Source organism: Allofournierella massiliensis (assembly GCF_004345265.1).
GTDB lineage: Bacteria > Bacillota > Clostridia > Oscillospirales > Ruminococcaceae > Allofournierella > Allofournierella massiliensis.
Window position 1 is genome coordinate 114,414 of record NZ_SLUM01000002.1, and the last position, 57,671, is coordinate 172,084.

Sequence of the window (57,671 nt, forward strand, 5' to 3'; positions counted from 1 at the left end):
GCCGGGCTTGTGTTCCAGGTGCATGGTGGCTTTAGTTTTGTGGACATAGTCCGCGTAATACTTGTTGAACTGAGTGGACTTGTAGGGCAGCTCGCCGTTCTGACGGCACTGCTCGCAGTATTCCACCCACAGCAGGCTCAGGGTGACACCGCTCTTCTGCATTTCACGGTGTACCCATTCGTAGTCCGGCATTTTGTAAACAGGCCCCTTTGACTCGGTTGGAAATAGCCACTGGGAAACTTCCTGCTGCGACATGGACTGCGCTTGCTGCCAGCCAAGCTGCTGTTCCCGAGCCCGGGCTAATGTGCGTGTGACCGTGTTGCGGCCGCAGCCAACGGCATCCGCAATTTCTTGGTGTGTGAGTCCCAGCCTTTTCAGCCGGAGGATCTCTTTGTGATTAACCATGGTAAGGCCTCCTAAATTGAATTTGCATCTGACGATGCTAAACTCATTTTAGTGGCCATCCTGTCAATGCACCATGGATGCGGTGACCACGCACCATTTCAGCGGTCTGGGTGCACCATTCGTGCGGTCTAAGGGCACCGTTTCAGGCGGCGTATTCACCGGGACGGCACGATTTGCATTCTCGATAATTATCGGGCAAAACACAATCTGCCTCCCATCACATTGCCCATGCAGACAAATCTTTTCTGCGCCAGCTTTAAGCACAAAGCTTGGAGTCAACTGAAGCTGGCGGCTTATCTTGACGGGAACACGATTACGGAGAAATAAAACAACTGCAAAAGCCGAGGAGGATCTGCTGTATACAGCAGATCCTCCCCACTTTAAATACAGCAGTCTCCTGATGTAGGAAGCCGGATATTATTCTTCATACTCTGCATGAGAGATCATATCGAGCGACCTGCATCAGGGGGGTGTACTTAATGGCAGTCGGGGTTACTTTGAAAACCTCATTCCAACTGTTTTCTTCACTTAAATATCTATCTACGCAGAAGAAAAAGCATTATTTATACACTGCTGCAGATAAACAACAGCCTTCATTAATGGCTGACACTTTGGAAAGCAAGATTTCCCGTCAGTGACCGCAACCTTACATTCAATAGCCCTAGCTCATGTCGTTCGCTTTAATTAATCTCTACGGAAAATGTCTCGGGTATAAACCTTGCTCTGTACATCATCCAAGCAACTGTCATATCGGTTGGCAATGATTGCCTGAGCCTGATTTTTAAACTGCTCCAGATCATTTACGACTCGGCTGCCAAAGAAGGTTTCGCCGTCTTTCAAAGTGGGTTCATAAATGATTACTGTAGCGCCTTTTGCCTTAATGCGTTTCATGACGCCCTGAATGGAGCTCTGGCGGAAGTTATCAGAATTGGACTTCATGGTCAAACGGTATACACCTACCACAACTTCTTTTTCCTTACTCTCATCCCAGCTGTCATTGGCTTCGTAAGCGCCAGCGATTTCCAACACCCGATCCGCAATGAAGTCTTTGCGGGTTCGGTTGGACTCTACAATCGCCTCAATCAAATTTTCTGGTACATCCTGATAATTGGCCAGCAGCTGCTTGGTATCCTTCGGCAGACAGTACCCACCATAACCAAAACTGGGGTTGTTGTAATGGCTGCCAATGCGAGGATCAAGGCACACACCATTGATAATCTGCTTGGTATCCAAGCCCTTCATCTCCGCGTATGTATCCAGCTCATTGAAATAGCTGACGCGCAGAGCCAAATAGGTGTTAGCAAACAGCTTAACCGCTTCCGCTTCAGTGAAGCCCATGAACAAGGTTTCGATATCCGCTTTCAGAGCACCTTCCTGCAACAAACCAGCAAAAGTATGCGCCGCCTGAACTAGGCGATTATCATTCAAGTCCGTACCCACAATAATGCGGCTGGGATAAAGGTTATCGTAGAGAGCCTTGCTCTCGCGAAGAAATTCAGGGCTGAACAGGATATTTGCGCTGCCGGTCTTTTTACGAATAGACTCGGTGTAACCCACGGGAATGGTGGATTTGATCACCATAATGGCGTTGGGGTTATACTCCATCACCAGTTGGATCACATTCTCCACCGCAGAGGTATCGAAGTAGTTCTTCTTGCTGTCGTAATTGGTAGGAGCCGCAATGACCACAAAATCTGCATCGCTATATGCCGATTTTGCATCCAATGTGGCAGTCAGATTCAGCTGCTTTTCTGCCAGATATTTTTCAATGTACTCATCCTGAATGGGTGATTTCCGGCTGTTGATCAGGTCTACTTTTTCCGGGATGATATCTACTGCCGTAACCGTGTGATGCTGCGCCAGCAATACTGCAATGGACAAGCCAACATAGCCGGTTCCGGCTACTGCGATTTTCATTTTTATTCCTCTTTTCCCATATAGAATTCTTTGTACCATTCAGCAAATTTGCGAAGTCCCTCACGCAGCGGAGTGGCCGGTTTGAAACCAAAGTCTCGTTCCAGCGCACTGGTATCCGCGTAGGTTACCGGAACATCACCAGGCTGCATCGGGACCAGCTCTTTGTGCGCTTCAAAATCATAATCCTCGGGCAGCACACCTGCACGAATCAGTTCCTGCTGCAGAATGTCCACGAAATCCAGCAGGTTTTCCGGCTGATTGTTACCGATGTTGTAGACTGCATAAGGAGGAATCGGCAGACCATCCTCACCGGTCTGGCGCTGGGGCGGGCGCTTCATGACACGCTCAACGCCTTCCACGATATCGTCGATATAAGTAAAATCTCGCTTGCAGTTTCCGTAATTGAAGATCTGAATCTTCTGACCTGCCCGCAGCTTGTTGGTAAATCCGAAATAAGCCATATCAGGCCGACCAGCCGGACCGTATACCGTAAAGAACCGCAAACCGGTGGACGGAATATTATAAAGTTTGGAATAAGCATGCGCCATCAGCTCGTTGCTCTTTTTAGTCGCCGCATACAGGCTGACGGGGTTGTCCACTTTATCTTCCGTGGAGTACGGAACTTTTTTGTTGGTTCCGTACACGCTGGAAGAACTGGCATAGACCAAATGCTGTACACCCGGACGCCCGTTATCATAAGAATGGCGGCAGGCTTCCAGAATGTTGTAAAAACCAACCAGGTTGCTTTCAACGTACGCATCCGGATTTGTGATCGAGTAGCGGACACCAGCCTGGGCCGCCAGATTCACAACCACCTGGGGTTGATACTGGTCAAAAATGAAATTAATCAGATCTTTATTGGTCAAATCACCTTTTACGAAAGTGAAACCGGAATACTTCCTCAATTCTTCCAGACGCGATTCCTTGATACGCACATCGTAGTAGTCGTTCAGATTATCCAGACCAATTATCCGGATGGAGTCATTATGCTCCAGTAAACGTTTCGCCAGATTGGAACCGATAAATCCGGCCGCACCGGTGATAAAAACAGTTTGATTTTTCATAATTCTCCTCGTCCGTTTCGGTTCAGGCACGTCGCACCACGCGCAATGCCATATTCGCCACAAACGCTACATCCTTACGTTTCATAAACAGATAGATTAAATATGCCACAGCATAGATAGACAAGCCTGCAATTCCGCCTACAAACCAGCTGGCAACAATGAAAATGACCGTCAATGCAAGTTCCAGAGCCATATCCATTTTCACATTTACATCTAGCACCGTGGAAAGAAACAATTCTGCAAATACACACCGGAACGCCAGCAGGAATACAATCGATGCAACTGCCAGATCCAGATTGTGCAGCCAGTAAGTGGTGATCAGTGTAGTAATTACACTGAGAGAAACAGTAACAATATTGATCATCAACAGCCATTTCTCTTTGTGCAACGCTTTTAGATACGGTTCGATAATCATGCTGGTTTTACTAGAAAATACGCACATAGGGAAAAGTATTGCCATGTACCTCAAGCTCTCACTATATTCTGGTAACCATATAGACAACAAGGTGTTCATCGGTAAATAAAATACTAATGCTCCTAAAAGCACAACCATTATGCAGCATCGCGAAACAGTATATACCGTACCAAGTTGTTCTGATTCAGATCTTCGAAGTGTAGGAAGCATAATAGTTGCCACAGCATTTATAAAAACCATCAGTAAATTTGCAACAGAAATTGTTAGCGATACTTTTCCAAACACTTCCACACTCCATTGCTTTTCAATTCCAATTCGGACTATTCCAACAATCAGATTTCCAGCTAATGTGGCAAATAAAATTTTTACCCCTATGTTAATATTCTCCGCACTTTCCAATAGAACTGCTTTCTCGAATATTTTCTCGTTCCGAAAGCGAATCAAATTTAAATCTTTTAGAGAAACCACACAATAAATAGACGAGCATATGTATCCTAAAACAATTGATAATATATACCAATAAAACCTTTGAACTCCAATAACCAGAAGACAAATTGAGCCAAAAAGATAAACGCTCTTCTCTATAACAATGCATGTCGCAAAATCTTTAAATCTGCTGGTTGCTTGAAGTATGTCCAACATCATCAATCTAGGAATAATCGGAATTAGTGAAACTGAGCACAAGATCATAACTAGTTTTTTTTCAGTATCGTTAATAAAGCAAACTGAAAGTCCACCAAGAACACCAGTTAAAAAACATTCCAATATTGCACAAATTTTAATCTGTTTCCTCAAACTTTCTTTGTCAATTTCGGAATAATCCTTTCCCGCATAATTCACTAATATTCCTTCTGGCCAACCAAAAGCTGCTATTCCAATATATGTACTATAAAAAACGTATAATTGTACCAGACTATACTCTCTTACACTAATCGCCTTCGGTAAAACAAGAGTAACAACCATCGACACTAATAAGGTAATTACATTAGAACCAAATGCATACACGAAGTTCAAAATGTTATTTCTATTCATATATCATTATTCCCTATACTTCACCACTCGTCCCGGATTGCCCACAACAATTGCATATGGAGGAACATCTTTTGTAACCACTGCACCTGCTCCAACAATACACCCTGTCCCCAGTGTTACTCCTGGTAATATAGTCACTCTTGCCCCAATCCACACATTATCTTCAATGTGGATCGGCTTACGTTCAGAAAATCCCTGTTCTATCATTGGGATATTCACATCTTTAAACTCATGATTTTGCGTATAACAAAGTAAAAATGGACCTATCATCACATCATTTCCAATACTAACCCCATAGTTAATAATAGAATCTCGACCTATCCCTGATCTTTCTCCAATCAACGTATCATCAGATAATGCCACATTTCTTTCAATATTTACACTTTCTGGGATAAATCTTCCCGTCCATCTTTGGTAAGTAAATCTTCTAAATTTCCGTGCATAGTTTCCAAATTCAATTCCTAAAAACGAACATCCCGATTCTGGAAGCTTCATAGCAATTACTTTGTAAAGCATTTTAAACACTATGTTCATTGCAGAAACTCCTTATACCAACTAAAAAGTTTTTTACAATTAGAATATAAATCCAATCCAGATTCCCTCAAATCATGTGCATAATAATTTCTTCCATCATTATATGCTTTTTGAATTGCTCGCTTCCACTCATTCAGCGGAGCGTCATTTTCTACCGTATATATATTTTTAGCAATTTTAGCCTCATCTTGTATATTACTTGAAACCACGCAAGGCAAACCATTTGCCTGTGCTTCTAATAAAGCAATGCCAAACCCCTCACTTATTGATGGGAATATAAATACATCCATTGCTTGCAAATACGCTGACACATCCAGCCTCTTTCCAAGCAAAAGCAATCGATCTCGTAAATCATGGTCATTAGCATAAGACACTAAAGTTTTTTTCAAAGGCCCAGATCCTATAATTACTCCAACAACATTATCCTCTTGCTTAAACTCATTAAGAATTCTTAATAACTGCATATGATTTTTAGCCGGCACTAAAGCTCCTATCGTTCCTATTACCAGCTTATCCTCCACGCCGAGCTTCTTTCTTACAACGTCACGCTTATTTTCATCAAAAGCAAACTTCAGAAAATCAATGCCATTCAAAAAAACTTTACCTTTCTCTCTAAATGCTTCGCACCCAAATAAATAGTCGCCTGCACTTTTACTACACGCGAGCAAACCATCAGAGTACTTTGACATAAATTTTCTCATCACAACTTCATACGGCTTTCTTATAAAAGCATTTTTTGTTGGCAGCATAACGCCATGTGAATGCGAAATTATATATTTAACACCAGAACGTTTTGCTGCCAATGCAATAAGACCATTCGTAAAAGCCATATGAATATGAACAATATCATAATTTTGCCTTTGGTTTCTAAAAAACTTGTATAGATCTATGTAAAATTTAATTTTAGTTTTATTAGGCGCCGAAAGTTTAAACACATTTATTCCAGCCGTTCGTAGTTCTTCTTCATAATCAGACTCTTTTTCATCACAGATTAAACAATCGCAAATAACACTTTCTCTATCTGCTGATAGGAGTATACTTTTCACGATGTTTTCTAATCCACCAATATTCATACTACGGACAACATGGAGCACTCTGATCAATTATCTTCATCTCCTATCTAAGTTATGACAAAAATTCTGTATACGAAAATATTGTCTGGTAATTCTCATAACTAAATTTTCCGTCATTGTTATAGTAAGTATTCCAAAATATAAAAACACTTACCAAAATAACACCCAATACCGACACAACTCGAAGTGCTCTTTTCCGTATAACAGAAATCAGCAAAGGAATAACGATTATTACTGTCGGCATGAAATAATAAACGATTCTAAAAGTTTGAATTAGGGCCGGGGAGTTAATCATTAGCACAAAATAGCAAAATGTCATATTGACCCAGAAACAATTCATTTCGTCAAATTCCAATATTCTTTCATAAAACACAATCAACAAAACAAGTAACACAAAGGAAAACACCATGTGTGTAAGCGATCCTTGATTCTCTCCATACTGTGTCCCTATAAACTCTCTACCATACTCTGTTTTCTCAATTATTTTAGAAAGTCCAAATATCGTAAACGGGCACAGTACTACTGTTCCAATTGTGATTTTGATAAGGAACGCCTTAGAAAGCCTCACCAACGAAAAGCAAAAGCAAATAACACATAACAGAGCAGATGAATGTGCCATAAACGATAGTATAAACATCAAAACTATTCGCCAATTTATTCGCCGTTCTCTTTTATTTAACAGTTCACAATATGCTATCAATAAAAAACTGATTGCCAATGCCTGTTTCAAAGCTCCAAACGCAAAGAAAAACAAATCTGTTGTCAGGAACAAAAACACACTTATAGGAGTATTTGATGAGCATCTATAAACCAAATTAAAAAAAGCAACTATATAAATTAGGCCAAGAAAAAAAACCCACCAAAAATATGGAATTTTCAAATAGCAAAACAATTTTGTTAGGAGCGAAAACAAAGGATCTGTCTCATAAGGTTGTGTCGGATCATTTAAAAGCAATCTATATATTTGAGGATATGTACCAACATACCAATTGGCATCTATTCCAACTCCCCATCTTAACAAAAAAACAAGTGCAATCGGTAAGCTGGCAATCGCAAAGCTTGACGCTTTCCTCACTTTCACAGTACAAAACCCTTTCTGAACACTTCGTACAGAAAACAGGCATGTTAACGCAATAGCGACAAAAAATGCAAAATAGTAATTCAGCATCTTATATTTTTATCAACCTCTTAGTTTTTCTAACCATCCCAAAGAAATAACAAATAAAAAACAGTTTTATCTTATGCTCATTTCTAATCTCTTTAGCAAAAAAGCAATCATATGTAGTGTTTTCCAAATCAGACGCAGCTTTTTTAATCAGTTGGCCATCAAAAACAATTTCACAGTCCAATCTTGCTTCTTTAATTGATTCTGAAGAACAAATTCTAATAAAGTATTTTACAGTTGATTCAACAATTTTCTTATCTAGAGCTCTTTCGTCTAATTTCCAGTTCAAAAAAAGATCTCTCCATATTTTTAGAGACATTTCAGGCGTCCATTCTTTTTTAAACGAACGTTTAGTTACAGATTCTGCTCTCACATTATAAAGATACTTCACATCATTAGTTACTTCGAATTTTTTTATAAATCTTATATAGCTTAAAACAAACAGCAAATCCTCCCCCATAGATTTTCCAACCGGGAACTCTAGCTTTGCTTCCTTTATTATTTTGCTTCGAAAACATTTATTTCCACATGAATTAAACAGCATTGGATTCTCACTCATTTGGAAAAGTGTCATTGCATCTTTCGCAATAGTATATGGGCCTTTAAACTTCCACTTTTTAGTAAGTCCTCCATATACCATAGCTGTTATAAAAAGATCAGTCTCTTTTGATCCCATGGCATTTACAGCACTTTCTAGATAGTTAGCTGAAAACTCATCATCCGCATCCAAAAAAGTTATATATTCTCCAACCGCTTTTCTTAAACCTTGGTTCCTTGCCGCGCTCACTCCTTTGTTATTCTGATTAATCACAAGAATTCTCTCATCATTTTCCGATAAGTTTCTCAATATATCTTCTGTTTTATCACTTGATCCATCATTTACTATCACTAGTTGCCAATTTATATATGTCTGTTTTTTTACGGATTCAACCGTTTTTGTAATTGTTTTTTCAGCATTATAAGCTGGAACAATAATAGAAACTATCGGTTCTGTTCGCCTTTCACTTGAATTCATATATCAAACCTCACTTCAAATTGAAAACTTCTCTCCAAAGAGATAATCTACGCTGTCTGGATCATACTTCATATATCCGCTTCCATCAAAAAAAGTAATTTCCCCAAAAAGAATAGTTTCATCTTGACAATAGAAATCAATTCGGGCATGTGGAAAAGGCGTGGCTAAAATCTCTGCGTATTCGATCATTTTCTCATAAGGTTTCGGCTGACCAATTTCTCGCTTCAATGGTCTCTCATCAACTCGTTCAAAGGGCAACCGATTGAACTGCATATCATAAATCCCCAATCCTGCCCCCTTGCCAAAATCTCGGTCTGCAATTACATATAAAAATTTTGCTTTTCCTGAAAAACAAAAGAACTTATAGTCAATTAATCCTCCGTCCTGCGGACTAGAAGGGATATATTTTTCAATCAAAATTCGATGCTTTGCATTGTCATACACCCATTCTCTGCCTGGATGTTTCCCCTTTACTGGCTGAGTCCAACGTGCAAGAAGTTCATAAAATTCTGTTTTGTTCAGCTTGCTCTTATCCTTGCAAATCAAAACATCATTTCCACCGCCGCCCAGTGTGTCTTTCGCAACAAATTGATCCGGAAGTTGATTCCAATCTACTTCCTCCGGGCTATTGTACACACCATAGATCGGATTCAGAATATTCTCCAATCCAACCTGCTTCACATATTCCCGAACTTCGTATTTATCTACACACTTCGCCATCAGTGGATCGCGGTAATTGAGTTTGTACCACTGAAGTTTTTCTGTATAACGCTGCGGATTTTTCAAATTCAACTTGCGTCCGGTCTTCAATCGGTACTGGAGCTTTACCATCCAAGCATCCGGCACAAAGCTCAAAATCCGCATCAACTTAATGCGGACTGTTCTGCTTTTAATCAGCTTTTTATAATCCATTTTCAAATTTCCTCAGATATAAATCATTTACTTTTCAGTCTGATTCAGCTCGCTCAAATACGCATCCACCACAATCTGGCGGTCAAATTCCCGTTCAATCTTAGCTCGACCTGCAAGGCCCATATCTCGCCGCTGTTCCCAGTTCAATGCAAGAAATTTTTCAATCTGCTTTACCAGATCCTGCGTATCTTTTTGTTTGCAAATAAATCCATTTACACCATCATCAATGATTTCCCGGCATCCACTGCGGTCCGTTGTGATTAGTGGGCGGCCACAGGCTGCACTTTCCAGCAAAACATTGCTCATTCCTTCCGGGTAATAAGTGGGGTGGATCGTACAACTGCTCTGCATCTGATACGGCAGCAAGTCCTTTTGCTGTCCGTGATACTGGATCACACCCTCACGAGTCAGTTCATCCAGTTTTTTCTGATACTCCGCATCATCACAAACTCCCAGCACATGAAACACTGCCTCCGGATGGTTCTGCCGAATGATTCGTGCTGCCTCGGTATACTGATCAATCCCTTTCTCTTTCAAAATCCGGGCCATAAACAGGAAGTTGACCTGCTCATCGTGAGGATACGGCAACACATGATACTGACTCGTATTTACACCTGAGCCAGGCAGCAGTCCTTGTTTATCCAGCGCAATTCCATGCTTACGGAAAAACTCCTGATTTTCGGTATTCTGAAAAAACACCTTTTGTGCTTTACGCGTCGCCAACCGATATAACATAAGCGTTACAAACTGAAGCGGACCGGGATTTTCCACCGCTGTGCCCAATCCGGATACATTCATTACGCACGGAACCCCGCAACTGGCTGCAGCCATACCTCCGTAAATGTTCGGTTTGATTGTGTAAGTAAACATCATATCCGGACGAATCTGCCGCAGAATTTTTTTGTAATTCTGCATCAGCTTTAAATCCGTCAGAGGATTGGTTCCATGACTGGAAATCGGCGTATCAATATAATGGCATCCCATCTTTTCAGCAGTGGTGTAACCATCGCCAAACTGACTTTGAGGGAAAGAAACATACACCTCATGGCCCTCTTCAACGAGTTGCTCCACTAGCTCTTTGCGGAAGCGAAAAATCACCATTTCACTATTGCCGGCCAAAAGCACTTTTTTCTTATTCACGATATTTCCCCTCTTACATCGCCCGGCGCTGCTGACGCAACACCTGAGTTTCTTCCTGGAACTGTGTAAATTCACACTGCTCTTTTTCCTTCTGAATCAGCTGTTCCTGTTGGTGACGCACCTCATCCCGATGATGGTGTGCAGTTACACCTTCTTTGATGTCCTGGCGGCCCAGCACCTTCAGTACACTGTCGAAAAATACTTTCGCATCGAAGGCCATGCTCACATTCCTTAAGTACTCCCGATCGTAGAATACTTTGTCGTAGTCGTTCAGCAGATCGCGTCCATTGATCTGTGCCCAACCGGTGATGCCCGGCTTCAACTGATCCACCCCGTAGTACCGGCGCAGGAAGTGCACACTGCGCTCTTGGCGAATCAACGGGCGGGGGCCGATCAGGCTCATGTCTCCCACCAGCACATTGAATAGCTGCGGAAGTTCATCGATGCTAGTATCCCGCAGGAATCGGCCCAGTTTGGAAATATAGCTATCTGCATTCTGCAAATTTCCAGTGGAAGAGTACTTCGGCGCAGTGCTTTTCATTGTTCGGAATTTTACGATATAAAACACATGACTGTTCTGCCCCACTCGCTTCTGCCGAAAAAATACCGGTTCATTGGGACTGCTCAGTTTCTGCAATGCTGCCACAAACAGAAACGGGATTGCCAGTACTACAAGTGCCATGCCAGAAACAACCATATCGAATATCCGCTTCATTTTCAGATATCTCCGCTGTTCCGAAGTCAGCGGAATACGATGTTCCCGCATGATTCCTCTCATGGTTTTTGTTCTCAACTCTGTCTCCATCCTTCTGCTCCCCTTATGCGTATTTCAAATTCCCAATCGCTGTAATTTTTCCCGTTTCTCTGTGGGCAAAGGTTTTTTCGCTCCCAGCTGGAGGGCTCTCCTCTGCTCATAAATCCAGCGCCCCAGCCAGATGCCGTCGCTAGTTTTGTATTTCGCAGGGATATTCAGATTTCCATGCTCTTCCAGATATTCCTGAGCCAGCTCATATCGATGCTGCCAAGAATCCTCTTTTCGCCAAACCATTCCAATGCTTTCCAGCATCTTTACACGGTCCGCATCCAGATGCTTTCCGCTTTCCGGCGGCTGTAAGTATGCGTACCGCTGGCGGGCAACCCATTTGCCCAGAGCCAGTCCCTCACTGTTCTGGTAGGTGGGCGGCACGTTCAGATCCCCATGGATTTTGAAGTACTGCTCTGCTGCCAGATACCCCTGCATCCACTGGTTATCCTTACAATTGCCCCAGTACATTCCAATGGAATCCAGCCGGGCAATCTGCTCCTGGCTCAATGGCTTTCGATTGAATTTTCCTTCCCGGGCCTGACGCAAGGCTCGAATCCAGTTTCCCAGTGCAAAGCCGTCCGGCGATTTGTAATCTACCGGTACGATCAAATTGCCATGCTCGTTGTAATATTCCATCGCTCTGCAGTAGTTCTTCTCCCACTGCAGGCTAGGGGCATCCCAGACCATACCAATGGCATCCAGCCGAGCAATCCGCTCCCTGTTCAGGATGCTTGCATGTTCTCCATTCGCTCGGCGCTGGCGCAGGTTGTAAATCCAGTTGCCCAGCGCAAAGCCATCCGGTGCTTTATACCGGGCCGGAACGAGCAGATCGCCGAACTCCTCGTAATAGGCTTTGGCGTGCTCAAACCCGTTTTCCCAGGCACTTTCCAGCTGGTTTTCCCACACCATTCCGATGCTGTTCAGCCGTTCGATCTGTCCGGGAGTGAGTGTTCCGCTGCGGTTGCCTGCATACACAGACCGCTGTACGCCGATCCAGTATCCCAGCGAAAGCCCGCCCGGCGTTTTATACCGTTTGGGAACCTTCAGGTTCCCATATTCCGCTGCGTACTCTCTGGCCGCTGCAAAGTACTGTTCCCAGGTTCCGCTCAGGCTGTTGCGCAGCGTCTCAAACAGCACACGACAGTCCTGTACCTGCTCCACTACCTGGAAGCGTTCAGTGACGATTTTGTCGCCTTCGCCCACCGCATACATATGCTGCACGGCGGTGGCCATCTCTTCCTTGAGAGTATCAATGCTGCACAGTCCCTCGAAGTTATTCACCACGTCCAGAATCAGAGGTACCGCACTGTCGCCCGCGGTCAGGGCCCGGCCGATCTGCTGTTTGTAGATAATCGGGCTTATCGTGGGGCGGAACAAAATCACGCCCGAGATTCCATCCACATGCACGCCCTCGTTGAGCATGTCAATGCAGAAGAGCAGCTTCAGGGCGCTGCTGGAATCCGCCTTGAATTCCGCAAATGCCTTGCTGGTGCCCGGATCCTCGGAATAGGCCATGTAGAAATGGATGTCCGGATTCACTCCGGCAAACCATGTGCGGGACTGCTCCATCATTTCGCGCATGTGATCCATGCCGGAGCAGAACACGATGTATTTGCCGCTTTTACTCGTCATGTGGCGGGCAAACACCTGCTCCAGACCATCCGCCTGCTCCAGCGCCCGGCGTAGGGCATCCAGATATTTCTGGTTCACATCCCGCAGCGCAGCCGGCCGCATGGTGCGCACCTGTTTCTGGTATCGTTCCAGCTCATTCTGGTATTTGAACACGGTGGTCACATACTTTGGGGCAGGCAAAATTCCCCGGACGATCGCCTCACCCAGGGATAGTTCACTTGCGATATGGCCTTCGAACAGCTCTTCTGCCATATCGCGCATATTATCCAGATATCTCACGTTGGTTGCGGAAAGTCCAAGCAGCTTTGCGTCGGGGTTGGCTGCAATGGTACGTTGTACCGCATTGCCCCACTGTTCCGCACCGCACCGGTGGAACTCGTCCAGAATGATGTAATCCGCATGCACGGCCAATTCTTCCTCGCTGAGGAGCAGCAGCTTGGCGTAGGTGCGGAAGGTTACATTGGACAGCTTGTCCGGCCCGCCGCAGCGTGCCAGACTTTCCAGCTGAGTGGCATAAATATACTCGCTGGGACCAAGCCAGAGAATTCTCTTTTCCACCTGATCCAGAGCGAGTTGAAATGCAATAAAGCTTTTTCCGGTTCCGGTGGGGTGGACGATGGCTGCTTTGCCTGCCTGTTCCAGCATGGCAATGGCGGAAAGATATGCCTTCTGGTTGTGCTCAAACAATTTCACCGCCACATGCATCGCCTCCCTCCCGCGGTTTACAACGTAAGAAGCAATATGTTTTGTCTTTTGGGACAGAAATTCGGGCAAATGACTGAATTCTTTCGAGAAGCAGCGAATATCATTGAAAAAAGCTGCAAAATAGGTTATGATTAAAATAATCTTGTGTACCTTGTTCTAAATGCATTAATCTTTTATCTAAAAACTTTATATCTGATTTTTGATTATCCCTATAAATATTACACTTTCAAGCTTTTCGAAGTATAGAAAAACACTCATTTTACCACGAATATACCACGATTAAACGAGCCTTGATATGACGATAAAATAGCACTAAAAAGACACCATTGACACATTGAAGTGGTGTCTTTTATTAATAAGCAGTCAATCCTAAGACTAACTGCTTTTGCAAAATAAAGGTAATCACTATTTTGTTTGTTTCTTTAGAATAATATAGCTTGCAATCACAACTACAAAGAATACTAACACGAAAACTAAAGTATGAAATATTCCTATCGGATAAGGTGCAATCCACCCTTCTAGTTTGAAAACCAATCCTGAAATATATCCTGTAATCATAGAAATAGGCATAAAAGCAACTCCGATTATATTAAGCCAATTTACATAAAAGGGGGATTTTTCTTCCGATAGTATTCTCGCTATAAAATATCCAACAATCCCTATAGCTTGAATAATCATTGAACCCCAAACTGCTTCCATTGTTTGTTCTGCATACCAATTACCAAATGCACAAAACAGCCCAATAGCAACAAAAGCTGTTGATGATATATAAAGTACCTTACTCGTAAGCTCTTTATTTTTTTGTTCTTTGTCTGCTACTGGTTCAATTCCCTTTAGGATATAGTCAGTTGTTACTCCAAAAAAATCACTCATTATAATTATTTTTTCTAAGTCAGGCGTACTTTGTTCACTTTCCCATTTGGAAACAGCCTGCCTTGAAACTCCAACTTTATCCGCAAGTTCCTCTTGTGATATTCCTTTTGATTTCCTTAAATATTGTATTCTGTCTGCCATATTCATTAGCTAACACTCCTTTCTTTCATGGTGTAATTTTAGCAATATTATCAGTTGCATAGCCACCATTTAGATATGGAAATATGTCAACTGGCAGTTGCAATGATGTTTTTTGACAAATCAGCAGAATATTCTTGCTTATAACGTAATTTAAACATATCCATATTATAACAGTTCCATATATCCGCCACAACAAAAATCAGCACACCCCCCTTGACATTTTTCTGTCTTGAAAAATACACACTTTTTCTTTCTTCCTCTTGATTACCAACCACAGAAAAGAAAAAGCCCTGTCAAGAGCCTTGCCACCATTGGTGGTGCTTTGCACTCTTTACTGGGCTTTTTGTTTGCTGTATCTTTCATTCAAGAGGAAAATTAAAGACCTCTGTTCCATTTCTCTTTCAGATAATCTTCATAGTCCGTTTCATCAAAATCTAACTGTGGCGAAGTGTCGGGAATGTTATTTCTGCTGTCTATGTCCGCAAGTTGACGGAATATCCAGTCATCATAAGGGTCATGGTATTTATACTCTTTGGGCTGTTCTCTGTATCGGTCTAACCCTCGCATTTCCTTATGTACTTTCATCATGCGTTCTATTTTTTGACGTTGTATCAACTGCTTGATTTCCATAAGTTCTTCTAACTCCGTAACCTCATTGGTAATGTAGTTATGGATATACTGTATGAGTTTGGTTTCCATGTAAAATCTGCATTCTTTTTCATCATTGAAAAATTCATTTTCAGACAGATAATCTAAGGAAACATTGAAGTCCTGTTCCCGTTTGATAATATCCATGATATATGGTTCGGTGTGGTCAATATACTTCCATTCTCCTGATAATAATTCATTGGGCGTTACTCCCAGCACGTCCATTATCTTTTCTAATGTGTCAAAGGTAGGATAATTCACACCCCGTTCAATCTTGGAAAGGCTCTGCATATTGATACCGATTTTATCCGCAAGTTCCTGTTGTTTCATTCCTCTGTGTTTTCTTATGGTCTGTATATTCTCTCCTAAGAAACTGATTTTCTTTTCATAATGTTCCATAACTTAGTATAACCGCTCCTTTCGTTGCTTTTCTCGGTGTTTATAAGCATATCATACTTAATATTTATTAAAAAGTCAATCAAAACTTCTTGACAAGTAATTCTAATGGCGTTATTATCGTATTAGATAGGGTGATTAAGCACGCTAGGGTCAATCACACGCTTGAGTAAGCATAGAAAAGATGTATTTTCATTTTGATAGCATGAATAAGCATGGACTATCAGACCGAAAATAAGGTTTCTGACTGGGGCTGTTCCGTTTAGCCACGAGTCTTACAAGGCTCGTGAGCGTTAAGAACGGATCAGACACAGGAAGAAAGGGAACGCCTTTAGGCGTTCATAAAGGGCGTATATGTAACACCGCCCTGCGCATACATGTCATAGTACCTAGAAACTGTGATAAATAAAGGAAAAAACACGATTTTTACCCCGCAAAAAACGGGAAGTACGAAAGGAGTAATGCACTATAACTACACACAAAAATTTATCCGTTAAGATTGATTACATCAGCATTATATTTGATACTGCAACCGCCGAAGATGTAATCATGCACATTTTAGATTTACCGACTGACATTTTCAATGTTTATCCAGCAACGATAAAATTCAAGACTTATCAAGCACGCTGGCAGATTGGAGATATTTATGTATCGGGGGACGCAAGAAAGACAGAGGACAACCCACAGGGACTAGGCTGTTATCTTGTTATGACTGGCAGAGGTTGTGATGATATTTTCCGTATTCTCGACAGTAGGAATTATACCTTTGGGGATATGTTCCGACGCTGTGAGCGAAGATACGGACTGGATAATTTCCATTTCACAAGACTTGATATTGCCATTGATGATAAGAACGAAAAGCCATTCTTTACCATAGAGCAGATAAAGAAGAAATGCGAAAAAGAGGAATTTATCTCGAATAGTGAGGGCTACCACTTTGACGAAAGCAAGTTTGATGATTTCGACACCGCAAAGACTGTTTATATCGGTGCTGGTAAATCGGGATTGTCCTACCGCTTTTATGACAAGGATAAGGAAGTCTGTTCAAAACATAATAAGACACTTGATGAAGTCGGCAGTTGGAAACGGACAGAAATGCAACTGCGTGATGATAAGGCTCATGCTTTTGCCATGACATTCAAAGACAGACCGCTGGAACTTGGGGAACTGGCTTTCGGGCTATTGGCAAACAACCTACGCTTTGTCGTGCCAAACAGAAATGAAAGTAATAAGAGCAGATGGAAAACGTGTCGGTTTTGGGAACGCTTTTTAGGGGCTGTGGAAGTCTTGAAACTGCAAGTACCGAAACTACATAATTCTCTTGAAGAAACACAGCAATGGCTCACAGAGGGTGGTGTGATTTCCGCTGTCAAAAGTTTTTACTTCTTGGAAGAACATGACGCATTAGGTGGACTGGAAAAAGTGGGAACTATGCTTGATAAGGCAAGATACAGCAATTCCCTTTCCAGTAAACTAACCGCCCACTTACAGAGGATAGACCGCACCGACCTTATCCCCTATATCCAGTATGACACGAAACATGGGAAAGGGGGTATCTGATGAATAACAACGATATTCCTGTATGGGAAAAATACACCCTTACCATTGAAGAAGCGTCAAAGTATTTCCGTATCGGAGAAAACAAGTTAAGACGATTGGCAGAGGAAAACAAAGACGCTGGCTGGCTCATTATGAATGGCAACCGCATACAGATTAAACGCCGACAGTTTGAAAAGGTCATTGACAAATTGGACGCAATCTAATGCAAATGAGCCTTGTATGTGTTATGATGAACACAAGTCATATCAAGGCTCTTTCCAACAAGGAAAGGAGCAGACACCATGAAAGAAAAAAGACGGGATAGCAAAGGACGTATCCTGCATACTGGAGAGAGCCAACGAACAGACGGGAAATACTTATATAAATATGTGGACGCATTTGGAAACACAAAATATGTGTATGCCTGGAGATTGACACCCACAGACCCGACACCAAAGGGAAAACGGGAAAAACCCTCACTTCGTGAGCTGGAACAGCAGATAAGACGGGATATTGAGGACGCTATTGACAGCACAGGCAAGAAAATGACGCTTTGTCAACTCTACGCCAAACAGAACGCACAGAGGGCAAACGTGAAGAAAAGCACACAGAAACAACGGGAACAGCTCATGCGGTTATTGAAAGAGGACAAGTTAGGTGCTAGGAGCATTGATACGATAAAACCCTCTGACGCTAAGGAATGGGCGTTACGCATGAAAGACAAAGGCTTTTCCTATAACACCATTAACAACCATAAACGGTCGTTAAAAGCGTCGTTCTATATCGCCATACAAGACGATTGTGTAAGGAAAAACCCTTTTGATTTCAAGTTAAGTGAAGTCATAGAAAATGATACCAAAGAGAAAGTCGCATTGACAGAGGAACAGGAACAAGCCCTACTCTCATTCATCAAGACGGACAATGTGTATCACAAGTATTATGATGATGTGCTGATACTGTTAAAGACAGGACTTCGTATCTCGGAACTGTGCGGACTGACAATCATGGACGTTGATTTTATCCATGAGGTTGTAGTTATCGACCACCAGTTACTAAAGAGCAAGGAACAGGGTTATTATATTGAAACGCCTAAGACCAAAAGCGGAACAAGACAAGTGCCATTAAGCAGAGAAACGATACAAGCATTTCAACGGGTTATAAAGAAACGCCCAAAGGCAGAACCATTTGTGATAGACGGACGAGGCAGCTTTCTATTTGTCAATCATAAAAGCAAGCCCAAAGTTGCGATTGATTACAATATGCTTTTTGTCCGTATAGTAAAGAAATACAACAAGCACCATAAGGATAACCCTTTGCCACATATCACACCACATACGCTACGCCATACATTCTGCACAAGATTGGCAAGCAAGAACATGAACCCAAAAGATTTACAGTATATCATGGGACATTCAAATATCAGTATCACAATGAACTGGTATGCTCATGCGTCCATAGATACCGCAAAATCAGAGGTTCAGCGTCTAATCGCATAAGAAGTATTTACCACGATTTTAACCACGCTTGATAGCGAAAATATAAGAAGATAGACCTAGATATGTGAGGTTTACCACAAAAGCAAAATGCCCGTAGAGCCGATAAAATAAGGCTTTGCGGACATTTAAGAAGATATAAAAAGATAGTCAAAAAGACATATATAATTTATATTTAATTGATTGTATATGATCGTAATTTCACGTCGCCAACTGGCATGAAAAAAGCATCCTGGGTGTTCTCCCAGGATGCTTTCTCATTTTTTATCCCTGTCTGATTTACACATCATCGCAGGCAGCGTATGCTCCCTCTACAGATGCAGCAATCTTTGATCGGTCTTCGAGCGCCTTTGCCCGTCTCGATCATTTTCGTGACCTCACGAAAATGATCCGATACCTCTACCCCACTGGTTTCACAGGACTCCATCGCCCGGGCAATTGCTTTGTCAAAGTTTTCCCAACGGCCATATCCAAGCAGTAACATCAGTTCACGTGCATACCAGAACTCAACACGAGCAGTTTCATCGCTATGAATAACGAGATCAAACTGTTCTTTAATTTGAGCAATTCTTTTTTTGTCCATTATTTTCCCTCCATATTATCAGGTCAAAATTTCAGAATATCGTCTACACCAGTGTTAAGAACTTTACAGTTTTTTCTATACTGTTCAATGAAACGTAGTGTTTTTTTCAGTCTGGTAATAATATTTGCACTAAATCCACCTTTCCCATCAGCTTAGCGTTAGTCATTCCAATCAATCATAAGGCGGAATAGTTTCTTATAGCTTACTGCCAGTATTCACCTCTCTCAACTTAAGTATAATTAAATCACGAAAGTATGAATAATTCAACGCATTTAAAAGAATGCCTTGGCGATTTATTCGCTATGAAAAGAACCTATGTTATTGTTAAGTACACGCCATTCGATGTTGAATTAGTTATCAATCATTTAACTCATGTCACATTTTTCGGCATGGTTACGAATGCTGCTCATAACTCTTATCCACATCAGTTGATCCACTTCTATGTATCTCCTGTCACACTTTTGATGGAGTGATTTCTTCGATAATAACTTCCCGACAGTTTTATTCTCACTCGTTCAAATTAACCAGATATATTCACAGCGTACTGTCAAGGCACAGGCTATCGAAGCAAATAAGATTATACTTTCGAATACTTTCTGTGCACCTTTTCCAATGACCAATATGCCTATTTTCCTTTGGCAAGCGAATATTGAGAATATGCTAGTCACCACAAGGAATATAGTTCAGTTCTCGCATCACATGTTTCTCTGATCATATGTTCAAAATAGTGTTGATGACGAAAAAAGACGATACATGGTTGCAAAAACCATGTATCGCCAATATCTTCTTATTACAACTCCCCTATATCAGTAATGCTTTCATACTGCCTTATTGGAAGCTATCTCACAGCGTTTTCTTTATTTCCACCGAATCTTAATGCCAGAAGCGCGCTTTTCCGGGCCAATGGAATGCCGGAAAAGCGATTCATGGAGTTATTTCAGCTTTGCGCCATCCTGAAAAGCGTGGCCCACAGCCTGCCCCAGCGTGCGGTAAACATTGTGGATGGGGTCAAAGGTGATGGGCTGGAGCTTGTCCGGGTCGATTTTCCCGTCTGCATCCAGAACGGATTCGTCCGCGCTCACGTTGACGATCTCGCCCACCAGACGGCAGCTTTCCGGGTCGTAGCTCACCAGGCGGCACTCCACCGCCATGGGCAGCTCTTCCACAAGGGGTGCATCCACAAACTCCGACCGGGTCAGATGCCAGCCGGTCTTTTCCAGCTTGTCCGGCACCCGCTTGCCGGATTCAATGCCCACATAATCGCAGGCCACCACCTGCTCTGCCGTGGCCATGCTGACGGTAAATGCCTTGCGGGCCAGAATGTTTGCGGTGGTTTTGTGGCTGGCGCTGATGCACATGGTCAGCTCCTTGTCATCGCTGATGCCGCCCCAGGCTGCATTCATGGCATCCGGGATGCCGTTCTCGTCATAAGTGGCCAGAATGAAAACCGGCTGCGGATAGGTCCAGGGTTTGGCTCCAAAATTCTTGCGCATTCAGATACCTCCTTATCGTATGCAGTGCTTCTGCTTTCATCATAACGTGACGGACATCTTTTTGCAATACGGGGGATCTTCCCTGCTTCTGCCCGCAGGGTTCAACGGGCAAACGCAGGCAGGTCAGTCCGGATTTTCCGGGTAGAATTTCTTTTTGTAATATCCCTTTGCGCAGTAGATGGCCGCCAGCGGATTGTGGCCGGTGACCCGGTCCTTGACGGCCAGAACGGTAACGGGCGCTTCGGAATATTTGAAGAACAGGGTATCATGCCCCACACAAAGCCCCAACAGGATATTGAATTCGGTTTTGGCTTCGTTCAGAGCCATGGCCTGCGCCACGGGATTGCACATGACCTCCCGATCCGCATGGCCGGAGGGGGTGTTTTCATCCTCAACGCCAATGTGTGCCTTGGGCACAGCGCCGTTCTTGCAGATTACGGAAACCACCTCGAATCCGTGATATTCCAGAATCTGTGCAACCTCCCGGGCTTCCCGATGGAGCCCCCGGCAAAAGGCGAAGCCGATCTTTTTATAGTTGCAGCGTTTCAGCAGATTGATGATCTCCACCATGCGGGTATCGTTGCAATAGCCTTCCGCTTCCACACAGGCGGACTGATAGGCAATGCGGTGGATTTCTTCCTTTTCATACTCCTTGAGGGCTTTGCTCTGCAGCTCGCTGTTTTTACTGGGGCAATCGGGCAGGGTTTTCTGCAGATCCTGCTGGGCGCACCCAACAAGGCCGCACTTGGCGCAATTGTACATGACAAATTCTCCTTTCCGGATCGGGGGGATCTGTTGAGCGATTCAGTTGTTTAATATCTAAACCATATATCTGTATTGTATCCTTTGGTCGGCGGTTTGTCAAACGGGGCAATCCATAAAAACAGCGGCCGTGCTCCCTTCTGGCTCCCCTTGCTTTCAAAGAAAACCGGTACAGCGCCACCCCCTTACAAAAGCGTACCGGCAAGCCATTTTCGGAAGCGTCTGTTTTCGCATTGGGGATACAAACAGTCCCTCTTCCGCCGGGCACATTTCACTGGCTGGATGGACAGATTTCTTTAAGAATTCCGGTACGGATTCTGCAGCCGGATGCGGTATGGAAAACCACACAAAAGCCCTTTTCTCACAAGGTTTTTTCAGATTCCCGGACACAAAGCCGGTGGGCATTTGTGAGAGAGAACGCCGCAAAAACAGAGGGTATTTGTGAGAAACTCGCCAGACCGTTGCAGCCTGGATCCGGCGGCCCGGCAGATTGTAAAACCGATGGGTAATTGTGCAGTGTTTTCGTATATTGCCGCTTTTTGAAAAACGGCAGCGGAACCGTTCCAAATTGGTGGGTGCTTGTGGCATGTTCCGTCCTTTCGGTTTGCGCTGTTTCACGGGATGAATGCACACGGAAATTCCGACTCAGAATCAGCATAAGCGGAAAAGGGAAAGAACACGGAAACCCATGGATCCGTTCCCAACCCGCAAAAAGCCCGCCCGGGTTCCATCAGAATCCGGGCGGGCTTTTCTTACCTGAAAATATACAGTTCTATTGAATCATGGTCTCAGTCCCTGGGGCGACGGGCCAGCGACGCTGCCATGCGGCGGTAGGTGTGGCGGATGCCACGGATGGCCACGCTGTATGCCATGATGTTTTCCGGCAGAGCCATGCCCACATAGCCGGAATCACCGATGTGATGGATATCGGTTCCGGTCATCTTGCAGGCCAGCGCAATCTGGCGGATGGTGGCGGTATCCGCCCCTTCCTGCGAAGTGCCGATGGCCGTAATGGTCAGGCAGCCCAGACTGTGGGCATAGCTGACCAGCCCGCGCACATATTCAGTGGTAATGCCGGGCACGGTGCCGGGGGCAGGCAGCAGGATGATGTCCGCACCTGCAGCGGCAAAGGCGGCCACATCCTCTTTGGTGATGATGTTCTCGCCGCCCTCACCCACAACACCGGAGGCGTGCATCTTGCCCGCTGCCAGCACGATTCCCTCGCCCACCTGAGCGCGGATGCTTTCCAGCGAATGCACAATGGCCTCATTGCTCACCCCGTTGCCCGGGTTTCCGGTGAGCACAATCAGATCCACGCCCATTTCCATGGCACGCTGGGCGTTTTCCGCTGTGGCATAGCGGCCCCGGCTCATGGCCCAGATGGTTTCCTCGTTCTGAGCGCAGACAGCCGGATTCACCGGCTCCAGATTGATGCCGATCATTCGCCCGGTGAGTTCCTTCACCCGGCGCACCGCGTCCTCGGGGCGGGTCTCGGGCAGGCCCACAATGCGGGGCTCCCACACGTCGAACATATTCAAAAGCAGCAGATCCGCGCCCATGGAGGCGGCAAACTCCGCGTTGGTCACATCGCTGAGCAGCGGCGGGGTGATACCGATGGTCTCGGCGGCAAGCACCCGGCCCTCGCTGCCGGCCACCGCCTGCAGCAGTTCTTTCGCTGACAGCGAAGCCAGTTCTGCCGGAAGCAGATCCAGTACTCGTTTTGTCATGATGATACGCTCCATTCCTCCGCCATTTTCCGGCGGCTGATGATTTACCGGGAAATCCGCCCGGTTCGGTTGCTTTAAGTATGCCCCATGGGTTCGCAGCTGTCAACCGGTCTGCGCCGGGGCTTGCGACAAGACACAGTGTTTTCCTTTCTCTTACATTCTTTTTGCACAACGGGTCGCTTTTTGAAGTTTCTGCGGCATTTTTTCCATTCATATCCAACACTTTAACAAGATAAACAACTTTTCAACACTTGACGTAACAATTGTTACGTTATAGAATAGACAGGCAGGGCAGACCGCCGGGTTTGCCCCCATTCTTTGATTCTGGAGGCCCGTTATGCCCAATACCCGCAACAGCGAACTCTGCCAGCAAACCAAGGACTCCATCGCCAATGCGGCAGTGGACCTGCTTCTGGCCGAACCCGAAGCAGAGCTCTCGGTCACCCGGCTGTGCCGTCAGGCCGGCGTATCCCGCAATGCCTTTTATCGAAATTTCGATGCCGTTGAAGAGGTGGTTGGATATTACCTGCGCTCCCGCTGGATCCGCTATGCTTCCTCGCTGCCGGATCGGCGGGATCTGCTGGAATCGCCGGGGCGGTATCTGATCATCTATATTTACGGCCAGCGCCCTCTGCTGCGCAGTTTACGGGAAAAGCAGATGCTGGGTGTGTTGGAAAAGATGTTTCTGGAAGTTCTTGGCCCGGACGAGGGCACTCCGCCCAGCCTGCGTTACCACCGCAACGGAATGGCCTTTCTGATTTACGGTCTGGTACGCACCATGATTGAAAACGACTTCACCGAAACCCCGGAAGAGGTTTTTCTTCTGATGGACTCGGTTTCCGGCAAATAATTCTATCTGCTCATTTCCAGAGGGCGGCTCTTTTTTCGAGCCGCCCTCTTTTCGTTTGCACCGTTGTGTGCACAACCGCTCTTCCGGCGCAAAAGGTTTATGATAACAATAAGCCCCCGGGAGCTGATTCGCCCCGGGGAAGTTTCCCGCATATACTATGGATACCGGCGCTATGCGTGCGGACATCCTGTACCGAAAGGCGGTATTTTTATGAAACAGCGGCTCTCCCGTATTCTTCCCTTCACACTCTTTCCGGCCATTGCGCTGGGAACCGGATGGCTTTCCAGCACGCTTACCCGATACGGGCTGGAAAATGTTTACCCCAACCTGCTCAAGTCTCCCCTCACCCCTCCCGGCTATGTATTTCCCATCGCCTGGACCATCCTTTACCTGCTGATGGGCATTGGTATGGCAATGGTCTGGAACAAAAGTCCACAGGATCGGGTTCCCACCCTGCGGCTTTGGGGCTTTCAGCTGGTGCTGAATTTCTTCTGGAGCATTCTGTTCTTCGGCTGGAACAATCCATTGGGTGCACTGCTCTGCCTGGCTGTGCTGTTCCTGGCAGTCCTTCTCATGACTCTGCGGTTTTACTCCGTAAGCCCCGCGGCTTCCTGGCTTCAGCTGCCCTATCTGCTGTGGCTGCTCTTTGCCGGCTATCTGAACGGCGCGGTATGGCTTCTGAACCGCTGACCGAACAGAAAAATCCCCCTCTGATTTCATCCATCAGAGGGGGATTTTTCTTGGTTTGCCTTACGCTTCCCACGCAAGCAGCTGAGGCCGGATGGATGCATCCAACCCAATCTCAAACATGCGGCGCCAGGGCATCCAGACCTGATGCAATTCCACACGCGGGGCAATGGAGGAAAGCTCCTCGCGGGTGAAGCGCTCCAGCTCCTGACGGACTTTGGCGCTCACCACGCCGTCCTGCTCGCGCACGTCAAAGTAATTCATGCCATACTGGCTCAGGATGCGGGTAATGCGGGCACGAACCATGCCGCAGTAACCGGCATCCTCAATATAGCGTTCCACCAGGAAATTCTGGTGGGACTGGGTAATGCCGAAATGATAGGCATCCACGCCTTCGGCAATGGCCGTGCCCAGCGTATTGGCCGAGGTGTTCCAGCCGGCATAGCCTGCCACCTTGTCCAACAGATGGGCCCGGTTCAGCATCCGGATGAGCAGCATCTCGCCGCCGTTGCCATAGGCGTTATCGGCAATGGTAACAATGCGGCCTTCCCGCACCCGCTCTTCCACAAAATCCACCAGCTCCGGGAGGCTTCGTTCCACACAGTAGCCCCGCGCCTGAGAAGGCTGCTGCACTGCTTCTTCGATGCGCTCTGCCGGGGCGGTAACCGCCAGAATAATATCGGCGTTTTCGTAAGAATCCGTAATCTGGCACCCGGCAGACAAAAGCTGATTGCGAATGGTGGTATCCAGCGAACAGCCCTCGTAGATGGGGAGCACGGATTTGGCACCCTCTGCGGCATATTTCACATACACCTTGGGTTTGCGGCCTGCCATGTGGTTCAGCATGCGGGCCAGTAAAGTCAGGCCCACTTCATCCGCACCGGGATACATGAGCACATCCCGCATCAGACCCTTTCGGGCGATTCTGTCCCGAACCGACTGCTGATCCATTGCCGCGTAACCATAGGCGGCGGAATCGTCCTGCGGGATGACCAGTGCATCCAGCACGCCCTGTTCCACCAGCTCCAGCGCCCGGTAATTCTGCTGCAGATTGCAGGATCTGCGATCCACATAATCCTTCAGCTTATCCTGATCGATCTCTTCCAGCATCACCTTCAGCTCCTGGTCGCCGCAAAGGCCCAGACGGCTGCGGTGCAGCACCTCACCGGCCCGGTGAATCTGTTCGCCGTACTGCTCGTAATAATCCGGTTCCTCGTCGTCGCTGGAATAGTCCGGGCAGCGCATGACCACCTGAAAGCCATAGATCAGAAGGCGGGGATTTTCCTGCTTCAACCGGCGAATGATATCCATTCGCGGCTCCAGCTCCTCCGGTGTTTTGTGGTGGATACGGGAGGGAACCAGGCCGCCATAAAGCAGCGTATCCAGCGAAAGCACCAGCCCGTCCGCATCGCGGCAGGCGTTCAGCAGGAATTGGTCCACCTTCTCCAGGTCGGCAGGCTGCTTTTTATCGCCCAGTGTTTCGGGCACCACCAGCTCCACCCCGTCATGCTGGAACAAATGCTGTGGAAACAAGCGGTTACAAGGCCGTTCATCCAGCGGCAGCAATACCAGCTTCAGCTTTCTGTTCAACATGTTTTCATTCCTCCTCGGTATGTGCGCTCCGGCAAAAATCCGAACTTGCCGTAATACTCCTTCAGGATTGTCCAGTCAATGCACACTGTATGCGCACCCAGTGCACGCAGCTGCAGCAGAGAACGCTGCAAAAGCAACTCGCCCAGCCGGCGGCCGCGCACTCCGGCCGCGATGCCGATGGGGCCAAGACCGGACCGTCCCCCCGGCTGCACAGCAATTTTGCAGAAGCCACATACCGCACCACCGCGCGGTCGCAGCACCATAAGTTCCGACGGATTCCCGCCTGAACCCAGAAAATCTTTTATCTCTTCCAGCCATCGGCCCGGGAATTCCGCCTGCAAAAAGTCCAGCAGCTGCTGTTCCTGGCCGTGCATCAGCGGTTCCACCGAATAGGGCTCGAAACCGGTCGAATCAAAGGAATCGATCAGGGGATCGTCCGTCACATCGGCTTCCAGATCATAGTGTTCATCCACACACATCTGATAGCCCCGCTTAACGAAAAAGGCAAGTTTTTCCGGCGAAGGCTCCGGCACGCCGGAAAAGAGATTGCACACGTCCTGCCCCAGGAAAATCCGTTCGATCCCACGGTTTCTCATGGTCTGCTCAGCCGCCTTCAGCAGGCAGCTGCCCCAGCCACGGTTCTGAATCTCCGGATCCACCAGAAGCATGCTCACACAGCCCGCACCGCCATAGGGGGGATCCCCCGGTGCAAACTGCTTGGAAACCACTGCCCCCAGCAGACGGCCATCGCCTGTTTTCAGGCAGAGCGTTCCTTCTGGCAGCAGGGCCGGATCCCGAACTGCAACCTGCTCCAAGCGGGCCTTTCCCCAATCGTATTGGGCGGGCAGTGTGCGCTGCAGCAGCCGGTGCAGCGCCGGCAGTTCCTCCTCTGTCAGGGGGCACAGCGCCGCAGACCGCTGTGCATGGGGCCACCAGCCATCCTGTTCCAGATAGCTCAGGTCAAACAGCATGCACCGCCCGGTTTGTGCAAAGCACATCCGGATCGCCTGCTCAATCCGCCGAGGCTGAGGCCGATACTGATTCAGAAACAGGCTGGCCGTAACCGGCGCATCTTCCAGGATCACCTGCTTCGCAAGCCGGGCCGCTCCTTCCACACTGTACCAGAAGGCGGGCCTGTGCGCCGCCTCCTGCTCCGTAATTTCCGGATAATAGCAGCCGGAGAGCAGATTGTCCACCAGATGGGCGTACCCTGCATGCTGGTATTTCTCTGTGCTGGCAAGGCCGTATTCCTCCGGCACATGGCGCACAGACGCCCAGTTCGCACCTACCTGGTCATACAGCGGATACCAGGAACCGGTATAGTCCAGCAGCACCCGGCCCGGGAACCGATGTACAAGAGCGCTCATCCGTTCCATAAAATCATGGATGCACTCGGCACGGCTGGTACGGAACGCGTCAAACAGGGGGCCGGGAACGGCCCTGCCCTCCTCGATCCGGTAGACCGATTCGGGCCACCCTTCCGTATCGCCTGCAAGCCGCTGCACCGCTGCGCGGGTGCGGGGGCCAAAGTCTGAACAAAGGCCCACATACCGTACCCGATCCAGCACCAGCCCCGCCACCGGATACCGTTCCAGAAGCTCATCGGCCAGATCCAGCAGGTACTGCTGAACCTCCGGATCCATGGGATCCAGAAAGAGCTCACCGAAATCGTCAATGGAGCTCACCGTCTGCAACCCCTGCGCATCCATCACCGGGCGGATACAGGGCGCACCCTGTGCATCCAGACCATAAACCTGTGCCTGCCATTCCGGATGCAGGAGCGCGGGCATCCCGGGCTGCGGGTGATTCCGGTTTCCGCCCACAAAAACATCCAGCGCGGCAAACAGGGCCAGGCCCTCTTCCCGGCAGATTTCCACACATTGTTTCAAATAGTCCACACCGGGCGCAAAGGCCGGGTCATACTGGCTGTAATGGGGAGCCAGCTTGCTGGGATACAGTGCAAATCCGCTGGTATCCCGCACACTGAGCAGAACCGCATCCATTCCCGCCTGAGCGCAGCGCCGCATGGCTGCCCGGAATTGATGCGCATCCGCAATGGTCGCCTTGTTTGCCTGGATCTCGATCCAGACGGAATATACAGGAAGCATCCTTTCCTCCCCCGATCAGCCCTTCACCGCGCCGCTGACCGCTTCGATGTAGTTTTTCTGGCACAGGATGAACACAACAATGACCGGAATCACCGAGATGATCGCTCCTGCGGCAATGTAACCGAACTTGTAGTTGAACGAGCCGTTCAGATACTGCAGCGCGGCCGCCAGCGGATATTTCGCAGGATCCTGCAGCACAATGATGGGCCACAGGAATTCGTTCCAGCGGCTGATGAAGTCGAAGATGATCACGGTGGATACTGTGGGCATGATGCCGGGCAGCATGATCTGCCACCAGATCCGCAGTTCTCCCGCACCATCGATGCGGGCCGCCTCGATCAGGTCCTTGGGAACGCCCATATAGCCCTGCCGCAGCAGAATAATGCTGAACACCTTAACCGAACCCACAAGCACAACGCCCGCCAGCGTGTTAAGCAGGTGCATGGCGGAGATGGTGAGGTAGTTGATGATCATACCTGCCGCGGCGGGAATGATCATGGAGGCCAGCAGCACACCCAGGATGAAGTTTTTGCCCTTAAAACGCATGCAGGCCAGCGGATAGGCGCACAGTGCCGAAAGGATCACGTCCATGGCGATGCTGGCCACCGTGATGATGATGGTGTTCAGCAAATATCGGGGCACCGAAAGAAACTCCCACACGCCGATATAGTTTTCCAGCGTGGGATTCTGGGGAATCAGGCTGATGTCATAGATATTCTGGCCGGAACGGAACGAGGCGGCCAGCAGCCAGATAAAGGGGCCGGCACACACAATGGCGATGAGAACCAGCATCACATAGGTGAGTACCGTATTGATTGCCTTGCGGCGTTTTTTTGCCTGAATCATGCCAGACCACCCTCCTCTCCTTTTCTGCCATAGAGGAATACCACAATACTGATCACACCGGTGATCAGGGCCTGCACGAAGCCGATGGTGGCCGCATAGCCGAATTCAAAGCTGTTGAAGGCTTTATAATAGGAGTAGTAGGCAATGACCATGGTGGCGGTATCCGGCCCGCCCTGGGTCAGCACAAACACCGCGTCAAACACGCCTACTGCCGAAATGACAGAGTTAAGGCTGCAGAACCAGATATACGGCTTCAGCATGGGCAGCTTGATGTGCCAGAAGGCTTTGGCCGGCGTTGCGCCGTCCACATAGGCTGCCTCCACGATTTCCTGCGGGATGGACTGGAGCCCCGCCAGGTACATCATCATGTAATAACCAAGGCCCTGCCATACCGTGATGAACATAATGCACAGCATGGCGGTTCTGCTGTCGGTCAAAAAGCCGAGGGAGCTGGAGATAAGCCCCCATTTTTTCAAAAGAGAGTTGATCAGTCCGCTGGGGTCAAACAGGAAGCCCCACATGATGGAAATCGCCACCATGGAGGTGACCACCGGGATGTAGTACAGCGTGCGGAACACCGTAATGCCCCGCAATTTGCGGTTTACCAGCACCGCAAGCATGATGGACAGAATCTGGATTACGGGAACCACCACCACAAACAGGATGGTGTTCACAATGGCCGCCTGGAAGTTGCGGTCATGAAATGCGGTGACAAAGTTTTTCAGTCCCACAAATTTGGTGGTGCCAAGCACCGAGTAATCAAAGAACATCAAGGGCAGACTGCCCAGGATGGGCGCGAATACAAACACGACCAGCAAAATCAGTGCCGGCGCCATGAACAGGTACGCCAGCAGCGTTTGCCGGGTCTGCAAACGCATGGGCCGCCGCTTTTTACCGGAAACGGCTGCAGTTGATGTAGGCATTTTCATTATAGCTTTTTCCCCCTTGTTCCGCAAACCGAAAAGCCCGTTGGGCCCTTCCGACGGGCTTTTTTCACCCTTCAAAGGATCTGCTGAGATGATGGGGCGGCCAGCCCCTTTTAAAAGGGCCGCCAGGGGCCCGGCACTACCCATGAGCTCCCTGGCGGCATTCATTGTATTTTTCGATCTTTGGCCGAATGGTTTAGCCGGCGGACTGCGCCAGAATATCATTCACGGCCTTTTCGCCGTTGTCCAGCGCGGTCTGCGTATCGGTACCGTTCTGGATCACGGCCTCCTGGATCTGGTTCACAGCATCCTGGATCTCACTCTGACCTGCAGTGCCCAGAGAGTAGTCCTTGGAGGTCTCGCTCACTTCCACAGACATGATGCGGGCCTGACCTTCCAGAGTCTCACTGTCAGACAGGAAGTATTCGTCCTGGCTGGCCTTGATGGTGGAGGGGAAGATCGCGGTCTGCTTGCAGAACTCCAGCTGGCATTCGTCGCCGGTGATGTAGGCGGCAAACTTGATAGCCTCTTCATGGTGCTTGCTGGCCTCAGGCACAACCAGATTCATCAATGCATTGCGGGAGAAGCCTTCACTGCCGGTGAGCGGAGCTGCCACACCGATGTTCTCGTACACATCAGGGGCCTCATCCTTGATACGGCTCAGGGAAGAACCGGAGGAGCTTACGATGGCCAGCTGGCCGGTCTCAAACAGTTTCAGCTCGGTATCCCAGTCGCCCCACTTGCTGTTCTTGGGCAGGATGTCCTGATCGGTGAGCTCCTTGAAGCTGTTCAGCAGATCCACGGTATCCTGGGTGTTGAACGCTGCAGCGGTGTTGTCCTCGTTCAGAATGGAAACGCCCTCTTCGAACATCAGGTTGAAGAACTCCGGCGGATTGTACAGGTAAGCGCCGGTCTTTTCCTTCATGGTCTTGGCCGCGTCAAAGGCCTCGCGGTACTGGGTGGGCAGGGTCTCGATGTCCAGACCGGCCTGCTCAAACAGCGCCTTGTTGTAGAACATGATGTTGGGAGAAGCGTACCAGGGGAAAGCGTAAACGGAATCGCCGATGCGGGCAGAATCGTACAGGCTGGGGATATAAACGCTCTTCTGCTCCTCGGTGGCTTCCTTTTCCAGATCCACCAGTGCGCCCTTGCCCGCAAGGGTCAGGGTCATCTGGGTGTTCAGGTTGACCACATCCGGCGAAGTGCCGCCCGCAGTGGCGGTAACCAGCTTCTGCTGGATGGAATCATAGGGCAGGTCCACCCAGTTGATGGTAACGTTCGGGTTTTCCTGCTCGTATTTGTCGATCAGGCCGTTCAAAAAGTCGGTAAACGTGGGCTGCAGAGCAATGGTCCAGAACTCCAGCGTAACCGGTTCCGCTTCAGATCCGGACGCTGTGGAACCGGATGCCGCCCCGGACGCTGCCGTGCTGGTTTCCTGTCCGCCGCCGCAGCCGGTCAAAGCCGTGGCTGCAAGTGCTGCCGCGCACAAGCCGGCTGCCGCTCGTTTCCAAAACTTTTTCATTTGTGTGTCCTCCTTTGTTGCTGTTGATATCCTTAAACGCTTCCGTTCGATAATGCCTGTACCTTTTTTATCCGTCGCGGAACCGCCTAATTCATAAAACTGCCGGGGTCGCATTCACGGCCCACAGATTGTAGTTCAGTGTTTCAATGCTGCTGTTGTCGAAATATGCGAAGGGTAGCCGCTCCCCTTCCAGCTCTTCAATCCGCTCGGTCGCACCGTTCAGATAATCGCGCAGCCGTTTTTCCGTTTGCTGAACGCGTCGGCGCAGCCCTCCCAGACGAAGATCCTGTACCTCAAAGCCAAAGGCTTTGTTTTCCGCCATCCACTGCTCTTCCAGTGCATCTGCGAAGGTGTCCAGCCGTTCCAGCAGTTGCGGGATTTCATACTCCGTGATTTGGCGCAGCTGCTCACGATCCCCGCAGTCGTATGCCCGTTTGATGTTCCGCCCAAGGGCTGCCTTCTTTTCCAGCAGCATGCTCAGTGTTTTCTGGGTGCGGAACAGTCCGGCATATTCCCCGGCGATGGATTCCACCCGCGCCAGCTCCCGGGCCGCTTGTGCATAGAAGGCTTCCACGTCCTCCGGAACCAGTGAATCATAGGTGCCCAGCAGCGGGTCATTGTACAAAAGGAATTTGCTTGCATTGCCATGCACTGCCGGATCCGGGGAGAACCTGCTGGGGCGATCCAGCTCCAGAAAGTCCGAAAAGCGGACTCCGGTCAGAATTTCAAAGCCTTCCCGCTCGCCCGGCTGGCCCCAGGCCAGCGCAGCGTCGGCATAAAGCACCGGAAGGATGGAAAACATACTTGCCTCCGCTCCGTTATCGCCCCAGGCCGTGATTACCACCGATTCCACCTGCTCCTTAATGCAGGCATTCAGGGCATCCCGACCGGCTTCGATGCTGAACGCGTTGCTGGGGGTAAATCCGCTCCATTTCCAGGCTCCGCCGGCGAAGGCAACCCTGCCGGCCATCTGCCTGTGTTTTTGCAGCATGGTTTCGTAGCGGGCCTGCCCCACATGGAAGTAGTCCCAGAACGCCAGCTCCACCTGGGGTGGAATCTCCGGCTGACATTGCGCGCTGGCGCCTTCGGCAGCTTTGTCGTAACTGCCATAGGCCAGGTTGAAGAACATATCGCTCCACATCTGAGCCTTCAAGCCGTATTTTTCGCAGAGCCCCAGCACCCTTGTCAGATGCTCCTGAAGGATCTCAATCCGGGGACGGTATCCGTTCTGATCCAGATACTTTCCCGCACCCACCAGCGCCGCTTCATCCATGCCGATGTTCACCTTACGGGTTGTAAAGCAGTCGGATACGGTTTTTAAAAGCCGATCCAGCAGATGATAGGTTCTTTCATCCCCTGCCAGAAGAATGTCGCCGGTGTCGTTGATGGCATCGTATCGCTGGTAGCGCATGATCTGGTTCAGGTGAGCCAGCGTTTGCAGATACGGCCGAAGCTCCACGCCCAAGCTTGCCGCATACCGATCCAGTTCCTGCAGCTCCTTCTTGGTCATGGCTCCCCGCTGGTAGCCGAAATACGGTTCCCCGTCCAGCTGAATGGTATCCTCCATATACAGGCCCACAAAGCTGTAACCCATCAGGGCGCTCAGGCGAATCAGGCGGCGGATGGCCTCCGGCTTCATCACCGCATTGCGGGACAGGTCTGCCATCACGCCGAATTCCTGAAATGCACAGTGCCGCTGCAGCGTGAAGCAGTCCTCCGTGTGGCTGCAGGCATCCAGAACTCCGCGGGCCAGATCCGTAAGGGTATGGTAGCCGATGTGGATTCTGTCCCCTTCCGCCTTTATGGAATATCCCGGTTGACTTTGCTCTTTCGCATACACCTGCCGGTGCCTTTCCCCGCGCTCCACCAGCGGCAAAAGCTCGTTCAGAGCCCGGGCCGCCCGTGCACAGGTATCCGGATGAATGCTCCAGCTCATAATGGCAAGACTTCCTTTCCGCAGGGTTTTGCGCCGTGTATCTTGCGTCCCCTCTTTGCCCCAATTATACCCACCGCACCAATGGGATTCAATAGATTTCACCGATTCTGAAAGAAGTTACACGCCTTTGAAAGTAGTTTCTGTTTTCGGGTGCTTTCGCAAAACCAGGAATTCATCCGGCACCATCATTTCGACCATCAACCCCCTCTATCTATTCCAGTTTTACGTCAATATGCACACTTTTTCTTTGAGTTCTGTGCATTTTATTATTTTCAAAGCAATAATTTGCTTGTATTTTCGGCTCTGTCATTTGTATTTTTTGTCGATTTTCGCGCATTGTTTTTTCTGTCTTTCGGTTTTATAATTAAGTCCATGTTTTGAATGTTTTCTCACAGGCGCCCCCGCCGTTCCCCCGCACAAAGGAAGTGACCCCCATGCAATATCGCAGAACCATTCAGCAAATCATGGACTCTTACAATCAGATGACCCAGGTGGAGCGCACTGTGGCCGATTTCTTTCTGAACAACACAAAGCCTGTGGATCTGGCGTCCAAAAACCTGGCCAAGCTGTTGTATGTATCGGAAGCAACGCTCTCCCGTTTCGCCAAAAAATGCGGCTATAAGGGTTACCGGGAATTCAGCTATGAATATGAACGGGAGCTGAGCGGCGCGGAAAGTGAGCGCCAGCCCGGCGAAGCAAACTCCCAGGTGGAAGGGCTCTATGGCCTTTTAATGGAGAACAGTTTTTCTTCCATCGACAATACCCAGATGCGCCGCATTGCCGCCATGATGGACGAAAGCCGCCGGATTTTCATCTTTGGCATCGGTCATTCCGGGCTTGCCGCCCAGGACTTTCAGCTGCGGTTCATGCGCCTGGGACTCTGGATTCAGGCCGTGAGCGATTCCCAGCTGATTCAGATCACGGCAGCGCTGGTGGCGCCCGGCGATCTGGTAATCGCCTTTACCATGAGCGGCAGAACCTCGGAAATTACAGGCGGCATCCGCATGGCCAAAGCGCGGGGTGCGCGAACCGTCCTGTTTACCGGCGGCCCTGCACCGGATAAATCCGACAATATGCCCGACGAAATTGTCCACCTGATTTCCCTTCGGGAGATGGGGGGCGGACTGCGCATTTCCCCTCAGGTGCCGCTGCTGATGCTGATCGACACCCTTTATGTGACCTGTCTTTCCCGAAACACCTACAAAAAGGCGGAAATCAGCCGCCATGCGGATTCCATGGTGGCCCGGGAAAAGCCCCAGCCCAGCCTTTGGGACCCTGGGGAAGAAAAGGAAATCTGACAAAACAAAAGTCCCCTGCTCAAGATGAGCAGGGGACTTTTGTTTTTGGCTGTTAAGTTGTTGTTTTCTTTTCGCTGTCGTTCTTACTTGTTTTTAATGTATTCGTCGATGGCCTTGGCAGCGTGTTTACCCGCGCCCATGGCCAGAATAACGGTGGCAGCACCGGTCACGGCGTCGCCGCCGGCGTACACGCCCTCACGGCTGGTCAGACCGTCGTCGCCGTTGGTCACGATGCAGCCGTGGCGGTTGGTTTCCAGGCCGGGAGTGGTGGAACGGATCAGCGGGTTCGGGCTGGTACCGATGGACATGATCATGGTGTCCACATCCAGCACGAAATTGCTGTCCTTCTTCTCCACGGGACGGCGGCGGCCGCTGTCATCGGGCTCGCCCAGCTCCATCTCCACGCACTCCATACCGGTCACGCAGCCGTTCTCGTCACCCAAAACGCGCACGGGATTGGTGAGCAGCTTGAAGATGATGCCCTCTTCCTCGGCATGCTCCACTTCTTCCTTACGGGCGGGCAGTTCTTCCATGCCGCGGCGGTACACGATGTACACGTTCTCGGCACCCAGACGCTTGGCGCTGCGGGCAGCGTCCATGGCCACGTTGCCGCCGCCTACAACGGCCACGTTCTTGCTCTTCTTGATGGGGGTCTTGCTTCCTTCCTTGTAAGCCTTCATCAGGTTCACGCGGGTCAGGTACTCGTTGGCGGAGTATACGCCCTTCAGGCTCTCGCCGGGGATGCCCATGAACCGGGGCAGACCGGCGCCGGAAGCCACATACACGGCCTCGTAGCCGTAGTCGTTCATCAGCTCGTCAATGGTCAGTACCTTACCGATGACCATGTTGGTCTCGATGTCCACGCCCATGGCCTGCAGGCCTTCGATCTCGTTCTGCACAATGGCCTTGGGCAGACGGAACTCGGGAATGCCGTACACCAGCACGCCGCCTGCCAGATGCAGGGCTTCGTACACGGTGACCTTGTAGCCCAGCTTGGCCAGGTCGCCGGCGGCGGTCAGACCGCTGGGGCCGGCGCCGATGATGGCCACCTTATGGCCGTTGGATTCGGGAACGGTGGGGGCAGTGTTGTTGTGCTCACGATGCCAGTCAGCAACAAAGCGCTCCAGACGGCCGATGCCCACGCTCTCGCCCTTGATTCCGCGCACGCACTTGCCTTCGCACTGAGTCTCCTGGGGGCAGACGCGGCCGCACACCGCGGGCAGCGCGCTGGAGGCGCTCAGCACCTGATAGGCACCCTCAAAATCCTCTTCCGCCACCTTGGCGATGAAGCTGGGGATGTCGATGCCAACCGGGCAGCCGGTCTGGCAGGGCTTGTTCTTGCAGCCCAGGCAGCGCTTGGCTTCGTTGACTGCCATCTCGGGAGTGTAGCCCAGAGCTACCTCCTTGAAGTTTTTGTTCCGAACGTTGGGATCCTGGCTGGGCATGGGGCAGCGCTTGGGATCCATATTATGCAATGCCATTTTCGGGTTCCTCCCAATTGTTTTTCAATTTCCTGACGATAAAGAGTTTTTCTGTACGCGAAATTACTGCACGTTCTTCTTGAACAGGTTGCAGTGCTCCTCACGGGCGTGAGTCTCGAATTCCTTGTACATGTTGCCGCGCTGCATGGCCTCGTCGAAGTCCACCAGATGGCCGTCGAAGTCAGGGCCGTCCACGCAGGCGAACTTGGTCTCGCCGCCCACGGTCAGGCGGCAGCCGCCGCACATGCCGGTGCCGTCGATCATGATGGGGTTCATGGACACAACGGTTTTCACGTCGTACTTCTTGGTGGTCAGGCAGACGAACTTCATCATGACCAGAGGCCCGATGGCGATCACTTCGTCGTAGTTCTCACCGCTCTTGATCAGCTCTTCCAGAGGAGCGGTAACCACACCCTTCTGGCCGTGGCTGCCGTCGTCGGTCATCATGACCAGCTTGTCGCTGCAGGCGGCAAACTCGTCCTCCAGAATCACCAGATCCTTGTTGCGGAAGCCCACGATGCTGTGCACTTCACAGCCCAGCTCATGCAGCTTCTTGGCGATGGGGTAGGCAATGGCGCAGCCCACGCCGCCGCCCACAACGGCAACCTTCTTCAGGCCGTCCAGATGGCTGGCAACGCCCAGAGGGCCAACGAAGTCGTGTACGCTCTCGCCCTCGCGCAGCTCGTTCAGCTCCATGGTGGAACCGCCCACGATCTGGAAGATGATGGTCACGGTGCCCGCCTCACGGTCATAGTCCGCCACGGTCAGGGGGATACGCTCGGAATCCTCCTTGGCGCGCACGATGATGAACTGGCCGGGCTGGGCCTTCTTTGCCACCAGCGGTGCCTCAATCACCAGCTTGGTGACGGTGGGGTTCAACTCTTTTCGTTCGACAATTTTAAACATTTGGGGTTACTCCTTCGCACAAAAAGGTGCGGCCGCCAGCATCCGGCAGCCGCACCGCGCTGATTAATAAAAAATTTGGCAGGAATTCTTTTTGATCTCTGTTAGATCACAGCTACGCACTCGATCTCTACCAGAGCGTCCTTGGGCAGAGCGCCTACCTGGAAGGCAGCGCGGGCCGGGAAGGGCTGCTGGAAATACTGGGCGTAGATCTCGTTCATGGCACCGAAGTCAGCGATGTTCTTCAGCAGAACGGTGGTCTTGACCACGCTGCTCATGTCTGCGCCGGCGGTGGCCAGGATGGCTTTGATGTTCTCCAGAGACTGACGGGTCTGGCTCTGGATGTCCTCACCGGCAAAAGCGCCGGTGGCGGGGTCCACGGGCAGCTGGCCGGACACATAGATGGTCTTGCCTTCTGCCTGAATGGCCTGAGAGTAGGGGCCGATGGCAGCGGGTGCCTTTTCGGTGGAAATTGCAGTGTTCATTGGTTCATTTCTCCTTTGCTTGGAATCCTGTTACGCCTTGTGGCGGATGACCTGGCCGTTCAGAGCGCCGGTGTGCTTGCCGTGATCCACGGCCACCTGGCCGTTTACAATCACATAGGCGATGCCGTCCGGGAACTGGATGGGGTCGGTGAAGGTGCCCTTGTCAATGACAGTATTGGGGTCGAAGATGGTGATATCGGCCCAGTTGCCCACCTTCAGGGTGCCGCGGTCGGTCAGGCCCAGCACACTGGCAGGTTTGGCGGTCATCTTGTAGATGGCCTGCTCCAGGCTCATCAGCTTCTCTTCCCGCACATACTTGCCCAGAATGCGCACGAAGCTGCCGTACAGGCGGGGATGGGGCTTGCCCGGGCAGAGCAGGCCGTCGGTGCAGGCGTTCATCTCGGGGCGCATCATGAAGCGCTTTACGTGCTCCTCGGTGCCGTAGAAGTCCACCATGCCCACGGCGTTCTCCTCTTCCATCAGCAGGTCGAAGGCGGCGGTGTAGGGGTCTACGCCACGCTTCTCGGCCAGCTCCACGATGGACAGGCCCACCGCGTCGGCGTTCTTCTCGGTCTTGACGCTGGTCACATAGATGTTCTCGAAGCCGGCGAAATCCACGAAGTTATCCCAGCCGGGGATGCCATGCTCCATATCGTAGACCATCTTCTTGCGCAGCTCGGGGTCGGCCAGACGGGCCACCGCCTTGTCGGTGCCGCCGTCGTGTACCCAGGGAGGCAGGATGGCGCCCATCATGGTGCTGCCCGCCACATAGGGGTACTGGTCGAAGCTGACGGTGATGCCTTCCTTCTTGGCCTCCTCCAGCAGCTCCAGAACCGCGTCGATCTTATCCCAGTTTTGCTTGCCGCAGACCTTGAAGTGGCTCCAGTGCACCTTTACGCCGGACTTGCGGCCGATCTCGATGACTTCCTTCATGCTGTCCAGAATGGTGTCGGCCTCGCTGCGCTGGTGAATGACGAACACGCCATCGTACTCGGCAACCACCTTGCACATCTCGATGATCTCCTTGCTCTCGGAGTAAGCGCAGGGAATGTAGATCAGACCGGTGGACAGACCCATGGCGCCCGCCTCCATTTCGCGGCGGGTGATGGCCTTCATCTTCTCGATCTCTTCATCGGTGGGCAGGCGGTTGTCCAGGCCCATGGCCTCCATGCGGATGTTGCCGTGGGGCACCAGGTACATCTCGTTCAGGCCGGGGTGAGCCTTCTCGATCATCTTCAGGTAGTTGTCGGTGGTCTCGTAGGTCCAGTCGATCTCGTCGGTATCGCCGTCCAGACCGGCCAGGTTTTTGCGCCAGGGGCTGATGTACTGGGTGGGCAGCGGAGCCATGGACACGCCGTCCTGGCCCAGCAGCTCGGTGGTGATGCCCTGCATGACCTTGGGCATTACCTGAGGCCGCAGCAGCACATCCAGATCGCTGTGGCTGTGGGTGTCGATAAAGCCGGGAGCCACGGCCAAGCCTGCAGCGTCGATCACCTGATCGGCAGGCTCGGTGATGGTGCCGATGGCGGCAATCTTGCCGTCCTTCACCAGCACATCGGCGTTGATGCTGGCAGCGCCGGTGCCGTCGATCACGCGGCCGTTTTTGATGAGCATAGTAGACATGGGTCAAACGCCTCTCTTTTTCTAATGAGTGATGATTTTGGCTTCACAGCCAGCTGTGGCCCCGCCACCCGGAATGCGGGCAGCGAGGCACACGAAAGGCTTATTACTTCATCAGGGCCTTCAGCACGCCGGTGTAGCAGTCGCATACCTTGACCAGCTGGTCGATCTCGATGTATTCGTTGATGGTATGAGCCAGGTTCTCACGGCTGGGTCCAAGGCCGAAGGTCTTGATGCCGGCCTCACCTGCATAGTGGCTGCCGTTGGTGCAGAAGTTGTACTGGGTGATGGAGGGGTTGTAGCCCATGGCCTTCAGCTCGCCGTACACAGCCTGCACGAAGTCGTCGTTCTCGTCGTACAGCCAGCCGGGGAAGAAGCGCTCGCCTTCGATCACGTTGCCGGTGTGGCACATTTCCTTGCCAACCGCGTAGCTGGCCTTTACCTTCAGCTCGGGATCCTCGGCCATCAGCTTCTCCAGCAGAGCGTTGATGGGAGCCAGCACGCTCTCCTTGGTCTCGCCAACCAGCAGGCGGCGGTCATAGGTGGCACGGCAGTACTCGGGCACAACGGAAGCACCGGGGTACGGAGCGGACTTGATGTCGGTCAGCTCCAGAATGCCGTCGCCCAGAACGGGATGATGGGTGGGCTCCAGAGTGCGAATGGCCTCGATGACCTTGGCCATCTTGTAAACAGCGTTGATGCCCTTTTCGGGGTTGGCGCTGTGGCAGGGCTTGCCGAAGGTCTCGATCACGATCTCGGCACGGCCGCGCTGACCGATCTTCAGGTTCAGCTGGCTGGCCTCACCGATCACCACATAGTCGGGCTTCACATAAGCGCTGATCTCGCGGGCAGCAACACCCTCGAAGCACTCCTCGTGAACCACGCCGGCCACATAGATTTCACCGGCGAAGTCACGGTTGGTAGCCTTGGCGAAGTTGGCGGTGGCGCAGGCCATGGCGGCAACAGCGCCCTTCATGTCGGAAGTGCCGCGGCCGTAGATCTTGCCGTCCACGATCTCGGCGCCGAACGGATCATGCTCCCACTTGGAAGCATCCTCTACGGGCACGGTATCGATGTGGCCGTCGAACTGCAGGCGGGGGCCGGGACGGTTGCCCTTCATGCAGCCGATCACGTTGCCGTATTTGTCCACATGGACGCTGTCGAAGCCGTTGGCCTCGAAGAATTCTTTCAGACGAGCAACAACGCCATCCTCATGGCCGCTGTAGCTGGGAGACTGGATGAGTTTCTGGCACAGGGCCACTACGTTGTTCTGCTGTTCCTGAGTAAGCATAGGTGTATCCTCCTATCCATGGATGAGAATAAGTTATAACGATCGTTCGTATGAGGCGGGCTTTACCGCCGGATACCAATTGGGAAAGAGATGCTCCGCCCGCGCGGTGTCGCCCCCGCGCGGGCGGGCACAGGCTCTAAAAAGCCCGTCCCGGTTGGATTTTGGAAGGGCGCGGCGCTGTGGAGCCGCGTGTGAAAATGAGAGAGTTTGAGAGGACCGGAACGGGCGGAGCTGGTTAAATGGGAACTCAGCCGTCGTAACGGTTGAACTTGCCGCCCCAAACCACGTTGCGGTAGTTCTCCTTGTCGGTGTCGCCCTCGGTGCTGATGAACAGGATGCGGCTGTTCTCGTCCAGGTGCAGCTTCTGCTTGAACTCAGCCAGATCCTCACGCAGCAGGATGTTGGAGATGCAGCCGGTGGTGGCGGCGCCGCTCTCGCCGGAAACAACGGGCTTGTCGCCGCCGGTGGGGGCAGCCAGAATGCGCATACCGTCGGCAGCCACATAGTCGGGGCAGCTGATGAAGGCATCGGCGCAGTTCTTCAGAACTTCCCAACCGATGGTACAGGGCTCGCCGCAGGCCAGACCCGCCATGATGGTGTTCATGTCGCCGGTAACGAAGTGCAGCTTGCCGTCATTGGCTTCGGCGGTGCGGAATACGCAGTTGGCCTTCTCGGGCTCCACAACAGTGATGAAGGGGCGCTCGGTGCCGTAGTAGCTGGAGATGAAACCGGCCATGGCGCCTGCCATGCTGCCTACGCCAGCCTGCAGGAATACGTGGGTGGGCTTTTCAGCACCCTCTTTTTCCAGCTGGTGCACAATTTCGTAACCCATGGTGGTGTAGCCCTGCATGATCCACAGAGGAATGTCGGTGTAGCCTTCCCATGCGGTATCCTGCACCATGACCCAGCCCTTCTCCTCGGCCTGCTTGTTGGCCAGACGAACGGCGTCGTCGTAGTTCAGATCGGTGATGGAGGCGTCCGCACCCTCGGCGCGAATGTTCTCCAGACGCTCCTGAGCGCTGCCCTTGGGCATGTAAACCACAGAGTGCTGACCCAGGCGGTTGGCAGTCCAGGCCACGCCGCGGCCATGGTTGCCGTCGGTGGCGGTAACGAAGGTCACCTCGCCCAGCTTCTGGCGCACTTCATCGGACAGGATGCGGGTGGCGGGCATATCGGCAATATCCTCGCCCAGAGTCTTGGCGATGTAACGGCCCAGAGCGTAGCTGCCGCCCAGAACCTTGAAGGCATTCAGGCCGAAGCGGTAGCTTTCGTCCTTGATGCGAACTTCTTTCACGCCCAGAGCCTTGGCCAGGCCGGGCAGGCTGGTGAGCGGAGTCTCGGCATACACGTCGAAGCTGGCATGGAAGTCATGAGCCTTTTTGGCTTCGGCTTCGCTGAAGGCGTTCAGGTCAGTGGCGGGAACGTCCTGATGGGGATAAGTAACAATCTTGAACTGTTCCATAGAGTATCAATTCTCCTTTTTCTCTTTGGGAAGGATAAGATTCAACAAAATGGCGGTAAGCGCCACGATGATGACCTCGGAGTTGCCGAAGATCTGACCGATCCAGGCGGGGCAGCCTGCGAAGGCGTTGGCAGTCTGGGGAATGCCCACCGCCATGGCCACGCTCAGGCCGGCAATGAACACGCTGCGGGGGCTCAGGCCCTCGCGGGCCAGCATCCGAACACCGGTCATGGCGATGGAGCCGAACACGGTGACGGTGGCGCCGCCCAGCACAGGCTGGGGAATGGTGATGAGGATGGCGCTCAGCTTGGGCACCAGAGCCGCAACAGCAACCACGCCTCCGGCGATGCCGAATACCACGCGGTTGATCACCTTGGTGGTAACCACGATGCCCACGTTCTGACCGGCAGCAGCCACAGGCACACCGCCGAATACGCCGCCCAGAAGGCTGCACAGGTTGTTGGCGATCACGCCGCCGGTGATTTCGGCGTTGGTAGCCGCACGCTCATAGGCGCCGTTGGCAGTGGCTTCGAACTGACCGATATCCTGCACAGCATTTACCATGAACACAATGCCCAAGCTGATGATGGCGTTCAGGTTGAACTCGGGAGCAAAGTGGAAGGGCGCGGGCAGCTGGACCCATGCGGCGGAACCCACTTCGGTGAAGTGGATCATGCCCATGGCCATGGCTGCCAGATAGCCAACCAGCATACCGATCAGGGTAGCACTGGCTTTGATCATGCCCTTGCAGAACTGGCCGCAGATGATGACAGTGGCCAGGGTGATGAAGGCCAGAATCCAGTTGCGGGCGCTGCCGTAGCTGGGATCGGTAGCCACACCGCCCGCCATGTAGTTGATGGCGGTGTCATACAGAGAAATACCGATGGTCAGCACCACGCTGGCGGTGACGATGGGCGGGAACAAAAAGCGGATCTTGGTGAAGCACAGACCCACCAGCATGCCCACACAGGCGCCGGCAATCTGGGCACCCACCAGGCCGCCCATGCCGGACTGTTCCACGATGGAGCGCAGGGTGGGCAGGAAGGCGAAGCCGCTGCCGACCATAACCGGCAGACCGCTGCTGATGAAGCCCTTCACACCGAAGGCCTGCAGCAGGATGGCAAGCGCCGCTACCAGCAGGCTTCCCTGCACCATGATGATCTGATCCGAAGCGGAAACGCCCGCGGCAGAGGCGACGATCATGGGCATGGTGATGCAGCCGACCACCATGGCTACCACATGCTGCAGCGCAAGGGGGATGGCCTTGGCCAGGGGGGGCATGCCGGTGCGAGTGTAAAGCGCCTGCTCAGAAGGCGCTGCTTTTGCACTAGCCACGCTTATTTGCCCCCTTTCTTATAGAAGGTGTCCTGGATAGGAAGCTTGGTACGGAACACGCCGTCCACACGGTAGGCCGCATGTGCTGCAGCGGGAGCCGCGGGAATGGCGCTGATCTCGCCCACGCCCTTGGCGCCGAAGGTGTTCTGATCGTCGGTGCCCTTCTCCACGAAAATGACCTCGATGGGAGGTACGTCGGTGGCGCGCAGCAGGCCCAAAGTGCCGTACTTGCTCTTCACATAGCCGTTCTCCATCTTGAAGTCCTCGGTGAGGCCATAGCCCAGAGCCATAACCACGCCGCCTTCAATCTGACCGGCGCAGGACTGATAGTTGACCACGCGGCCAACGTCGTGAGCGGCAACCACCTTGACGACCTTCTTGTTCTCGTCCATGATGACCACCTGAGCCGCGTAGCCATAGGCCACATGGCTCACCGGGTTGGGCTTGTCGCTGCCCATGCGGTCGGTCACGCCGCTGTATTCGCCGTAGAAGCTCTGGCCTTCCAGATCCTCCAGGGTGTGGCCTGCCAGCGCGTTGGCCAGCTCACCGGCCGCACGGCGGGTCGCCTCGCCGCAGAACACGGTCTGACGGGACGCGGTGGAGGTACCGGAGTTGGGGGTGATGGCCGTATCGGCACGCTCGTGGAAGATGTGCTGCGGGTCCACACCGGTGACCTCGTTCACGATCTGGGTGCATACAGTGGCAACGCCCTGGCCCATGCAGGCGGCACTGGTGCGGATGTGCACCTTGCCGTCCACCACAGCCAGGCTGCAGCGGCCGATATCCGGCAGGCCTACGCCCACGCCGCTGTTCTTCATGCAGCCGGCAATGCCTGCGTAGGGGCTGCTCTCGTAGGCTTCCTTCACGGCCTCCAGGCACTCGGCATAACCGGTCTCGGGGCCGGCGATCTGGCCATTGGGCAGCACCTGACCGGGACGGATGGCGTTGCGGTAACGGATCTCCCAGGGGCTGATGCCCACCTTCTCGGCCAGAAGATCCAGGTTCAGCTCGGCAGCGAAGCAGCTCTGGGTCACGCCGAAGCCGCGGAACGCGCCGCCGGGTACGTTGTTGGTGTAAACGCAGATGCCGGTGATGTCCACATTCTGGAAGTTGTAGGGGCCGCCGCAGTGGGTGCAGGCACGCTGCAGAACCGGGCCGCCCAGGCTGGCGTAAGCGCCGCAGTCGGAGATCAGGGTGGCCTTCATGGCCAGCAGCTTGCCGTTCTCGTCACATGCGGTGGTCACGTCCATTTCCATGGCATGGCGCTTGGTGTGGATGTTCAGGCTTTCCTGACGGCTGAACTTCACCTTTACGGGGCGGCCGGTGGCCCAGGCCATCAGCGCCGCGTGGTGCTGCACGCTCATATCCTCCTTGCCGCCGAAGCCGCCGCCCACCAGCTTGGTCTGGCAGCGAACCTTCTCGGGAGGAATCTGCAGCATACGGGAGATTTCCTTCTGCTCGTCGTATACCGACTGGCTGGCGGTGTACATCAGCAGGCCACCCTCGCCGTCCGGAATACCGATGGCACACTCAGGCTCCATGAAGGCATGGTCGGTCATGGGAGTGGAGTAATGCTGGGTCACCACATAGGGCGCGCTGGCGATCACCTCTTCGGCGTTGCCGCGCTTGAGCACTTCCTTGGTGAGGATGTTACCCTTTTCATGCAGCTTCGGGGCATCCGGCTGCATGGCCTTGATGGGATCGGTGAGGGGCTCCAGCTCGGTGTAGGTCACGTCCACCAGATCCAGGACCTCGTCCAGGGTCTCCTTGTGGTTGGTGGCCACCAGTACGATGGCGTCGCCAATATAGCGGGTGCAGTCACCCTCGGCGATCAGCACATCCCAGTCCTGGATGATGTGGCCGGTCTTGTTGAAGGGCACATCCTTGGCGGTGAGGATCTTCACCACGTCGGGATGAGCCAGAGCGCGGGTCAGGTCGATCTTTTCCACGCGGGCTCTGGGGTACTTGGAGCGCAGGGCCTTGGCGTAGATCATGCCGGGGACCTTGATATCGTCCACGAACAGGCCGGTGCCCAGCACCTTCTCCTCCACGTCCACGCGGGGGAAGTGTGCTCCGATGCGGGCCTCGCTGTCGTCCTGGGGAACGGGCAGGTTCTCACGGAACATCTTGGCGGCCAGCAGAATGGCCTCCTCGATGCGAACATAACCGGTGCAGCGGCAGATGTTGCCGCGGATGGCCTTCTTCACATCCTCGCGGGTGGGGTTCAGGTTCTCATCCAGCAGACTCTTGGCGCTGATCACCATGCCGGGGATACAGAAGCCGCACTGTACCGCGCCGGTCTGGCCGAAGGCGTACACATAAACCGCACGCTCGCGCTCGGTCAGGCCTTCCACGGTGGTGATGTGCTTGCCGTCCATCTTTTCGGTGGTGAACACACAGGCCTTGGTCTTCTTGCCGTCCACCAGGACGGTGCAGGTGCCGCAGGCGCCCTCGCCGCAGCCGTTCTTCACGCTGGTCAGCCGCAGGTCCTCCCGCAGGTACTCCAGCAGTTTGATGTTTTTATCGGTGTGGTACTCCACGCCGTTTACATATAAAGTGTACATGGAGACGCTCCTTTCAGCGCTTCACGTAGGTGCCGGCCAGCAGACCGGTAGGCTGGCCGTATTCCGCCGCCAGCACGCCGCCCACGAATACTGCTTTGGGCATGCCGGTTACGGCAAAGCCCTCGTAAGGGGTATAGTCCACATTTTGCTGCTGCCGGGCCGCGGTGATTACCGTTTTCGCCTCGGGGTCCCACACGGTCACGTCCGCATCCGACCCAACGGCCAGCACACCCTTGCGGGGATACATGCCGAAGAGCTTTGCGGGGTTTTCGGCCAACAGACGGCAGAAGTCGGTGACGGCCAGCTCACCGGACTGCACCATGCTGGTGTAGACCACCATGGGCCGGTGCTCAATGCCGGGGCCGCCGTTGGGGATCTTGGTGAAATCCTCGATTCCCAGGTCCTTCTGTCCTTTGAAATTGTAGCTGCAATGATCGGTGGCAATGGTGTCGATCTCCCCTGCCGCCACCGCCTTGCGCAGCGCCTGTACATCGGCGGGGGTGCGCAGCGGCGGGCTCATCACATATTTGGCTCCTTCGAAGCCAGGGGCTTTGTAGCGGCTTTCGTCCATGGTCAGGTACTGGGGGCAGGTCTCGGCATAAACCTTCACGCCCTTTTTCCGGGCGGCGCGAACCTCCTCCAGGCCCAGCTCGGTGCTCAGATGCACCACATGGACCGGCGTGCCTGCCAGTTTGCCCAGATAGCACAGCCGGTTCACCGCTTCGGCTTCCACCTCAGCGGGACGGCTGACCGGATGGGCATCCGGGCCGAAATGGCCCAGCTCCTTCTGGCGAGCCTGCAGCTCATTCACCAGCAGACCGTTCTCACAGTGCACGCCCAGGATGCCGCCGAAGGGCTTGAGCGACTGGAGAATCTCCAGCAGCTCCGCGTCGTTCACCTTCAGCGCATCGTAGGCCATGTAAGCCTTGAAACTGGTCACGCCCCGGCGGAACATTTCGGGCAGCTCTGCCTTCACCTGGTCATTCCAGTCGGTGATGGCCATGTGGAAGGCGTAGTTGCAGCTGCACTTGCCGTCCGCCTTTTTGTGCCAGGCGTCCAGTGCATCGTTCAGGGTGCCACCCTTATCCTGGGTGGCGAAATCCACGATGGTGGTGGTACCACCGCAGACCGCGGCGCGGGTGCCGGTGGTGAAATCATCTGCCGTTACCAGCGAGCCGCTTTCCATATCCAGATGAGTGTGGCCGTCGATGAAGCCGGGGAACACATAGCAGCCCGCGGCGTCATGAACGGTGTCCCCCTCACCCGGTTCAATGTGAGGTTCGATGGCGACGATGCGGCCGCCATCCAGAGCCAGGTCGGCCCTGGTCAGCCCCGAGGGGCTGACCAGCTGGCCGTTTTGAATGATAATCAAACGAATCCCTTCTTTACTCGCAGAGCTGGATTACAGGCAGTAGGCGTAATCCTTCAGAATGGTCTCGATCAGGGCCTTGATGGGGCCATAGGTGGTGGTATCCTGCGCCAGAACGGTCTCGTACTCGGCATCGCCCAGACGGATCTTCACCTTACCGGCAGCGGCATCCAGTACGCAGAAGCCGGGGTTCTGGCTGTCGGCCATATCGGCCTCGGAAGCGAACACGGTGAACTTGTCCTTGTAGGGAGAGCTGGCGTAGGGGCAGAACACGGCGCAGTTGCCGCACTCGTTGCACATCTTGTCCACATGGACCACCTGCTCCTTGGCCATGCCGGGCACCTTGATGGCCAGGTTGGCGCGGTTGGGGCAAACGTCCACGCAGTTCTCACACACGGCGCTGCAGCCCAGGCAGCGGTCGCTCTCGGCCTTGGCGTCCACATAGCCGCCCAGCAGGCTGCGCTTTGCCTTCAGCTGAGAAGCCTCGGCGGTGAAGTCGATGGTCTTCACGGCGCTGGCCAGAATGTTCATGGCAGCGGCGGTGGCGTCGGCGATGGCTTCCACAACGGTGGCGGGGCCACGCTTGGCGTCGCCCACAACATAGATGCCGTTCTCAGCCTTGCAGTCGGCGTCGACCTTGGCCTTGCCCTTCTCGTCCACGGCAATGCCGCTGGTCAGGAAGGTGGCGGTGTCAACCTTCTCACCGATGGCAGCGATCACGCAGGAGGCAGGCAGCTCGGTGGTCTCACCGGTGGCCTCGGGGCTGCGGCGGCCGGAAGCATCGGGAGCGCCCAGACGCATCACGTCGCAAACCAGCTTGCCGTCCTTCAGGGCAACGGGAGCCAGCAGCTCGCAGAACTCCACGCCATCGGCCAGAGCCAGCTCCAGCTCTTCCTCATCGGCAGGCATGTAACGCTTGCTGCGGCGGTATACCAGGCGAACGTTGGCGGCGCCGGCGCGCTTGGCGGCACGGGCAGCATCCATGGCGGTGTTGCCGCCGCCGATGACAACCACGTCGTTGCCCAGGTTCAGGGTCTCGGGGGCGTTCTTCTGACGATCCAGGTACTCCAGAACGTTCAGGGCCTCGCCGCCCTCCAGCTTCAGAGCGCCGTGGTTCCAGGCGCCGTTGGCCAGAATCACATGGGTGTAGCCCTGACCCAGCAGCTCAGCGGGATTGGCCACATTGGTATTCAGCTTCACTTCCACGCCCAGCTTCTCCAGCAGAGCAGCGTCCTTGGCGATGGCTTCGTCGCTGATACGGAAACCGGGGATGACGTGCTTTACGATGCCGCCCAGAGCGTTGCGCTTCTCGAAGATGGTGGCCTTTGCGCCAGCCTTGGCCAGGAAGTAGGCCGCAGCCATACCGGCGGGGCCGCCGCCCACGATGGCAACGTTCTCGCTGCGGGGAGCGCCGGCCTTCAGGCCAGCCAGGAAGGCGTCGTAGCCGCCCTCGGCAGCTGCCAGCTTGGCAGCGCGGATCTGCACGCTCTCCTCGTAGAAGTTACGGGTGCACTTGGTCATGCAGCGGTGGCTGCAGATGGTGCCGGTGATGAAAGGCAGGGGGTTCTTCTCGCAGATAACCTGCAGAGCTTCCACCAGCTTGCCCTCGCCCACCAGCTGAATGTAGGTGGGAATGTCCTGATGGATGGGGCAGCCGGCCTCTTCACAGGGAGCCACGAAGCAGTCGATCAGGGGAACGTCCTGCTTCATCTTGCGGCTGGGCAGAGGCTTGATGGGCTTCACATGGTGAGCGTCGGTCTTGACGGAATCCACCAGAGCGCCCAGCTTCTCCATATCCACACCGGCGAAGGGAACGTAGTCCATGGCAACCAGCTTGTCGGCCATGGGACGCAGGCGGTTGTATCCGCCGGGCTTCAGCAGGGTGGTGGCCAGGGTGATGGGCCAGATGCCGGTGTTGAAGATACGGTCGATGTTGAAGTAGTCCGCGCCGCCGGAGTAGGATACCCGCAGCTTGCCGCCGAACTCCTTCTCCACCTTCTGAGCCAGGCTGATGGACAGCGGATACAGGCTCTTGCCGCTCATGTACATCTCCTCACCGGGCAGCTCGCCGGCAGCGATGGTTACGGGGAAGGTGTTGGTCAGCTTGATGCCGAATTCCACGTTGTTGGAAGCGGCCAGATCCAGCAGACGATTGAACATGGGGATGGCGTCCTCAAACTGCAGGTCGCCCTTGAAGTGATGGTCGTCGAATACGATGTAATCGTAGCCCATGTCGTCCAGGGTCTTGCGGGCGAATTCGTAACCCAGCAGAGTGGGGTTGCACTTGATGTAGGTGTTCAGCTTCTTCTCGTTGATGAGGTAGGTGGCAATGCGCTCGATCTCATCCGGGGGGCAGCCGTGCAGGGTGGACAGGGTGATGGAGGTGCAGACATGGGGATTGATGGCGTCGATGTAAGCGGCATCAATGCCGTTCAGGCGGTTCAGGTTGGCCTTGGCCCATTCCACGCACTCAGCCCAGATCTTGCTGGTGGAGGCGTCCTTCATGCCCTCGATGTAGGTGTTCACCTTCTCGCTCTGGATGCCGGCCAGATCGTAGCCAACGCTCATGTTGAATACGAAGCCGTTCTCGCTGCCCAGGCCGTACATGCGGCTGATCAGCTTCAGGGCGAACCAGGCCTTCACATACTCTTCAAAGGCCTGGGGAACGCGCAGCTCGGTGCTCCATTCCACGTTGTAGCACTCGTCCTCTGCCTTGATGCAGGGCTTGGAGACGGGCAGGTCCTCACCGTCGATGATCTGAACGGTCTTGACCTCGAAGAAGCGGCTGCCGCCGGCGTATGCGGCGATCAGGTTCTGAGCCAGCTGGGTGTGAGGGCCGGCAGCGGGGCCGAAGGGGGTCTCGATCTGCTCGGTGAAGATGGGCAGAGTCTTGCCGGCGGTGTGCTTGTAGATGTCACCAACGCCGAAGATGGTGCCCTGCTGGGCGTACTCGGTGAGGACCCAATCCATCAGTTCAGCAAACGGAATGGGGCGCATGATGTCGCTCATAATGATTCTCCTTTTTCTCTCAAATTCATCGCCCGCTTTGAAGGCGGACGCCGGTTCCCGTGCTGTTTTGAGCCCGCACGGAGGCTTTTTTACACAGGTTGGGGCACAAAGAGCCCGCCCGGGTCTGCCGGGTGCAAACCGGGCTCTTTGTGCCTATAGGGGCTTGAATCAGCGGCCCGCGTTGATGCGGTTCCACAGATCGGCGCTCTGCTCGCGGCAGTGGGCCAGAACAGCTTCCTTGTCGATGCCGATCAGCTCGCGGTCCTTCATCTTGACCACGCCGTTGATGATGGTGGTCACCACACTGCGGCCGGTCATGCCGAACAGGATGTGGCTGTTGATGTTGGAGGCGTTCATCGGGGTCAGAGGATCGTAATCGGAAACGATCACGTCGGCGTAGGCGCCTTCCTTCAGGATGCCGATGGGCTTCTCGAAGAAGCGGCCGGCCATGGCGCGGTTGTTCTCGAACAGCATGGTGGGAATCTCGCCCCAGGCCACGTTGGGCTTGCAGGCATTGTGCTTATGCAGCACGTTGGCCACCTTGTAGCTCTCGGTCATGTCGTTGGTGTAGCCGTCGGTGCCCAGGCCCACGGTCAGGCCCTTCTCCATCATCTTCAGGATCGGGGGGCAGCCCACGGCGTTGCCCATGTTGCTTTCGGGGTTATGTACCACCATGGTGTTGGTGGCCTTCAGCAGGTCCATCTCGGCCTCATTGATGTAGATGCAGTGGCCGCAGATGGTCTTGTCGCCCAGGATGTCCATATCGTGCAGGCGGAACACCAGACGCTTGTTGTATTTGGTCAGGCTGTCGTACAGATCGTCGATGCCCTCGGCCACATGGATGTGGTAGCCGGCGCCCTCAGGCTTCTCGGCTGCGCAGTACTCCAGAGTCTTGTTGCTCAGGGTGAAGGGAGCGTGCATGCCCATCATGCCCTTGATCATGTCGGTGGTGTCGGCCTGGGCGTACTTGATGAAGTCCACGTTTTCCTTCACGGAAGCCTTCATCTTGTCCTCGCCGTCGCGATCGCTGATCTCGTAGCACAGGTTGGAGCGAACGCCGAACTCCTTGGCGCTCTCGGCAATGGAAAACAGGCTGCCCTCGATGCCGCCGTAGCTGGCATGGTGGTCAAAGATGGTGGTCACGCCGTTCATGATGCAGTCCAGATAGGTGGCATCGGCGCTGGCCTTGGTGTCCGGCAGGAGCAGATTGCGGTCGATGGTCCACCACTGCTGATCCAGAACCTCCAGGAAGTTGGTGGGATTGTTGCCCTTGATGGTCAGGCCCCGGGCAAAGGCGGAATAGATGTGGTTGTGGGCGTTGATGAAGCCGGGCATGATCACGCCGCCCTTGGCGTCGATGAATTCGGCTTCGGGGTATTTGGCCTTCAGCGCGGCGGTCTCGCCCACCTCTTTGATCAGGTTACCCTCAATGGCAACACAGCCATTTTCCAGATAGGGGGTTGCGTCGTCGCGAGTGACCAGGCGGCCATTTCCCAAAAGATACATAACCATTCTTCTCCTTTTCTGCTCATGCGTTGTTATTCGGCTACAAACGAAAAACGGCTGTAACAGAACACACTGCTCACCATTTTGCCCTTGCATTTTGCCCTTGGCAGATGGATCACAGCCCGTGCGCGAAGCACTCCGTTACAGCCGTTTTATTCACCTTGATTTTTGTCTGATTTTTCCCTTTTTCCCTACGATTCACGACCCAATCATGATCAAAAAACACAAAAAAAGAACAGCCGTACCGTAACTGACGAACAGCACAACGCCTGTTGTGCCTGCCCAACCCGTGCGCGAAGCACTCCGTTACAGTTGGCTGTTAAAAATCAAACTATACCTGTGAGAAAAGTGTCATTCCTCACTGCACGTTCAGTATAGCACCATGATATTTGCCGTGCAAGTGGGTTCGAACGTTTTCTATTTTTTGCCTAAAGCTTCCAATTCATTGTTGTGCAAAACAGCAAAGTATTACTTTTATTTTTTCATCAAAATCACACGTTTCGGCCGTTTCCCCCCTATTTTTCCGACGCTTTCATAGGAAATGACGCTTTTTAAAAGCTTTATATGTATAAAAAAACAACGCCCGGATTGCAAACACAACCCGGGCGCCGAAAAAGCTTTTTTCAGCTGCGGCCCGCTTCACGGCAGGCCGAACATAAACCATAAAGATTCAGCGAAACATGCTCGATGGCCAGGTCCTTGCGGGCCTCAATCATCTGATTGATCGCCGTTTTGTCCAGAAAAACGTCCTCCACCTTTCCGCAGCGGGTGCAATAAAGGTGATCATGCTCGGAAAGGGTACGGTCAAACCGATCCGCCATGCCGGGGATCGACACGCGGCGCACCCGGCCCATTTCCACCAGGCCATTCAGGTTGCGGTACACCGTGCCAAGGCTCAGGCCCGGGCAGTCCTCGCGGATGGCCAGATAAATATCATCCGCCGTGGGATGGTCGCAGCGGTTCTGCACCTGACGCAAAACCAGCTCTCGTTGACGGGAATAGCGCATTTGGGAAACCTCCTTTGCGGTAAATTTTCTCTATGAGGAAGCGGGCCCGGAGCATATAGTCAATATCCATAAATCCGAAAGGCAGTTAAAAATGCCAAAACCCTTTCTAACTCTACACTTTATATACTAAAATAGGAACGATTCCTTGTCAAGCAAGAGCGCAAATTTTTATAGGATTTTTTTCATTTTTGTAGCAACCGCCAAAGCTCCCTCATCTGCCGCCAGAGGGTTTATGCGCAGTGTGAAAACCGCCGTCCGAATCGCTTCGGGCGGCGGTTAATAAGAATAAATCGCAGGCTTTACTTTTTCTTTATTTTATCCCAATAAGCTCTGGCTGCCTGTTCATTTTTATTCTCTCCGTATTCATAATACACCGTTCCGGCCAACGCATCCGGCAGGTACTGCTGTTCCACCCACCGGCCGGGGAAATCGTGGGGATATTTATAATTCTGGCCTTTTACCAGTGCATCCTCGCCGTCAAAATGCTTGTTTTGCAACTGGCGGGGAATGGGGCCGGATCTGCCCCGTTTCAGATCCGCCATGGCCCGGTTGATTCCCATGTAGGCGGTGTTGGATTTTGGGCTGGTTGCCACCAGCACCACCGCGTTTGCCAGCGGGATGCGCGCCTCAGGCAGACCAACCATATTGGCGATGTCCACCGCGGCTTTAACAATGGGCATGATCTGCGGGTAGGCAAGGCCCACATCCTCGCAGGCACAGACCATCAGCCGCCGACAGGCACTCACCAGATCCCCCGCCTCCAGCAGGCGGCCCAGGTAATGCAGCGCTGCATCCGGATCCGAGCCACGCATGGATTTCTGATAGGCAGAAACGATGTCGTAATGGTCATCCCCTGCCCGATCGTAACGCATGGCGGTACGGCGTGCCACCTGTTTGACCATTTCCAGCGTGATCAGCCGGTTTCCTTCCGCATCCGGCGCAGCGGCAGTGGCGGCAAATTCCAGGCAGCCAAGTGCCTTGCGCATGTCGCCCCCGCAGGCGTCCGCCAGATACCGGCAGGCCTCCTCGGGCATTTGAACAGGGCCTCCATCCTCTTCTCCCAACCGGGTCAGCGCATTACGGATTCCCTGCTCGATGTCCGCCGGCTGCAGAGATTTGAATTCAAACACGGTGCACCGGCTGAGCAGCGCATTATAAATATAGAAATAAGGATTTTCCGTGGTGGAGGCAATCAGGGTAACCGAACCGTCCTCAATACACTCCAGCAGGCTCTGCTGCTGCTTTTTGTTCAGATACTGAATCTCGTCCAGATACAAAAGCAGACCATTGGCGCTGTTCAGGGTACCAATCTCAGCCAGCACCGCCTTGATATCGCTGGTGGAAGCGGAAGTGCCGTTGAGCTTATGCAGTCGCATGCCGCTGTTTTCCGCGATGATGCGGGCCACCGTAGTTTTGCCCACACCGGACGGGCCATAAAAGATCATATTGGGAATGCGTCCGCTGTCGATGGTTTTGCGGAACACACATTCCTCCCCAAGCAGATGCTGCTGGCCGCACACCTCGCTCAGTGTGCGCGGGCGCAGCCGCTGGGCCAGAGGTTCACTCATGGCGTTATCCCCTTTCTGTGGTAAAGGCTTCGCTGCTCCAGCCCTTCAGGATCTGATCCGCATAGCCCGGATTCACAAACCGGTCAATGGCATAGACCAGGCTCCGATCCCAGAACGCCCATTCGTGGCCGCCATCCCAGTCCATATAGGTATAATCCACCGGCAGGCTCTGGGCCAGCTGGCGGAACGCCTGATTCTGCTCATAAATATAGTAAGGCTCGTGATCCTGACGGCCGGTGGTGCACAGGATCTTCGGCTGCTGCTCCGCAGGCAGGGCGCTCACCTTCTGCACCAGCCGGAACAGGTCCCGGTTTTCCGGCAGCTCCAGCGCCTGACCGTACACCGGCTCGAACACATAGCGCACCAGAGGGTTGTCTTTCTGGCCCAGCATCAGGTGCATGGCCACCGCGCCGGAGAAGCTGGCGCAGCCCGCATACCGCTCCGGGTGATTGAGAGCCAGCATCAGCGCGCCGTAGCCGCCCATGGAAAGGCCGCAGATGAAATTCTTCTCCCGCTCGTGGGGCAGCTTCACGATCTGATCCAGCAGCACAGGCATCTCCTCGGTGAGCCAGGTATGGTAAGCCTGATTGGAAGCGGTGTCGTGATAGAAGGAATTGCCCGCATCCGGAATTACGAGGGCAATGTTGTTGTCCGCCGCATAGCGCAGCGCAGCCGACATGTTCACCCAGTCGTCGCCATCGTTGGTATAACCGTGCAGCAGGGTGAACACAGCCCGGGGCGGCTGGCCCTTCCAGCGGTCCACCAGATCACAGGGGAAATACAGCCGCACCTGCGTGGTGCTCATCAGGGCCTGGCTTTTCAGTTTGCAGGTAAAAAACGCCATGGTTAAGCTCTCCTTTTTGGCATTGCGCCAGCAAGGCGGCTTCCCCCGCCTTACGGGAAAAGCCGCCCTCTGTTGATGTTACCGATTATTCATACAGCGGGAACCGGGCAGTCAGCTCCGCCACGCGGGCCGCCACCTGATCCTTCTTATTCTCAAAATCGAAGATGCAGTCCGCGATGCAGTCCGCGATGACCTTCATCTCTTCGGGGCCAAAGCCGCGGGTGGTCACCGCCGGTGTGCCGATGCGTACACCGCTGGTCACGAAGGGACTGCGCTTTTCGCCGGGCACCGAGTTCTTGTTGGCGGTGATGTACACCTCGTCCAGATTGTGCTCCAGCTCCTTGCCGGTGCACTCCTCGTCGGACAGGTCGATCAGCATCAGGTGATTGTCCGTGCCGCCGCTCACCAGTTTCACACCCCGGGCGGTCAGTGCATCCGCCAGTACCTGAGCGTTCTCCACGATTTTGCGGGCGTACTCTTTAAATTCCGGGCGCAGCGCCTCTCCGAAGCAGACTGCCTTGGCGGCGATCACATGCTCCAGCGGGCCGCCCTGGGTACCGGGGAATACCGCCTTATTGATCTTCTTGGCCAGATCCTCATTGTTGGTCAGGATCAGGCCACCGCGAGGCCCGCGCAGGGTCTTGTGGGTAGTGGTGGTCACCACGTCCGCGTAGGGCACCGGGCTCTGATGCGTGCCACCCGCCACCAGGCCGGCAATGTGGGCCATATCCACCATCAGGTAAGCCCCCACCTCGTGGGCAATGTCGGACAGCACATCAAATTTAATGGCACGGGGATAAGCAGAAGCGCCCGCCACGATCATTTTGGGCTTGACTTCCCGGGCCAGCTGACGCAGTGCATCGTAATCCAGATATCCTTCCTCATTCACGCCATAGGGGACGAAATGGTAGTTCTTGCCGCTCATGTTCACCGGGCTGCCATGAGTCAGGTGACCGCCTGCAGCCAGATCCATACCCAGAATGGTGTCGCCCACCTCCAGCAGCGCGAAATACACGGCCAGATTGGCCTGAGCACCGGAGTGGGGCTGCACGTTGGCGAACTTTGCACCAAACAGCTTGCATGCGCGGTCGATGGCAATCTGCTCCACCTGATCCACATAGGCACAACCGCCGTAATACCGGTGGGCGGGGTAGCCCTCGGCGTATTTATTGGTGAGCACGGTACCCATTGCAGCCATTACCGCCGGGCTGACGATGTTTTCGCTGGCAATCAGCTCAATGTTCTGCCGCTGGCGAACCAGTTCCCGCTGCATGGCTTCGGCCAGCTCCGGGTCCTGCCCGGCCACAAAGCCGATGGTATCCATCATATCCTGATACATGTTTTTCCACTCCTTTTCCCGTATGGCCCAGCCATTAGTATACTATTGTTCTATTATAGCGCATCTGCCGCCCGGGCACAACCACCCGGCAGTAAGTTTCCAATGGCTTTTTCTGCTGTTTATAAAAAGAATTGCCCAAACTGAGAATTCGTGCTATAATCATTGAAAATTCTTTTATACAAGCCAAAACGGAGGGATTCACCCATGACCACAAAAGCCCTGGCACTGGAAGTGATCCAGCGCCTGAAAGACGCCTACCCCATCGCGGAATGCACTCTGGATTATGACCACGCCTGGCAGCTTCTGGTGGAGGTGCGGCTGGCTGCCCAGTGCACCGACGCCCGGGTAAATGTGGTGTGCAAGGATCTGTTCGCCAAATACCCCAGTGTGGATGCGCTGGCCGCTGCCGAGCCGGAGGAGATCGAAGCCATCGTGAAACCCTGCGGGCTGGGCCGCTCCAAGGCGCGGGACATCAGCCTGTGCATGCGCCGCCTGCGGGACGATTTCGGCGGCAAGGTTCCGGACGATTTCGACGCGGTGCTCAGCCTGCCCGGCGTGGGCCGCAAAAGCGCCAACCTGATCATGGGCGACGTGTTCGGCAAGCCTGCCATCGTCACCGATACCCACTGTATCCGCCTGTGCAACCGGATCGG

Annotated in this window: 46 protein-coding genes (2 of these 46 cut by a window edge); 7 read left to right on the top strand and 39 right to left on the bottom strand. The window is 52.7% G+C overall.

Annotated elements, in window-relative coordinates:
• From istA to EDD77_RS01765, 14 genes are all read right to left on the bottom strand, one after another.
• Positions 1 to 405, bottom strand: the 5' end (the start) of a protein-coding gene (gene istA / locus EDD77_RS01695; protein WP_242868464.1) for an IS21 family transposase. It extends 987 nt beyond the left edge of the window; 405 of the gene's 1,392 nt are visible here — the first part of the coding sequence; its start codon is at positions 403 to 405; the stop codon falls past the left edge of the window.
• A 684-nt stretch (positions 406 to 1,089) separates the two neighbouring features.
• A complete protein-coding gene (locus EDD77_RS01700; RefSeq protein ID WP_058966250.1) occupies positions 1,090 to 2,322 on the bottom strand; it encodes a nucleotide sugar dehydrogenase in 1,233 nt (410 codons plus the stop codon).
• 2 nt (positions 2,323 to 2,324) lie between these two features.
• Positions 2,325 to 3,386 carry an NAD-dependent epimerase/dehydratase family protein gene (locus EDD77_RS01705; protein WP_058966252.1) on the bottom strand — a complete coding sequence of 354 codons (1,062 nt, stop codon included), beginning with the start codon at positions 3,384 to 3,386 and terminating at the stop codon, positions 2,325 to 2,327.
• A 22-nt stretch (positions 3,387 to 3,408) separates the two neighbouring features.
• Positions 3,409 to 4,833: a lipopolysaccharide biosynthesis protein gene (locus EDD77_RS01710; RefSeq protein WP_058966254.1), complete on the bottom strand. Its 1,425-nt coding sequence runs from the start codon at positions 4,831 to 4,833 to the stop codon at positions 3,409 to 3,411.
• A 6-nt stretch (positions 4,834 to 4,839) separates the two neighbouring features.
• Entirely contained in the window at positions 4,840 to 5,367 is a 528-nt protein-coding gene (locus tag EDD77_RS01715) for an acyltransferase (RefSeq protein ID WP_058966256.1), read from the bottom strand.
• Complete coding sequence (locus EDD77_RS01720; protein ID WP_242868492.1) at positions 5,364 to 6,461, bottom strand: glycosyltransferase; 1,098 nt, start codon at positions 6,459 to 6,461, stop codon at positions 5,364 to 5,366. The genes EDD77_RS01715 and EDD77_RS01720 overlap by 4 nt, the downstream gene beginning before the upstream one ends.
• 31 nt (positions 6,462 to 6,492) lie before the next feature.
• Entirely contained in the window at positions 6,493 to 7,521 is a 1,029-nt protein-coding gene (locus EDD77_RS01725; protein WP_077138608.1) for an EpsG family protein, read from the bottom strand.
• 88 nt (positions 7,522 to 7,609) lie between these two features.
• On the bottom strand, positions 7,610 to 8,620 hold the full coding sequence (locus EDD77_RS01730) for a glycosyltransferase family 2 protein (RefSeq protein ID WP_077138609.1): 1,011 nt from the start codon (positions 8,618 to 8,620) through the stop codon (positions 7,610 to 7,612).
• A 15-nt stretch (positions 8,621 to 8,635) separates the two neighbouring features.
• Positions 8,636 to 9,532, bottom strand: a complete 897-nt coding sequence (locus tag EDD77_RS01735) for an ATP-grasp fold amidoligase family protein (RefSeq protein ID WP_058966264.1) — start codon at positions 9,530 to 9,532, stop codon at positions 8,636 to 8,638.
• 27 nt (positions 9,533 to 9,559) lie between these two features.
• The gene (locus EDD77_RS01740; protein WP_077138610.1) at positions 9,560 to 10,672 is read right to left on the bottom strand and encodes a glycosyltransferase family 4 protein; all 1,113 of its coding nucleotides are present in this window, start codon (positions 10,670 to 10,672) and stop codon (positions 9,560 to 9,562) included.
• A 13-nt stretch (positions 10,673 to 10,685) separates the two neighbouring features.
• Positions 10,686 to 11,477 carry a sugar transferase gene (locus tag EDD77_RS01745; protein WP_242868466.1) on the bottom strand — a complete coding sequence of 264 codons (792 nt, stop codon included), beginning with the start codon at positions 11,475 to 11,477 and terminating at the stop codon, positions 10,686 to 10,688.
• Positions 11,478 to 11,501: 24 nt separating this feature from the next.
• Positions 11,502 to 13,808, bottom strand: coding sequence for a Helicase associated domain protein (locus EDD77_RS01750; RefSeq protein WP_455577862.1), 2,307 nt, complete (start codon positions 13,806 to 13,808; stop codon positions 11,502 to 11,504).
• Positions 13,809 to 14,219: 411 nt separating this feature from the next.
• On the bottom strand, positions 14,220 to 14,834 hold the full coding sequence (locus tag EDD77_RS01755) for a helix-turn-helix domain-containing protein (RefSeq protein WP_008393242.1): 615 nt from the start codon (positions 14,832 to 14,834) through the stop codon (positions 14,220 to 14,222).
• A 369-nt stretch (positions 14,835 to 15,203) separates the two neighbouring features.
• Positions 15,204 to 15,875, bottom strand: coding sequence for a helix-turn-helix domain-containing protein (locus EDD77_RS01765; RefSeq protein ID WP_008393244.1), 672 nt, complete (start codon positions 15,873 to 15,875; stop codon positions 15,204 to 15,206).
• A gap of 495 nt (positions 15,876 to 16,370) precedes the next feature.
• On the opposite strand from EDD77_RS01765, the gene EDD77_RS01770 reads away from it, so the two are divergent.
• From EDD77_RS01770 to EDD77_RS01780, 3 genes are all read left to right on the top strand, one after another.
• Positions 16,371 to 17,432 carry a replication initiation factor domain-containing protein gene (locus EDD77_RS01770; protein ID WP_278318846.1) on the top strand — a complete coding sequence of 354 codons (1,062 nt, stop codon included), beginning with the start codon at positions 16,371 to 16,373 and terminating at the stop codon, positions 17,430 to 17,432.
• Positions 17,432 to 17,635 (top strand): excisionase, encoded by a 204-nt coding sequence (locus EDD77_RS01775; RefSeq protein WP_002610247.1) that lies wholly within the window; start codon positions 17,432 to 17,434, stop codon positions 17,633 to 17,635. The genes EDD77_RS01770 and EDD77_RS01775 overlap by 1 nt, the downstream gene beginning before the upstream one ends.
• Before the next feature lie 78 nt (positions 17,636 to 17,713).
• On the top strand, positions 17,714 to 18,907 hold the full coding sequence (locus EDD77_RS01780; RefSeq protein WP_058966268.1) for a site-specific integrase: 1,194 nt from the start codon (positions 17,714 to 17,716) through the stop codon (positions 18,905 to 18,907).
• A 283-nt stretch (positions 18,908 to 19,190) separates the two neighbouring features.
• On the opposite strand, the gene EDD77_RS01790 is transcribed toward EDD77_RS01780, so the two are convergent.
• The 4 genes from EDD77_RS01790 to EDD77_RS01810 all read right to left on the bottom strand — a co-directional run bounded on the left by EDD77_RS01790 (position 19,191) and on the right by EDD77_RS01810 (position 23,469).
• Positions 19,191 to 19,487 (bottom strand): hypothetical protein, encoded by a 297-nt coding sequence (locus EDD77_RS01790; RefSeq protein WP_058966270.1) that lies wholly within the window; start codon positions 19,485 to 19,487, stop codon positions 19,191 to 19,193.
• Positions 19,488 to 20,419: 932 nt separating this feature from the next.
• Positions 20,420 to 20,980, bottom strand: a complete 561-nt coding sequence (locus EDD77_RS01800; protein WP_058966272.1) for a flavin reductase family protein — start codon at positions 20,978 to 20,980, stop codon at positions 20,420 to 20,422.
• Between the two features lie 123 nt (positions 20,981 to 21,103).
• Positions 21,104 to 21,742, bottom strand: a complete 639-nt coding sequence (locus tag EDD77_RS01805) for a DUF1847 domain-containing protein (RefSeq protein ID WP_058966274.1) — start codon at positions 21,740 to 21,742, stop codon at positions 21,104 to 21,106.
• Positions 21,743 to 22,530: 788 nt separating this feature from the next.
• Entirely contained in the window at positions 22,531 to 23,469 is a 939-nt protein-coding gene (locus EDD77_RS01810) for a DUF7916 family protein (RefSeq protein WP_058966276.1), read from the bottom strand.
• 337 nt (positions 23,470 to 23,806) lie between these two features.
• Between EDD77_RS01810 and EDD77_RS01815 the strand changes: the two genes are divergently transcribed.
• Both EDD77_RS01815 and EDD77_RS01820 read left to right on the top strand, forming a co-directional pair.
• The gene (locus EDD77_RS01815; RefSeq protein ID WP_058966278.1) at positions 23,807 to 24,319 is read left to right on the top strand and encodes a TetR/AcrR family transcriptional regulator; all 513 of its coding nucleotides are present in this window, start codon (positions 23,807 to 23,809) and stop codon (positions 24,317 to 24,319) included.
• Between the two features lie 210 nt (positions 24,320 to 24,529).
• On the top strand, positions 24,530 to 25,009 hold the full coding sequence (locus tag EDD77_RS01820) for a TspO/MBR family protein (RefSeq protein WP_058966280.1): 480 nt from the start codon (positions 24,530 to 24,532) through the stop codon (positions 25,007 to 25,009).
• Between the two features lie 60 nt (positions 25,010 to 25,069).
• Here the strand turns inward: EDD77_RS01820 and EDD77_RS01825 are convergent, their stop codons facing one another.
• The 6 genes from EDD77_RS01825 to EDD77_RS01850 all read right to left on the bottom strand — a co-directional run bounded on the left by EDD77_RS01825 (position 25,070) and on the right by EDD77_RS01850 (position 33,937).
• Complete coding sequence (locus tag EDD77_RS01825; protein ID WP_058966282.1) at positions 25,070 to 26,599, bottom strand: DUF4127 family protein; 1,530 nt, start codon at positions 26,597 to 26,599, stop codon at positions 25,070 to 25,072.
• On the bottom strand, positions 26,593 to 28,707 hold the full coding sequence (locus tag EDD77_RS01830) for a GNAT family N-acetyltransferase (protein ID WP_058966284.1): 2,115 nt from the start codon (positions 28,705 to 28,707) through the stop codon (positions 26,593 to 26,595). The genes EDD77_RS01825 and EDD77_RS01830 overlap by 7 nt, the downstream gene beginning before the upstream one ends.
• A gap of 15 nt (positions 28,708 to 28,722) precedes the next feature.
• A complete protein-coding gene (locus tag EDD77_RS01835) occupies positions 28,723 to 29,553 on the bottom strand; it encodes a carbohydrate ABC transporter permease (protein WP_058966286.1) in 831 nt (276 codons plus the stop codon).
• Entirely contained in the window at positions 29,550 to 30,482 is a 933-nt protein-coding gene (locus tag EDD77_RS01840; RefSeq protein ID WP_242868467.1) for a carbohydrate ABC transporter permease, read from the bottom strand. The genes EDD77_RS01835 and EDD77_RS01840 overlap by 4 nt, the downstream gene beginning before the upstream one ends.
• 193 nt (positions 30,483 to 30,675) lie before the next feature.
• Positions 30,676 to 32,001 (bottom strand): ABC transporter substrate-binding protein, encoded by a 1,326-nt coding sequence (locus EDD77_RS01845; RefSeq protein WP_058966291.1) that lies wholly within the window; start codon positions 31,999 to 32,001, stop codon positions 30,676 to 30,678.
• Between the two features lie 91 nt (positions 32,002 to 32,092).
• Positions 32,093 to 33,937 (bottom strand): beta-N-acetylhexosaminidase, encoded by a 1,845-nt coding sequence (locus tag EDD77_RS01850; RefSeq protein ID WP_058966293.1) that lies wholly within the window; start codon positions 33,935 to 33,937, stop codon positions 32,093 to 32,095.
• 434 nt (positions 33,938 to 34,371) lie between these two features.
• On the opposite strand from EDD77_RS01850, the gene EDD77_RS01855 reads away from it, so the two are divergent.
• Positions 34,372 to 35,235: a MurR/RpiR family transcriptional regulator gene (locus EDD77_RS01855; RefSeq protein ID WP_058966296.1), complete on the top strand. Its 864-nt coding sequence runs from the start codon at positions 34,372 to 34,374 to the stop codon at positions 35,233 to 35,235.
• A gap of 83 nt (positions 35,236 to 35,318) precedes the next feature.
• Here EDD77_RS01855 and gltA read toward each other — a convergent pair whose 3' ends face one another.
• The 15 genes from gltA to glyA all read right to left on the bottom strand — a co-directional run bounded on the left by gltA (position 35,319) and on the right by glyA (position 57,018).
• The gene (gene gltA, locus EDD77_RS01860; RefSeq protein WP_132587288.1) at positions 35,319 to 36,716 is read right to left on the bottom strand and encodes an NADPH-dependent glutamate synthase; all 1,398 of its coding nucleotides are present in this window, start codon (positions 36,714 to 36,716) and stop codon (positions 35,319 to 35,321) included.
• 63 nt (positions 36,717 to 36,779) lie between these two features.
• Positions 36,780 to 37,622 (bottom strand): sulfide/dihydroorotate dehydrogenase-like FAD/NAD-binding protein, encoded by an 843-nt coding sequence (locus EDD77_RS01865; RefSeq protein WP_058966307.1) that lies wholly within the window; start codon positions 37,620 to 37,622, stop codon positions 36,780 to 36,782.
• A gap of 101 nt (positions 37,623 to 37,723) precedes the next feature.
• Positions 37,724 to 38,104 carry a RidA family protein gene (locus EDD77_RS01870; protein WP_058966309.1) on the bottom strand — a complete coding sequence of 127 codons (381 nt, stop codon included), beginning with the start codon at positions 38,102 to 38,104 and terminating at the stop codon, positions 37,724 to 37,726.
• Positions 38,105 to 38,134: 30 nt separating this feature from the next.
• Complete coding sequence (locus EDD77_RS01875) at positions 38,135 to 39,727, bottom strand: N-acyl-D-amino-acid deacylase family protein (RefSeq protein ID WP_058966311.1); 1,593 nt, start codon at positions 39,725 to 39,727, stop codon at positions 38,135 to 38,137.
• Positions 39,728 to 39,830: 103 nt separating this feature from the next.
• Positions 39,831 to 41,015 carry a YgeY family selenium metabolism-linked hydrolase gene (locus tag EDD77_RS01880; RefSeq protein WP_058966313.1) on the bottom strand — a complete coding sequence of 395 codons (1,185 nt, stop codon included), beginning with the start codon at positions 41,013 to 41,015 and terminating at the stop codon, positions 39,831 to 39,833.
• Positions 41,016 to 41,262: 247 nt separating this feature from the next.
• Positions 41,263 to 42,477, bottom strand: a complete 1,215-nt coding sequence (gene dpaL, locus EDD77_RS01885) for a diaminopropionate ammonia-lyase (protein WP_058966314.1) — start codon at positions 42,475 to 42,477, stop codon at positions 41,263 to 41,265.
• A gap of 6 nt (positions 42,478 to 42,483) precedes the next feature.
• Positions 42,484 to 43,812: a uracil-xanthine permease family protein gene (locus tag EDD77_RS01890; protein WP_242868469.1), complete on the bottom strand. Its 1,329-nt coding sequence runs from the start codon at positions 43,810 to 43,812 to the stop codon at positions 42,484 to 42,486.
• A gap of 2 nt (positions 43,813 to 43,814) precedes the next feature.
• On the bottom strand, positions 43,815 to 46,376 hold the full coding sequence (gene xdh / locus EDD77_RS01895; protein ID WP_058966317.1) for a selenium-dependent xanthine dehydrogenase: 2,562 nt from the start codon (positions 46,374 to 46,376) through the stop codon (positions 43,815 to 43,817).
• A gap of 13 nt (positions 46,377 to 46,389) precedes the next feature.
• Complete coding sequence (hydA, locus tag EDD77_RS01900; RefSeq protein WP_058966319.1) at positions 46,390 to 47,748, bottom strand: dihydropyrimidinase; 1,359 nt, start codon at positions 47,746 to 47,748, stop codon at positions 46,390 to 46,392.
• A gap of 30 nt (positions 47,749 to 47,778) precedes the next feature.
• Positions 47,779 to 50,754, bottom strand: a complete 2,976-nt coding sequence (ygfK, locus tag EDD77_RS01905) for a putative selenate reductase subunit YgfK (protein WP_058966321.1) — start codon at positions 50,752 to 50,754, stop codon at positions 47,779 to 47,781.
• 168 nt (positions 50,755 to 50,922) lie between these two features.
• Positions 50,923 to 52,260 (bottom strand): putative aminohydrolase SsnA, encoded by a 1,338-nt coding sequence (gene ssnA / locus EDD77_RS01910; protein ID WP_058966323.1) that lies wholly within the window; start codon positions 52,258 to 52,260, stop codon positions 50,923 to 50,925.
• Positions 52,261 to 52,883: 623 nt separating this feature from the next.
• Positions 52,884 to 53,267, bottom strand: coding sequence for a Fur family transcriptional regulator (locus EDD77_RS01915; protein ID WP_058966325.1), 384 nt, complete (start codon positions 53,265 to 53,267; stop codon positions 52,884 to 52,886).
• Positions 53,268 to 53,566: 299 nt separating this feature from the next.
• A complete protein-coding gene (locus EDD77_RS01920) occupies positions 53,567 to 54,835 on the bottom strand; it encodes a replication-associated recombination protein A (RefSeq protein WP_058966327.1) in 1,269 nt (422 codons plus the stop codon).
• A 4-nt stretch (positions 54,836 to 54,839) separates the two neighbouring features.
• On the bottom strand, positions 54,840 to 55,679 hold the full coding sequence (locus EDD77_RS01925; protein ID WP_058966329.1) for an alpha/beta hydrolase: 840 nt from the start codon (positions 55,677 to 55,679) through the stop codon (positions 54,840 to 54,842).
• 85 nt (positions 55,680 to 55,764) lie between these two features.
• Entirely contained in the window at positions 55,765 to 57,018 is a 1,254-nt protein-coding gene (glyA, locus tag EDD77_RS01930; RefSeq protein WP_058966331.1) for a serine hydroxymethyltransferase, read from the bottom strand.
• A 204-nt stretch (positions 57,019 to 57,222) separates the two neighbouring features.
• On the opposite strand from glyA, the gene EDD77_RS01935 reads away from it, so the two are divergent.
• Positions 57,223 to 57,671 carry the 5' portion of an endonuclease III domain-containing protein gene (locus EDD77_RS01935; RefSeq protein WP_058966332.1) on the top strand. The gene runs 202 nt beyond the window's last position, so only the first 449 of its 651 coding nucleotides appear in the window; its start codon is at positions 57,223 to 57,225; its stop codon lies off the right edge, out of view.

Coding starts and splice junctions, on each gene's coding strand:
- EDD77_RS01700 (WP_058966250.1), bottom strand. CDS start 2,322: ATGAAAATCGCAGTAGCCGGAACCGGCTATGTTGGCTTGTCCATTGCA.
- EDD77_RS01705 (WP_058966252.1), bottom strand. CDS start 3,386: ATGAAAAATCAAACTGTTTTTATCACCGGTGCGGCCGGATTTATCGGT.
- EDD77_RS01710 (WP_058966254.1), bottom strand. CDS start 4,833: ATGAATAGAAATAACATTTTGAACTTCGTGTATGCATTTGGTTCTAAT.
- EDD77_RS01715 (WP_058966256.1), bottom strand. CDS start 5,367: ATGAACATAGTGTTTAAAATGCTTTACAAAGTAATTGCTATGAAGCTT.
- EDD77_RS01730 (WP_077138609.1), bottom strand. CDS start 8,620: ATGAATTCAAGTGAAAGGCGAACAGAACCGATAGTTTCTATTATTGTT.
- EDD77_RS01735 (WP_058966264.1), bottom strand. CDS start 9,532: ATGGATTATAAAAAGCTGATTAAAAGCAGAACAGTCCGCATTAAGTTG.
- EDD77_RS01745 (WP_242868466.1), bottom strand. CDS start 11,477: ATGGAGACAGAGTTGAGAACAAAAACCATGAGAGGAATCATGCGGGAA.
- EDD77_RS01755 (WP_008393242.1), bottom strand. CDS start 14,834: ATGAATATGGCAGACAGAATACAATATTTAAGGAAATCAAAAGGAATA.
- EDD77_RS01765 (WP_008393244.1), bottom strand. CDS start 15,875: ATGGAACATTATGAAAAGAAAATCAGTTTCTTAGGAGAGAATATACAG.
- EDD77_RS01775 (WP_002610247.1), top strand. CDS start 17,432: ATGAATAACAACGATATTCCTGTATGGGAAAAATACACCCTTACCATT.
- EDD77_RS01780 (WP_058966268.1), top strand. CDS start 17,714: ATGAAAGAAAAAAGACGGGATAGCAAAGGACGTATCCTGCATACTGGA.
- EDD77_RS01790 (WP_058966270.1), bottom strand. CDS start 19,487: ATGGACAAAAAAAGAATTGCTCAAATTAAAGAACAGTTTGATCTCGTT.
- EDD77_RS01800 (WP_058966272.1), bottom strand. CDS start 20,980: ATGCGCAAGAATTTTGGAGCCAAACCCTGGACCTATCCGCAGCCGGTT.
- EDD77_RS01805 (WP_058966274.1), bottom strand. CDS start 21,742: ATGTACAATTGCGCCAAGTGCGGCCTTGTTGGGTGCGCCCAGCAGGAT.
- EDD77_RS01810 (WP_058966276.1), bottom strand. CDS start 23,469: ATGACAAAACGAGTACTGGATCTGCTTCCGGCAGAACTGGCTTCGCTG.
- EDD77_RS01815 (WP_058966278.1), top strand. CDS start 23,807: ATGCCCAATACCCGCAACAGCGAACTCTGCCAGCAAACCAAGGACTCC.
- EDD77_RS01820 (WP_058966280.1), top strand. CDS start 24,530: ATGAAACAGCGGCTCTCCCGTATTCTTCCCTTCACACTCTTTCCGGCC.
- EDD77_RS01825 (WP_058966282.1), bottom strand. CDS start 26,599: ATGTTGAACAGAAAGCTGAAGCTGGTATTGCTGCCGCTGGATGAACGG.
- EDD77_RS01830 (WP_058966284.1), bottom strand. CDS start 28,707: ATGCTTCCTGTATATTCCGTCTGGATCGAGATCCAGGCAAACAAGGCG.
- EDD77_RS01835 (WP_058966286.1), bottom strand. CDS start 29,553: ATGATTCAGGCAAAAAAACGCCGCAAGGCAATCAATACGGTACTCACC.
- EDD77_RS01840 (WP_242868467.1), bottom strand. CDS start 30,482: ATGAAAATGCCTACATCAACTGCAGCCGTTTCCGGTAAAAAGCGGCGG.
- EDD77_RS01845 (WP_058966291.1), bottom strand. CDS start 32,001: ATGAAAAAGTTTTGGAAACGAGCGGCAGCCGGCTTGTGCGCGGCAGCA.
- EDD77_RS01850 (WP_058966293.1), bottom strand. CDS start 33,937: ATGAGCTGGAGCATTCATCCGGATACCTGTGCACGGGCGGCCCGGGCT.
- EDD77_RS01855 (WP_058966296.1), top strand. CDS start 34,372: ATGCAATATCGCAGAACCATTCAGCAAATCATGGACTCTTACAATCAG.
- gltA (WP_132587288.1), bottom strand. CDS start 36,716: ATGGCATTGCATAATATGGATCCCAAGCGCTGCCCCATGCCCAGCCAG.
- EDD77_RS01865 (WP_058966307.1), bottom strand. CDS start 37,622: ATGTTTAAAATTGTCGAACGAAAAGAGTTGAACCCCACCGTCACCAAG.
- EDD77_RS01870 (WP_058966309.1), bottom strand. CDS start 38,104: ATGAACACTGCAATTTCCACCGAAAAGGCACCCGCTGCCATCGGCCCC.
- EDD77_RS01875 (WP_058966311.1), bottom strand. CDS start 39,727: ATGTCTACTATGCTCATCAAAAACGGCCGCGTGATCGACGGCACCGGC.
- EDD77_RS01880 (WP_058966313.1), bottom strand. CDS start 41,015: ATGCTTACTCAGGAACAGCAGAACAACGTAGTGGCCCTGTGCCAGAAA.
- dpaL (WP_058966314.1), bottom strand. CDS start 42,477: ATGGAACAGTTCAAGATTGTTACTTATCCCCATCAGGACGTTCCCGCC.
- xdh (WP_058966317.1), bottom strand. CDS start 46,376: ATGTACACTTTATATGTAAACGGCGTGGAGTACCACACCGATAAAAAC.
- ygfK (WP_058966321.1), bottom strand. CDS start 50,754: ATGAGCGACATCATGCGCCCCATTCCGTTTGCTGAACTGATGGATTGG.
- ssnA (WP_058966323.1), bottom strand. CDS start 52,260: ATGTATCTTTTGGGAAATGGCCGCCTGGTCACTCGCGACGACGCAACC.
- EDD77_RS01915 (WP_058966325.1), bottom strand. CDS start 53,267: ATGCGCTATTCCCGTCAACGAGAGCTGGTTTTGCGTCAGGTGCAGAAC.
- EDD77_RS01920 (WP_058966327.1), bottom strand. CDS start 54,835: ATGAGTGAACCTCTGGCCCAGCGGCTGCGCCCGCGCACACTGAGCGAG.
- EDD77_RS01925 (WP_058966329.1), bottom strand. CDS start 55,679: ATGGCGTTTTTTACCTGCAAACTGAAAAGCCAGGCCCTGATGAGCACC.
- glyA (WP_058966331.1), bottom strand. CDS start 57,018: ATGTATCAGGATATGATGGATACCATCGGCTTTGTGGCCGGGCAGGAC.